Source organism: Bacillus sp. ChL18, from assembly GCF_026241425.1.
Lineage (GTDB): Bacteria > Bacillota > Bacilli > Bacillales > Bacillaceae > Bacillus > Bacillus velezensis.
In genome coordinates, this window is sequence record NZ_JAPHWE010000001.1 from 1 (window position 1) to 55977 (window position 55977).

Here is a 55977-nt window from a genome sequence, read left to right on the forward strand (position 1 = left end):
CCTGAAAGATGATCAGGTTGATAGGTCTGAGGTGGAAGTGTGGCGACACATGGAGCTGACAGATACTAATCGATCGAGGACTTAACCAATTTGAATGTATGCTTACTGTTATCTAGTTTTGAGAGAACACTCTCAATGGTTTGGTGGCGATAGCGAAGAGGTCACACCCGTTCCCATGCCGAACACGGAAGTTAAGCTCTTCAGCGCCGATGGTAGTCGGGGGTTTCCCCCTGTGAGAGTAGGACGCCGCCAAGCCATTACACGTAAGTGTAATATATGGAGGATTAGCTCAGCTGGGAGAGCATCTGCCTTACAAGCAGAGGGTCGGCGGTTCGAGCCCGTCATCCTCCACCATTCCTATCATACATAAGTTGGCGTATTAAGCCGGTGTAGCTCAATTGGTAGAGCAACTGACTTGTAATCAGTAGGTTGGGGGTTCAAGTCCTCTTGCCGGCACCACCTTTATATGTTATACTATATAAGTCTCTTGTAATAAGAGCCATTAGCTCAGTTGGTAGAGCATCTGACTTTTAATCAGAGGGTCGAAGGTTCGAGTCCTTCATGGCTCACCATGTTTTTCTTGCGGATGTGGCGGAATTGGCAGACGCGCTAGAATCAGGCTCTAGTGTCTTTACAGACGTGGGGGTTCAAGTCCCTTCATCCGCATTGCCAAACGCGGAAGTAGTTCAGTGGTAGAACATCACCTTGCCAAGGTGGGGGTCGCGGGTTCGAATCCCGTCTTCCGCTCCAACTATACTATACCATCCATGCCGGGGTGGTGGAATTGGCAGACACACAGGACTTAAAATCCTGCGGTAGGTGACTACCGTGCCGGTTCAAGTCCGGCCCTCGGCACTTATTGTTGCGCCCGTAGCTCAATTGGATAGAGCGTTTGACTACGGATCAAAAGGTTAGGGGTTCGACTCCTCTCGGGCGCGCCATACATACTTTTGAAAACGGGAAGTAGCTCAGCTTGGTAGAGCACATGGTTTGGGACCATGGGGTCGCAGGTTCGAATCCTGTCTTCCCGACCATTTTGGGGCCTTAGCTCAGCTGGGAGAGCGCCTGCTTTGCACGCAGGAGGTCAGCGGTTCGATCCCGCTAGGCTCCACTTGATTTTAATTGTTTTTTGGCGGTGTAGCTCAGCTGGCTAGAGCGTACGGTTCATACCCGTGAGGTCGGGGGTTCGATCCCCTCCGCCGCTACCATTGGACCTTTAGCTCAGTTGGTTAGAGCAGACGGCTCATAACCGTCCGGTCGTAGGTTCGAGTCCTACAAGGTCCACCACTTATACGGAGGAATACCCAAGTCTGGCTGAAGGGATCGGTCTTGAAAACCGACAGGGGTGTCAAAGCCCGCGGGGGTTCGAATCCCTCTTCCTCCGCCATATCTAATTTAATTATCATCGCGGGGTGGAGCAGTTCGGTAGCTCGTCGGGCTCATAACCCGAAGGTCGCAGGTTCAAATCCTGCCCCCGCAACCAAAAAATGGTCCGGTAGTTCAGTTGGTTAGAATGCCTGCCTGTCACGCAGGAGGTCGCGGGTTCGAGTCCCGTCCGGACCGCCATTTATAAAAAGGCTCGGTAGCTCAGTTGGTAGAGCAACGGACTGAAAATCCGTGTGTCGGCGGTTCGATTCCGTCCCGAGCCACCATTTAATTTAATATTGTTTTGGCGGTTGTGGCGAAGTGGTTAACGCACCAGATTGTGGCTCTGGCACTCGTGGGTTCGATTCCCATCAATCGCCCCAAACAACATGCGGGTGTAGTTTAGTGGTAAAACCTCAGCCTTCCAAGCTGATGTCGTGGGTTCGATTCCCATCACCCGCTCCATTTTTATATTGTCATGGGCCTGTAGCTCAGCTGGTTAGAGCGCACGCCTGATAAGCGTGAGGTCGGTGGTTCGAGTCCACTCAGGCCCACCATGATGATTTTTCCACAGTAGCTCAGTGGTAGAGCTATCGGCTGTTAACCGATCGGTCGCAGGTTCGAATCCTGCCTGTGGAGCCATACGGAGAAGTACTCAAGTGGCTGAAGAGGCGCCCCTGCTAAGGGTGTAGGTCGTGTAAGCGGCGCGAGGGTTCAAATCCCTCCTTCTCCGCCATAAGGCCCGTTGGTCAAGCGGTTAAGACACCGCCCTTTCACGGCGGTAACACGGGTTCGAATCCCGTACGGGTCATTAAAAAAACCTTGCATAGTATGCAAGGTTTTTTCTTATGCGTTCATAGCGTAAATGGTAAAAGACAGGTATGTGGCAAAAGCGCTCCATAATAAATAAGGAACCAGAAGCCAGGCTGAAGCTTTACTGTATTTACCGGCAATGAGCAACAGAATGAGTGTTGTCACCGCCACAAGCAGGCAATCGATAGATGCAGCAAGCAAATTTTTCTGTGTGAATTGAAAATAGCTGAACCCTTGATTCACGATATAATTGATGAGAAGCATCACCCAAAAAGCTTTGGATTCTGAACATGAAAACTTTGCGTATATCAAGGCTGCTGAGAGCGAAATAAGCGCAAACAAAACCGCCCATATGATGCCGATCACTGATCTGCTCGGCGTCCAGTCAGGTTTTTGCAGCGCGTCGTACCATTCCCGGTCGATGGGAAAGAGAAACCCCGCTAAAGAAAACAAGACATATGTAATGATAAATACAATAATCGCACCGATATACTTCTTTTTCATTTGTTCCCTCCGCCATTCAATGTCAATATATTAGTTCCCTTTTTTGGAAAGATAAACCTTTTGAAAGGTTCATGCACCATTAAGTGTATGAGTTTTCAGTGTGAAAATGCAGCAAACCATTTATTTGTATTCAAAAACCCCGGCAGGCCGGGGTTTTAATCAGCATGAAGATCGCCAAAGGTCGTCATTATTCCTTCTTCGTCCAGTTCCTGTTCATATTTTTCGTGTGCTTTGCTTGGATACACGGAAATGTTTTTTCCGGTAATATCTGTCGCGATAAAGTTTTCATAATCCTCAGCATAGCCGATGTTTTCTTCAGAGTTCATTGTCATATCCCCATAGCTGAGCGGCGGATCCTCTAAATCCTGAGGCGTTTCTGAGCTTCCGTATTCCTCAACATCCTGATAAGCATCTTCACTATCGTAAGCCGCCCGGATTGATTCATCATCATCAAATTCAAACTGTCCGAACGGTGTTTCCTCTTCAATCGGCCTGTCTTTGGAAACAGCATCCTGCGACGAATATTCCGCCAATGTCGTAGCCGTCGGCAGAGCTTCGAGTCTGTCATAAGGAATGTCCTTGCCGCTGACTTCACATGTGCCGTATGTGCCGTTTTCAATTTGTTTCAGAGAGTAATCAATGTCGCGAAGGTGCTCCCGTTCATGGTCGAGCAGAGCCAGGTCTTTTTCCCGCTCGTATAATTCGGTCGCCTGATCGCCGGGATGATTGTCATAGGAAGACAATTCGCCGGATGACTGATACGGGAATTCATCAGTTAACTGAAATTGGTCATTTTCTTTAAAGCGGCTTAAAATATCATGTCTGGCTTCTTCCAATTCTTTTTTTAAGTGTGTGATCTGTTCGTTTGTAAGCACATCAATCCCTCGTTTCTATGTGATGCTTACTGTTAGTATGAACGCTTTTGCGCAGAAAAATGGTGGATAAAAATAGTCATTTTCCCATGAGGAAGTAAAAGGATACAGTGATTGCCGAGAGTGGGGAAAGAAAATTCAAGTTTGTTTCTTTATTCATTTGCGCAAAAAGGTTTATAATAAGAAATGCAGGCATTTTGTCGTGCTCAAATCTGTGTGTTTGACACAAAGTCATCACAGGTGTATTGTATTAAAAGCATTTAACGGATTATGGAGGAATGTCTCATGGTGACAACGGTGCAGCATACGTTCCGAGAGGAAGCAGATCATGCATTACATAAAGCCAAACAAGTCAACCATGCTGTCTTATTGAGCTATTCAAGACGTATTGCGTCTTTAGACCCTCTATCATTTTTCAAAGACGGAGCAAAAAAATATAAAGGCAAACGATTTTTTTGGTCAGAACCCGGTAGTGAATTAACAATAGTCGGTCTTGGCACAGAAGCGCTGTTCCAATCGAATGAAAAAAATGGAAAGCGTTATCACGACGTTTTTGAACAATGGGAGCGCTTTAAAAAGACGGCTTTTCATATTCATGAAGAAGAGGCGGCGCATACCGCGGTCGGCCCTGTCTTATTCGGCGGTTTTTCATTTAATCCCGCTGAAGAGAGAGGAGACGAATGGAACGGGTTCGAAGAAGGACTGTTCTTTATCCCCTCACTCATGCTGACAAAGACGGCAGATGGTGATTATTTAACCGTCAATCAATGGGCGGCAGACGATAATCAGGCAGAAGATACGCTGAAACGTCTGAAATCTTTTTCGGAAGCTTTTTCAGTTTCTTCAATCGAGTATGAAGAATATCCTGTTTTAACAAAAGCGGAAGAACTTGATGTGGAAAACTGGCTTGAAGCCATTAAAACAGCAACAAATGATATGAAAGCAAATCAATATGATAAAGTCGTGCTGGCAAGGGAAGTCGTTTTGTCATATGATGGGCCTATTCCGACAGAGAGCGTTGTCCGCAAGCTTTTGACGGACCAAACGACAAGCTATGTTTTTGCGATTGAGCAGGGAGATAAATGCTTTGTCGGCGCTTCACCGGAACGGCTGATCAAAAAATCCGGCAAAGACGTTATGTCCACCTGTCTGGCAGGTTCAATTAAGCGCGGAGAAAATCAACAAGAAGATGACCGCCTCGGCAAAGAGCTGCTGCATGACGAAAAAAATCTCGCGGAACATGATTTTGTGGTTCAGATGATACACGATTCTTTCTTGTCGAGCTGCAGCGATGTGAAAAAGCCTGCAGGTCCGCAATTATATAAAACAAAAAGTGTTCAGCATCTATATACACCGATCACAGGCCATCTTAAAACGTCCGCTTCGCTGTTTGATTTAATTGAAAAGCTGCACCCCACACCGGCATTGGGCGGAGCTCCCCAGCAGAAAGCTGTTGAAGTTATCGCTGATATTGAACCGATGACACGCGGATGGTACGCGGCTCCGATCGGCTGGATGGACGGCAGGGAAAACGGAGAATTTGTCGTGGCTATCCGATCAGGGCTGATTGAAGGCAAAAGTGCGCGGCTTTTCGCAGGATGCGGCATTGTTGAAGATTCAGATCCGCAATCAGAATATGAAGAAACACAAATTAAACTAAAGCCGATGATCTCTGCTTTAGGAGGTGAAAGGCTTTGACAAACCCGATTACACATTATATCGGAAGCTTTATTGATGAATTCGCTCTATCGGGTGTCACCGACGCGGTTGTTTGCCCGGGATCGAGGTCAACTCCCTTGGCGGTTTTGGCGGCGGCCCACCCGGATATTCAAGTCCATATACAGATTGATGAACGATCCGCAGGTTTTTTCGCACTCGGTCTTGCAAAAGCCCGCCAGCGTCCGGTCATGCTGATTTGTACATCAGGAACGGCAGCGGCTAACTTCTATCCGGCCGTGATTGAAGCTCATTATTCAAGAGTGCCGCTTATTGTCCTGACTGCAGATCGGCCCCATGAATTGAGGGAAGTGGGGGCGCCTCAGGCGATTAACCAGCATTTTCTGTTCGGTAACTTTGTTAAGTTTTTCACAGACTCGGCTCTGCCTGAGGAAAATCCTCAAATGCTGAGCTATATCAGAACATTGGCCGGCAGAGCCGTAAGTGAAGCCGGGAAGCTCCCGATGGGGCCAGTCCATATCAATGTGCCGCTCAGAGAGCCTTTGATGCCGGATTTATCAGCCGGACCTTTTGAAAGAATGAGAAAGGGGCGGCACGTCTCAGTCACAACAGGGATTCAGTCAGCTGATCAAGATTCTCTCTATCATATTACAGAGCGTCTTGCGGGTACCGAAAAAGGTATGATCGTCTGCGGCGAAATTCACGGTGAAGCAGAAAAGCAGCAAATCATCGCGCTTGCCGAGATGCTTCAGTTCCCGATTTTAGCTGACCCGCTTTCAAACCTCCGAAACGGGGAGCATGATAAGACGCTGATTATTGATGCTTATGACTCGTTTTTAAAAGATGAAGAAATAAAAGAGGCGCTGCGCCCGGACGCTGTGATCCGCTTCGGCCCGATGCCGGTTTCGAAACCGCTCTTTTTATGGCTCAGAGATGATCCTGCCATTGAGCAGTTTATCGTCGATGAAGACGGAGGATGGAGAGATCCCACCCAGGCCGGCGCGCATATGATTCATTGCCATCCGTCTGTGTTTTTGGAAGCGGTCCGTTCAGCTGAAACCGGAAAACGGCCGTCCGGATGGCTTGAGAAATGGCAGTTTGTCAATGAGCGGTTCCGGAGTCATTTACAGGCCGCGAGCATGGATGATTTATCATTTGAAGGAAATGTATATCGTCAGCTTCAGCACCTTGTCCCTGAAGGCAGTTCGATTTTTGTCGGAAACAGCATGCCGATTCGCGACGTGGATACGTTCTTTGAAAAACAAGATCGTTCCTTCCGTGTTTATGCCAACCGCGGCGCTAACGGCATTGACGGAGTTGTCTCCTCGGCTATGGGACTGTGTGAGGGTACAAAAGCTCCTGTCACGCTTGTAATTGGAGATTTATCGTTTTACCATGATTTAAACGGGCTGTTAGCGGCTAAAAAACTTGGAATTCCGCTTACGGTTATTTTAATAAACAATGATGGCGGCGGGATTTTCTCGTTTTTGCCGCAGGCATCTGATAAGACTCATTTTGAAGAACTGTTCGGTACGCCGACGGGCCTTGATTTCCGGCATGCCGCCGCACTGTACGGCGGGACGTATACTTGCCCTGAGACATGGGAAGCATTTAAGGATGCGTATCAGCCGCAGGCGGACAAGCCCGGACTTCATATAATCGAGCTGAAAACAGATCGGACATCAAGAGTTCAATTCCATCGCGATCTGCTGCAGGCCGCAGTGCGGGAAGTGAAAAAAGAATGGAAACTGTAACTGTTAAAACGGCCGACGGCGTGTGCTATCGGGCGGCTGATAGCGGACACGAATCGTTTGAAGCTATTGTTTGTCTGCATGGATTTACGGGCAGCAAAGAATCATGGATGTTTTTACGCGGCATGTTTCCCGGCGAACGAATGGTGATGATTGACTGCCTGGGTCACGGGGAGACAGACGCGCCTGTGCAAGCGGCAAGGTATAGTACGAGCCGGCAGGTTGCGGACCTTGCCGCCGTTTTTGATCAATTAAAACTTCACAAAGTGAAACTTATTGGTTATTCTATGGGGGGGAGACTTGCGTATTCCTTTGCACAGGCATTTCCGCATCGGGTGTCAGCGCTTGTTTTGGAAAGTACAACCCCGGGCCTGAGCACGCTTCAGGAACGCAAGAAGCGGATTCAGTCAGACCGGAAGCTTGCTGACTTTATATTGCGGGAAGGTATAACATCGTTTGTCGATTATTGGGAGAGCATTCCGTTGTTTGCCACGCAGCTTTCTCTGCCGGACAGCGTAAAGGCATCCATCCGTGCCGGCAGGCTGAAAAATAATCCGTCCGGACTTGCAGGCAGCCTGCTCGGAATGGGGACGGGCTCACAGCCTTCCTGGTGGGAGGCATTACACCGCATCAAGGCGCCCGTCCTGCTCATATGCGGTGAATGGGATGAAAAGTTTTGCGCTATTAATCAAAAGGTGCATAACCTGCTCCCATCAAGTAAAATAGAGGTTGTCAAACAGGCGGGGCACACGGTACATGTGGAACAGCCGCGAATTTTTGGTAAGATAGTAAGTGAGTTTTTATACGGCTTGTAAAGCATAAAGAAAATAGCTTTTCGGCCGGACTCAGGCAAAAATGAAGGAGGTCATATCAATGGCTGCAGAATGGAAAAGTGAACGTCAGTACGATGAAATCCTGTACGAGACGTATAACGGTATTGCAAAAATAACAATTAACCGCCCGGAGGTACATAACGCATTTACTCCTAAGACGGTATCAGAAATGATTGACGCGTTTGCTTGTGCGCGTGATGATTCCAATATTGGTGTCATCGTTCTTGCGGGAGCGGGAGATAAAGCATTCTGTTCAGGCGGAGACCAAAAAGTCCGCGGTCACGGCGGATATGTCGGAGATGATCAGATCCCGCGTCTGAATGTGCTTGATCTTCAGCGTTTGATCCGTGTTATTCCTAAACCGGTCGTAGCGATGGTATCAGGCTATGCCATCGGCGGAGGCCATGTGCTTCATATCGTCTGTGATTTAACGATTGCGGCCGATAATGCGATTTTCGGCCAAACCGGACCGAAAGTGGGAAGCTTTGACGCAGGTTACGGCTCAGGTTACCTGGCGCGTATCGTCGGACATAAGAAAGCCCGTGAAATCTGGTACCTGTGCCGTCAATACAACGCGCAGGAAGCGCTCGACATGGGGCTTGTCAATACGGTTGTCCCATTAGAGAAACTTGAAGAGGAAACAATTAAATGGTGTGAAGAAATGCTTGAGAAAAGCCCTACAGCCCTTCGTTTCCTTAAAGCGGCATTTAACGCAGATACAGACGGCCTCGCCGGAATTCAGCAATTTGCAGGAGATGCAACGCTTCTTTATTACACGACTGACGAAGCGAAAGAAGGCCGCGATTCCTTTAAAGAGAAACGCAGTCCCGATTTCGGTCAATTCCCTCGTTTTCCGTGATCAGATGACACTACGAAACAGCTTGAGCCGCTCTGGTCCAAGCTGTTTTCTTTTCAAAAAAAGTACTTTTACCTCGGAGATGATAACATGCTGACAGAACAGCCGAATTGGCTCATTCAAAGGGCTCAGCTGACACCAGAGAGAATCGCTCTCATATTTGAAAACAAACAGATGACATTCAGAGAATTATATCATGCTTCTAAACAAATGGCCGCGCGGCTGTCCAAATACTGCTCGCTTAAAAAAGGAGACCGTGCCGCGATTTTGCTTTCTAACAGACCGGAAATGGTTTATGCCGTTCACGCCTGCTTCTTATTAGGGGCGGAAGTTGTGCTGTTGAATACGAAACTCTCAAAACAGGAACGGTTGTTTCAGCTCGAAGATTCACAGGCAAAGCTTTTATTGACGGAGGACGGTTTTTGCCGCGAAGAATATGAATCTGCGGTCGCCGCCGCGGACGTGGACGAGCTGCAGGCTGAAGAGGCGGGTGACATTGAACCTGAAGCTTATGTAACGCTTGATGATACGGCGACTCTTATGTATACGTCAGGAACAACGGGAAGGCCGAAGGGGGTGCAGCAGACTTTCGGTAATCATTATTCCAGCGCTGTATCGTCTGCGCTGAATCTGGGGGTCACGGAGCGGGACCGCTGGCTTATTGCGCTGCCGCTGTTTCATATCAGCGGTCTGTCTGCGCTGTTTAAGTCGGTCATTTACGGCATGCCTGTCGTGCTTCATCAAAAATTTTCTGTCACTGATGTGCTGGACAGCATCAGCTCCCATCAGGTCACGATCATTTCAGCGGTGCAGACCATGCTTTCGGGCCTGCTTGCGGAAACAGAACAATGTCCTGAATCACTGCGCTGCATTCTGCTTGGCGGGGGTCCGGCACCGCTGCCGCTCCTTGAAGAATGCCGCAGGAAACAATTTCCGGTATTCCAATCTTACGGCTTGACTGAAACCTGCTCACAGATTGTCACGCTTTCTCCGGAATTCAGTATGGACAAGCTCGGCTCGGCCGGTAAACCGCTGTTTTCATGCGAAATTAGAATTGAAAAAGACGGAAACCCTTGTGCGCCGTTTGAACACGGTGAAATTACGGTGAAAGGCCCGAATGTAATGAAAGGGTATTACCATCGTGACGACGCAAACCAGGCCGCTTTTCATAATGGATGGTTTAAAACGGGCGATCTTGGCTATTTGGATGATGAAGGGTTTTTATACGTGCTGGACAGGCGGTCGGACCTCATTATTTCAGGCGGAGAAAATATCTACCCGGCAGAAGTGGAAGCGGCGCTGCTTGCCCATCCGGCTGTAGCGGAGGCCGGTGTTTCGGGAGCCGAAGATCCGAAGTGGGGGAAAGTGCCGCATGCTTTTCTCGTGCTGACTTCTTCTGTCAGTTCTGAGGAGCTGACCGCCTTTTGTCGTAAGCGGCTTGCAAAATATAAAATACCGGCTGCTTTTTTCGAGGTTGACGGGCTCCCGCGGAACGCGTCCAATAAACTGATGAGGCATCGGCTGAATGAGCTTCGTAAAGGAGAATTGTCATGATTAAGATTGAAAAAATCACCCTTTATCATGTAAGTATGAGGCTGAAAAAACCGTTTAAAACAAGTATTGAAACGCTGCAGGACCGTAAATTTTTGATCGTGGAAGCGATCGATGAAACCGGGAGAACCGGCTGGGGGGAGGTATCGGCGTTTTCTTCTCCGTGGTATACAGAAGAAACGATTCAGACATGCGCGCATATGCTGAGAGATTTTTTCATCCCAAATATCGTAGGCCGCGAGTTTTTCCATCCGTCAGAAGTGCCTGACAGTCTCGCGCGTTTCAAAGGAAACCGCATGGCAAAAGCGGGGCTTGAATCAGCCGTGTGGGATCTATATGCCAAGAAAAAGGGGATATCTCTCGCAGAAGCCTTAGGGGGCAAAAGAGATAAAGTGCCCGCCGGCGTGGCGGTGGGTCTGGCTTCGGCTGATGAGATGCTTCGGGAAATTGAGCAATACGTAAAAGAAGGTTATCAACGTATAAAAATAAAAATTCAGCCCGGCCATGACGTTGATCTGATCAGAGTCATCCGCAGCCGTTTTCCGAACGTACCGCTGATGGCGGATGCCAACTCGGCATATGAACTGAAAGACATCAGCAGGCTGAAAGAGTTGGATGAATTCCAGCTCATGATGATAGAACAGCCGCTTCAGGCAGATGATATTGTCGATCACCGCCACCTGCAGAAACACTTGAGAACCGCGGTATGCCTCGATGAAAGCATATGCTCATATGATGACGCGAGGCGGGCGATTGAGCTTGGGAGCTGTAAAATCATTAACATAAAACCGGCGCGTGTAGGAGGCCTGACAGAGGCTTTAAAAATACATGACTTATGCAGAGAGCATCACATGCCGGTTTGGTGCGGCGGAATGTTTGAAACCGGCATTTCGAGAGCGCAGACAGTCGCGCTTGCTTCGCTGCCGCAATTTACGATACCGGGTGATATCTCCTCATCAGACCGATACTGGGAGGAGGATATTGTCACTCCCGACATACGTATTGAAGAGGGATTCATCTCTGTTCCGGACGGTCCCGGACTGGGTGTCGAAGTCAATCAGGAAATAATGAGAAAATACGTCACCCAAATGGACGTTTTTACGACAAACAACTGATAAAAAGACATTTCAGCGAGTTGAGCTGCCTGTATGCTGCTGTTATATTGAAACTGTTCATCATCACCCCTTCCCCCGTTTGAACCGGCTGTATCAGCCGGTTTTTTTAATAGGCGAATGCGATGATTTTTTTATTCTTCAAACAGCGCGCAGGTGTTGCTTTCTGGCTGGGGCCAAGATGTACATCTTGATAAAAAATTATGTGCTTGTCATGAATGCTATTGTACCGTCTGCCGCCGCATATATTTGCCGACGAACCGCCTTTCTGCCATGCTTCTCATCCGCCCGGTTTTCTCCGGCTCAGGGGCTGATTTCAAAAAGGCTTGCGGCGCGGAAATGAAAAAGAGCTGTATAAAACAGCTCTTTACTTTTATAAATCATGCGGTTTAAAGGTTTTGCAATCCGTTTCTTCACTTTTTTCAGCGGTTTCGCCTGTATGGCTGACCACATATATAGCGTCGGCCGTGCATTTGTTTCCCCTGCCCCAATATGAACAGTTATTGACTTCACACAGAATTTTTTGGTCCATGCTGGCTCCCCTCCAAGATAAAAGGTACGCCATTAGTATGAGCCGCCCTGATTTTTGTTATTCCTCCTGGCGGATATAACGTCTGTCTTTCATAAAGAGCTTCCAGAAGAAATAAAACCCGGGAAACAAAATGATGAAAGCGACGATATACGTCATAAACAGCGCCCTGAAGGTTGCCGGCTCCGTAAATCCTGACATGACCGTAATATCCGGATAAATCATATAAGGAAGATGCGCCCGTCCGTATGCATAGCTTGCCAGAAAGTATTGAAGCGCAATGGCGATCATGGCGATTCTCGGTTTGCCGAGGTTGCGGCCGAAGTGCTTATTCGGCAAAAACAGAGCCGCGCCGGCAATGATAAATGTAATGACAGACAGAATGAGCCATGTCTTGTCTTTCATCATCCCCGTATACAGCCAGCCGGCTTCAGAGCGTAATGTCAGCATAATGAAGAAGGCAAAAAGAAGCGACAGCGGCCCTGTTATTAAAGAGCTCCGTCTGTAGATGCGGTACGCATGGTCCTCTTCCGCAACATTTGAAAAATCGGCCAGAAGCAGTGAAGATAAAAATAAAGTGCTTAAAATGGCAAAGCCGATAAACGCATACGCATTAAGGCTTGTAAAGACATTTGCCAAATTCAGGTGATACACGCCGCCCGTCTTATCAATAAATCCTCCGTGTGTGACCGGAAGGACCAAAATCAGCACAGCGGGAATAATGAAGCCTGAAATTCCGGAGATATATCTCATGATTTTTCTTTCCTTCGCCGTATTGGAGAAGACGAGAAAGCCGCTGCGGATGGCTAAAAGCAGCAAAATAATACTCCCCGGGATCAATAAAACGGTTCCCAGCACGAAGGTTGCCCCTGGAAAGAAGCTGAATAGGGCGACAACGATTGCGACGATAAAGACGTTGGTCACTTCCCATGTCGGGGACAAATAACGGTTGGCGATGTTTGTCGCCTTTGTTTGTTCTCTATTTAAATAAATCATCGACCAAAAGCCGGCTCCGAAGTCCATCGTTGCCATGACCGCGTAGATAAACACGAAGCCCCATACGATTGATATCGCAATGAGAGCATCCATGGTAATGTCCATTTCAATTCAGCCCTTTCTATTGTTAGGATTCCGCCGCTTTTACATCCTCCTCAACGGGATGTTTGCGGAAATAATAAAGCAGCACATAAATGACTGCGGCTGCCAAAATGGCGTAAACCACTGTAAACAGGATGAACAGCAAACCGATTGAACCGGTTGTCGTGACGACATCAGACGTTTTCAGGAGATGGTAAATCACCCATGGCTGCCGCCCCGTACAAGCGAATATCCACCCGAATTCAATTCCGATCAGACTGAGCGGTCCTGCGGTTAAAAATAAAATCAAAAGCCAAGTCGGAAAGCTGTCTTTCTTTAAAATTTTTCTCCACACGATGCCGATGATTGAGTACAAAATGAGCAGCATTCCGATGCCGACCATTCCGTTAAACAGTGTATGGATGAATAAAGGCGGCCACTCGTCTTTCGGAAACGCGTTCAATCCTTTGACGACGGTATCAAAGCTGTTTGCAGCCAAAAAGCTTAAAGCCCACGGCACTTCTATCGCCCATTTTACTTTTTCTTCTTTTGCATCAGTAAAACCCCCGATCGCAAGCGGAGCGTGTGATCTAGTTTCAAACAGCCCTTCTGCGCCCGCAAGCTTCTCAGGCTGGTATTCGTAAAGAAGCTGGGCTGACTCGTGACCGTTTAAAGAGGCAATAATGGAGAATATCCCGCCGATCGTTAAGGCGAGCAGCAGCGCTTTTCGGTGAAAGCGGTATACCTGCTCCTGTTTTCTCGTTCTCAGCATTTTATAAGCCGCAACTGACGCAACGATAAATGCACCGGTCATGAAAGCCGTCAGTACGACATGGCCCGCGGTGGTGAAAAAGCTTGGATTAAAAAACGCTGCCCAAGGTTCGACGTCAGTGATTTTGCCGTTTAAAATTTTAAAGCCGGCCGGCGTTCCTTCAAATGCGTGAACATTTGTGATTAAGACGGCGGATGCCGCGGCGCCGATCAAAACGAAAATAACGGCAATGATGCGCATCGCCGGAGTCAGCCGGTCAGCGGCGTAGACATAAATGGACATAAACAGCGCTTCGATAAAGAAAGCATAAATTTCAATCTGAAACGGGAGGGACATCACCCTGCCGATGACTTCCATGAATCCGGGCCACAAAAGGGCAAGCTGTGTACCCGCGATCGTTCCGGTCGGTATCGCCACGCCGAGCAGAACAGCCTGCGCCTTCGTCCACCTTTTCGCCATAATGGCATAATGCGGATCTTTTGTTTTTTGATAAATCAATTCAGCCATTAAAATCATCAGAGGCAAGCCGACACCAAGCGTCGCAAAAATAATATGAAAGCCCATGGTTGTCCCGAACAGGCTTCTGGCTAACACTAAATCATCCACGATCATAAACCGCCTTTCTAAATTACCGTTTTATGTAATGTGGTTATATTATTTGCTGAAGCGATTAGATTATTCTTCCGATTCCATATATGTGCAGGGTTTAGAAATCAAGGGATCGGGGCATATATGATTGACAAGAGGGTATTTAAGGTTTAAAATAAAACGTAATTATTACGATTTGAGAAAGGGAGATCAGCATGAAAAAAAATATTCATCCGGATAACCATCAGGTGATTTTTCAAGATGTGAACAGCGGCTATCGCTTTTTAAGCCATTCTACGAAAAAAACAGAGGAAACGGCAGAGTGGGAAGACGGAAAAACATACCCGCTGATTAAAGTAGAGGTCAGCTCAGATACGCATCCGTTTTATACAGGCCGCCAAAAATTCAACGAAAAAGGCGGGAGAGTCGAACAGTTCAACAAAAAATACAATATGGGGAAATAAGACAAGCCCAATGGGGCTTGTCTTATTTATTGAGCACTTTGTCATCCGTGCGGGGAGTGACGAAATGACCCGTCTTATGTTATATTGTGAATAAAAAAGCAGAAAGGAAACACCAAGATGAGTCTTCTAAACGATATCATGCAATTTAATGAGCAGTTCACTAAAAACAAAGATTATGAAAAATACCAAACATCTAAATTCCCAGATAAAAAAATGGCGATTTTGTCCTGTATGGACACACGTCTTGTAGAATTGCTTCCGCATGCGATGAACATGCGAAACGGCGATGTGAAAATTATTAAAAGTGCCGGCGCGCTTGTCGCCCACCCGTTCGGAAGTATCATGCGCAGCCTTTTAGTGGCCGTATACGAATTAAACGCCGATGAAGTCTGCGTTATCGGCCACCATGATTGCGGCATGAGCAAAATCAACAGCGAGGATATGCTCGATAAAATTATCGACCGCGGTATTCCGAAAGAGCGGATTGACATGCTGAAGCACTCAGGAGTTGATCTTGATCAATGGCTGAAAAGCTTTGATTCAGTAGAAGCGAGTGTTACAGACAGCGTAAACGTCATTAAACACCATCCGCTATTCCCTGACAATGTGCCGGTGCACGGTCTGGTGATTGATCCTGAAACCGGTAAACTTGATCTGGTGATCGACGGCTACCAGCATATGGACTAATGTTTTTCTTTTTTGTCCGGTACGGGATCAACACCGCCCGGATGAAAAGGGTGGCACTTTAAAATCCGCTTCAGTGTCAGCCATCCGCCTTTTAATGCGCCGTGAGTCTTGACGGCTTCGATTCCGTACTGCGAACACGTCGGATAAAAGCGGCATGACGGCGGCGTCAGCGGAGAGATGAACTTCTGGTATCCGCGGATTAAAGCAATCATTATGGTTTTCATCAAAAAACCACCTTTCTGATGCTAGTATAGAAAAAAAATTTCAGATTGAAAAGCTTCCGCCACAATTCTTATCGGAAAACTGTGTTATAATGGATGCATATTCTGAAAAAAAGGGAGTGCCATTATGCCTTCAGTAGAAAGTTTTGAGCTTGACCATAATGCGGTTGTGGCTCCGTATGTAAGACATTGCGGAGTGCATAAAGTCGGAACAGACGGCGTCGTGAATAAGTTTGACATTCGCTTCTGCCAGCCGAACAAACAGGCGATGAAGCCGGATACGATTCATACGCTTGAGCACTTGCTTGCGTTTACGATTCGCACACATTCTGAGAAATACGATCACTTCGACATCATAGATATCTCACCGATGGGCTGCCAGACAGGCTATTATCTTGTTGTCAGCGGCGAGCCGACAGCGGAAGAAATTGTAGACCTGCTTGACGCTACGCTGAAAGAAGCCATCGATATTACGGAGATTCCGGCGGCCAACGAAAAACAGTGCGGCCAGGCGAAACTTCATGATTTAGAAGGCGCGAAACGTCTGATGCGTTTCTGGCTGTCACAAGATAAAGAAGATTTGCTGAAAGTTTTCGGATAAAAAACAGGCCTTTTTGCTGACATGCAAAAAGGCTTTTTTACATATTTCTAAAAAATGTCACACCTTATGTGTAAGCGTTTGCTAAAATAGAAGCAAACATAAAGGAGTGATGGGATGAAACGGGCTGTATTGGCAGGTATGTGCGGTATGGTATTTCTATTATCTTCCTGCGGGGGCAATTCGGACAAAACCTCCGCGGATGAGGAGCCTAAAGCGCTTGAGGTCAAGCTTACAGGACCGGAAACGGCAGCACCGCATGAAAAAGCGGAATACAAGGCGGAGGTTTTTTACGGCGGCAAGCGTGTCACGGATGCGGATGAAGTCATGTTTGAAGTATGGAAAGAAGGAAAAAAAGGCAGCAGCAAAACAAGCAAGGCCAAGGAGGAAAAAGGGGCGTATCACCTGCGGACTGAATTTGATGAAGAGGGTGTGTATACCGTTCAATCCCACGTAACGGCAAAACAGCAGCATAATATGCCGACTGTAAAAGTGCGTGTCGGGGATGCTGAAGCTGCCGATGATTCCTCCGGCCATGAGGAACAGACGCATCATCATTAAGGATTTTTTTTATCCGTCAAGCCTTTTGATGCGTCCTCCGGCGGGTCAATCGTATGTTTTACATTATAAGCTCTTACAGTCGACCAGATGGATAAAAGCAGCACGGCGAGCACGATAAGAAAGCCGAAGCTCAGAAGAAGCAGCATGAAATCCCTCCTTTTTAACAAATCATAACATATTTTCCATCCATAAAATCAAGGGCTGAAAATTTATGTTTTAACACACGATATATAGGGTATATCAATAGTAAACCAAAGGAGGAAGATAGGCATGTCAGAAAAACTATTGGATGCAGTCAATAAGCAAGTTGCAAACTGGACGGTCATGTATGTGAAATTACATAACTATCATTGGTACGTCAAAGGGAAGGACTTTTTCACATTGCATGAAAAGTTCGAGGAGCTGTATAACGAAACGGCTACATATATTGATGATCTGGCAGAACGTCTGCTGGCATTAAACGGCAAGCCGATCGGCACAATGACGGAATCATTGAAGACAGCGTCTGTAAAAGAAGCGGAAGGCAATGAGAGCGCAGAACAAATGGTACAGAACATTTATGATGATTTCACTGTCATTGCGGAAGAGCTGAAAAGCGGCATGGACCTCGCAGATGAGGTAGGAGACGAAACGACCGGTGATATGCTGCTTGCCATTCACCAGAATATCGAAAAACATAACTGGATGCTGAAAGCGTATTTAGGATAAATCAACAAGGGAAGACCGGGGCTATAAAGCACTCGGTCTTTTATTTGGCTGCCGAAGAGAGGTGTTGTCCATTTTTCTGAAAAATCCAGTCCGTTCCATTCACTTTTCATAGAATAATGTAAGGCCGTTTCTGTGAAAGGATGTTGGATCAAGTGGGCAAAGACTTTGGCATCTTTTCGTTTTTTGCAGTGATCGTGTCGGCAGCGGGGTTTTTCTTCGGAGGTTTTCAGTATTCGTTTCTGATTTTGCTATCGGTCATGGCGATTGAGTTTATCAGTACAAGCTTAAAAGAATCTCTTTTGCAGCAGCTGAGCGCAAGAAAGCTTTTTGCGCGGCTGGTCAAAAAAATCGTGACCCTGGCGTTAGTCTCAGTTTGCCATTTTTTTGACCAGCTGCTTCATACCGAAGGCGCCATCCGTAATTTGGCTATCATGTTTTATATCTTATACGAATCAGTTCAGGTCGTGATTACGGCAAGCTCGTTGGGCATACCGGTTCCGCAGGTGCTCGTCGACCTATTGGATACCCTGAAAAATAAATTCAAGCGCAAACCGTAACATTTGCTTCAAAGGAGGCTATACTAGCGGGTATGATGGTTTTCCTCTGAATTTTTGATAAAGGGCTTCCGAACAAACGCAACTGTGGTATGATGTATGGAAGATATGAAGGAACGGATTAGAGGGATAAACATGTACGAGTTTAAAGACTATTATCAGAACACTGTTCAGCTCTCCTTTGAACACCAGCCTTTTTCAGACAGCCCGAAGCACGTATGGGTCATATGCCGATATGGAGATAAGTGGCTTTTGACCGAGCATGAAGACCGGGGGTTTGAATTTCCGGGCGGAAAAGTGGAGCCGATGGAATGTGCGGAGGAAGCGGCCCTGCGCGAGGTGAAAGAAGAAACCGGTGCCGCGGTAAGACATCTGAAGTACGTCGGACAGTATAAAGTTCTCGGCAGGGAAAAGGTAATCGTGAAGAATATTTATTTTGCCGATATTGAAAAGCTTGAAAAACAGGCTGACTATTTTGAAACAAAGGGGCCGGTGCTGTTCAGCGAACTGCCGGAGAATCTCCCCCGAAATAAAAAGTTCAGTTTCATTATGAAAGATTCGGTGCTTCCGATCAGTCTGAAAAAGCTGAAAGAGGACGGCGTATTTCAATCATAAAAAACGGAGACCCGGCGTTTACGCACGGGTCTTTTTTATATTTTTCCTTTCGTCCATTTTCTTTCTAACAGTTCGACTCCCTGATACATCAATGTCGCAAAAATCGCGATGATCAGAAGGCTTAAGAACACAAGAGTGAAATTGAAGACCTGGAATCCGTAAATGATCATGTAGCCCAGACCTTTTTCGGAAACGAGAAACTCGCCGACGATGACACCGACCCAGGATAAACCGACGTTCACTTTAAGCGCGGAAATAATCGCGGGGGAGCATGCCGGCAGAATGACTTCTTTAAACATGATGCTTCTTTTCGCTCCGAAGGTTTTCATGACCTTAATATAGTTTTCATCCACTTCTTGAAAAGCCGTAAAGACGACGATTGTCGTGATAATGACACTGATGACTGCTCCCATGGCGACAATGCTTGTGAAATTCGGTCCGAGTGCCACGATGAGAATCGGTCCGAGTGCGACCTTCGGCATCGCGTTTAAAATGACGAGGTACGGGTCTAAAACCCGGGCGAGCCTGTTTGACCACCATAACAGAGCGGCGAGGCATGTGCCGAGGAGCGTGCCGAGCAAAAAGCCGAGAACGGTTTCTCCTAAGGTTACGCCGATGTGCGCCGCAAGGGATGCGTCCGCAATCTTTTCAACTAAAAGCCTGCAAACGGCGGAGGGTGAGCTGAAGATTAACGGATCGATCCAGCCCGCCCTGCTCGATATTTCCCAGCCGGCAAAAAATACGATGAAAATGGCGGCCTGATACGCACGGACCCGGAGCTTTTCTTTTTGGTGTCTTTTCTTAAACTGCTGATGAAGCTGTTCAATCGTGCCGCTGCTGTTTTTCAAGGGAATTCAGCTCCTTCCATATGGTTTGAAACAGCGGCTGAAAGGCCGGATCCTGACGCGCGTCAAACGGATCTAAAGCCGCGAGCTCCTTAGGCACGGTGAATATTTGGTGGATGGTGCCCGGCTGATTCGAAAATAAATAGATCGTATCGCTCATGGCGATGGCTTCACCGATATCGTGGGTGACGAGCACGGCGGTTTTTTGAAAATCCTTTAATGTTCTGAAGACAAGGTTTTCCAAAGAAAGCTTCGTTTGAAAGTCCAGCGCGGAAAACGGTTCATCAAGGAGCAGCAGTCCCGGGTCCGGCGCAAGAGTTCTGGCAAGTGCCGCCCGCTGCCGCATTCCGCCTGACAGCTCTTTCGGGTATTTCTTTTCAACGCCGATTAATCCGAGCTTAGGCAGAAGGCTGAGAACTTCAGCTCTTTTTTCTTCTGTTAATGTTTTTGAAATGTGTAAACCGAGCAGCACGTTTTCCTCAATTGATTTCCAAGGAAATAAATAATCCTGCTGAAGCATATAACCGATTTGGTGTTCTTTATGGTTCGGCACGCTTCCTTCAATCAGAACCCGGCCTTGCGCAGGGGTGATAAGACCGGCCAGAATGGACAGGAGTGTTGTTTTTCCGCATCCGCTCGGTCCGAGAAAGGAGATGAAATCCCCTTTTTCAATCTGAAAATGTATATCTTTCACGGCGGTTGTTCTTTCTTTCAGCGAGAAATAAGTATGTGTTACATGATCGACATGTAAAAAAGACATTCATGTTCCTCCTATTGTTCTGAGGTGACTTTTTTGGCGATTTTTGTGTTGACGAGTTTGCTGTACGGAATATGTTTCGGGAGCTCTCCGGCTTCATCCATAATAGATTGAAGCTGTTCCCATTCATCCTTTTGCAGTACTGGGTCTGCAGAGAATGACTTTTGTTTTTTATAGCGCTCTATCGATGTTTCGATAATGACCGGATCGGTATCGGCAAATTCCTTCTGAATCAGTTTTGTGATGTCTTTGGCCGGATGGCTTTCCACCCATTGCTGGGCGCGATAGATGGCGCGGGTGAATTTTTCCGCCGTCTTTTCATTGGTTTTCAAATAACTTTCTTTTGCCATAAAGGTTGTGTATGGCACTTGGCCGGAAGCTTCTCCGAAGGATGCGACGATATGGCCGATGCCTTCTTTTTCAAACTGGGATGCCGTCGGTTCAAACAGCTGCACATAATCACCCGTTCCGGATGCGAATGCGTTGGAAATATTGGCGAAATCAATGTTTTGAACGAGGTTAATGTCTTTTTTCGGCTCTATGTGATTCTTTTTCAGGACGTACTCACCGGCCATTTGGGGCATGCCGCCTTTTCGCTGGCCGAGAAATGTTTTTCCTTTTAAATCGCTCCATTTGAATGATTTCTCATCCTTCCGCGACACGAGAAATGTGCCGTCCGTCTGTGTCAGCTGCGCGAAGTTGATGACCGGATCTTTTGCTCCCTGCGCCTCCACGTAAATGGATGTTTCAGAACCGACCAGCGCGATATCAGACCCGTTTGACAAAAGCGATGTCATCGTTTTGTCCCCGCCCCATGTTGTTTGAAGTGACACTTGGAGCCCTTCTTTTTTAAAGAAACCTTTTGCCTCAGCGACATACATAGGCGTATAGAAGATGGAGTGTGTGACTTCCGCCACCTTTACCTTCGTCAGACTTTCTTCCTGTCTGCAAGCCGGAAGAATGAGCAGGAAAAAGGCGCATATGACAAAAACGCAGCCCGTTTTGAGCCATTTGTTCACGGTGTAACCTCCTTGTTTTAAGCGTTAAAATAACCTTTTCTGCTTTACATATCGTATGATGGGTATAAAAAATGTGTGAGTGCCCATATTCACGTTGGGATAGAATAAAAAAACTGATGATATAAGGAGGCGCATTGTTTTGCTGGCAGAAAAGAAAAGGTTCCCGTCTCCGAGTCCGCATGTCCGCCTCTTTGAGGTATGCTATGAGTCAGAAGGGCTGAAGGTAAAGGGGCTCCTTGCCGAGCCTGCGGCGCCGGGAACATATGACGGTTTTTTATATTTGCGCGGCGGCATAAAAAATGTCGGCATGGTACGCCCCGGAAGAATCATTCAATTCGCTTCCCAAGGCTTTGTCGTGTTTGCGCCTTATTACAGAGGCAACCAGGGCGGCGAGGGAAATGAAGATTTTGCGGGAGAGGACAGAGAGGACGCGTTTTCCGCTTTTCGCCTGCTTCGGGAGCATCCGAACGTCAGGGAAGGGCGGGTGCATATTTTCGGTTTTTCCCGGGGCGGAATCATGGGGCTTTTGACCGCGATTGAAATGGGGCATCAAGCGGCTTCGCTCGTATCATGGGGCGGTGTGAGCGATATGGTGCTTACTTATGAAGAGCGGAAGGATATGCGGCGGATGATGAAGCGGGTGATCGGCGGCACGCCGAAAAAGGTGCCGGATGAATACAGACGGCGTTCGCCGTTTGAAAACGCAGACCGCATTCAGGCCCCTGTGCTGCTCATCCATGGAGAGAATGATGAGAATGTTTCGATCGAACACGCCCGGATGATCGAGGACAAGCTGAAAGAGGCGGGGAAACCGGTGGAAACTTGGTATTACAGCGGTTTTACGCATTATTTTCCGCCGCAGGAAAACAGACGCATTGTCCGGCGGCTGGCGGAATGGATGAAGACACGGTAAGATGTCTGATTTATGATATGATAATAAAGAATAAGAGAATGAAAGGGGATTTTCATTTTGGGAATGCCTGTTGAATTTAATACCATGATTGTGACAAAAGGCAATGAAAAACGGATAGAGGAAAATATCTTTTTATTGGAGAAAGAGGGCTACCGCGTCTATCCTCTTGATATTCCGATGGACGTGCGCAAAACGAAAACCGGCGAGAAATCCGGCACCGGCGAGGTCCAAAAGCTCGAATGGGCGAACGGCCGGACAAGCATTACATACAGACTCACGTCGCTTCATTCGACAAACTGAAAAAACAAAAGCCGAGGGCATAAACGCCCTTGGCTTTTTTGATTACACGAGAGGTCCGCCGGCTTTGGCAATCGAGTCTGCATGGGAAAACTTTTTAAAGTTTTCTTTAAACTCATTGGCTAAAAACAGCGCTTTTTCGTTGTATGCTTGTTTATCGCTCCACGTGTTTTCAGGCTGAAGAACTTCATTCGGAACGCCCGGAACATGAACGGGGCTGCGCAGGCCGAAAATGCTGTCTGCCGTCATGTCAGTCTGGTTCAGTCTGCCTTCAATAGCGGCCTTGACCATCGCTCTTGTATACGAAAGTTTCATCCGTTCTCCGACTCCGTACCCTCCGCCGGTCCAGCCTGTGTTGACCAGGAAGACTTGAACGCCGTGTTCGTCGATTTTATGCCCGAGCATTTCGGCATATACATGCGCCGGAAGCGGAAGGAACGGTGAACCGAAACACGTCGAGAAAGTCGTTTGCGGAGATGTCACGCCGCGCTCGGTTCCCGCGAGTTTACTGGTGTACCCGCTTAAGAAATGATACATCGCCTGTTCCTTCGTCAGTTTGCTGATCGGAGGAAGCACGCCGAATGCGTCCGCCGTTAAAAAGACGATCGCCTGCGGATGGCCGGCAATGCTCGGCTGCACGATATTGCCGATCATCTCAATCGGATATGCGGCTCTTGTGTTTTCCGTGTAGAAGGAATTGTCGTAATCCGCTTCACCCGTTTTTTCATCAAGCACGACATTCTCAAGAACAGACCCGAAGCGGATCGCACGAAAAATCTGCGGTTCTTTTTCCTCGCTCAGATTGATACATTTAGCGTAACATCCGCCTTCAATGTTGAAAACGCCGGAATCTGACCAGCCGTGCTCGTCATCGCCGATCAGTTTGCGGTCCGCATCGGCTGAAAGCGTCGTTTTCCCTGTGCCGGAAAGGCCGAAAAACAGGGCGACATCGCCTTTTTCACCGACATTGGCTGAGCAATGCATCGGCAGTATATCCTGCTGCGGAAGCAGGAAGTTCATAATGGAGAATATTGATTTTTTCATTTCTCCGGCGTATTCGGTGCCGCCGATTAAAATGACGCGCTTTTCGAAAGAGACAATGATAAATGTTTCCGAATGCGTGCCGTCCGTCTCCGGATCTGCTTTAAAATGCGGAGCTGAGAGAATGGTGAAAGGCTGCGCTTGCGGATCTCTTTCATCCGTCTCCGGTCTGATAAACAGCTGGCGCGCGAATAAATTGTGCCACGCAAATTCATTTACGACCGTAATCGGCAGTCTGTATTTTTCATCCGCCCCCGCGAATCCTTCAAAAACAAACAGTTCATCCCGCTGTTTTAAGTAGCTGACGACTTTGGCGTACAACTTTTCAAACGCCTCTTCTGAAATGGGCTGATTCACCGCGCCCCAATCAATTTGATTTTCTGTGCTTTGTTCACGGACGATAAATTTATCTTTAGGTGACCGGCCTGTATATGCGCCGGTGGTGGCGCGTACGGCGCCCGTTGATGTCAGCGTTCCTTCATTTCGGCTGATCACTTTTTCGGTAAGTTTTGGAGCCGATAAATTATGATGCACATTCGGACTTGCAAGTAATGCTTGTAGATCTGCGGTTAAATCAACTAATTTCATAAAAACCTTCCTTTGCCGGTTTATTTGTATTTCGCTGAATGTGGAATTAGTATAACATATATCCAAAAATAGTCTATACTATTTGAGGTTTTTTGTTTGTGTTTTTCCATTGCTTCCCGAAATAAAGGCGCGTAATCGCTTTAATTCATATTGACACTTTCCGCCCTTTTACGATAAGATATTTCATTGAGCGGATACTCTTATCCCGAGCTGGCGGAGGGACAGGCCCGATGAAGCCCAGCAACCGGTTTCTCTGTAAAAAAGCAGGTGAAAACACTGTGGGAAACCAAGGTGCTAACCTGATGCAAGGTTTAATATTTTCCTTGAGCGATAAGAGTGAAAGGCACACAGACCAAACCCTTTCCTCGAGTGGAAAAGGTTTTTTTATTTCATAAAATATGCCAATTAACATTCTCTGATATAGTATGACATTGTATTAAGAGGGAGCGAGTTCCGTATCATATGAGAAGGTCTTGCAAAAGATCTTTTTTCAGGAGGAAAAGTGAATGAGTAAAAACCGTCGACTATTTACATCTGAATCTGTTACTGAGGGTCATCCGGACAAAATCTGTGACCAAATTTCTGACAGTATCTTAGATGAGATTTTAAAAAATGACCCGAACGCGCGCGTGGCCTGCGAAACATCTGTAACGACAGGACTTGTGCTGGTAAGCGGAGAGATTACTACTTCAACATACGTTGACATTCCGAAAACAGTCCGTGAAACGATTAAAGAAATCGGCTACACACGCGCCAAATATGGATTTGATGCGGAGACTTGCGCTGTTTTAACATCAATTGATGAACAGTCTGCGGATATCGCAATGGGTGTCGATCAGGCTCTTGAAGCGCGTGAAGGCACAATGAGCGATGCTGAAATCGAAGCAATCGGAGCGGGAGACCAAGGCCTGATGTTCGGTTATGCGTGTAACGAAACGAAAGAGCTTATGCCGCTTCCGATCTCTTTGGCGCATAAATTAGCCCGCCGTTTGAGCGAAGTCCGCAAAGAAGACATTCTTCCGTACCTTCGCCCTGACGGCAAAACGCAAGTTACCGTTGAATATGATGAAAACAACAAGCCGGTCCGCATCGACGCGATCGTTATTTCAACTCAGCACCACCCGGAAATTACGCTTGAGCAGATTCAGCGCAATCTGAAAGAGCATGTCATTAATCCTGTCGTGCCTGAGGAACTGATCGATGAAGAGACAAAATACTTCATCAACCCTACGGGACGTTTCGTAATCGGCGGACCTCAAGGTGATGCGGGTCTTACCGGCCGTAAAATCATCGTAGACACATACGGCGGATATGCACGTCACGGCGGCGGCGCATTCTCCGGTAAGGATGCGACGAAGGTAGACCGTTCTGCGGCATACGCTGCGAGATACGTAGCGAAAAACATCGTGGCAGCAGGTCTTGCTGATTCTTGTGAAGTGCAGCTTGCATACGCAATCGGCGTGGCACAGCCTGTTTCTATTTCCATCAATACATTTGATACAGGAAAAGCTTCTGAAGAAAAACTGATCGAAGTCGTACGGAATAACTTCGACCTGAGACCTGCCGGCATTATTAAAATGCTTGATCTGCGCCGCCCGATCTATAAGCAGACAGCTGCTTACGGCCACTTCGGACGTCATGATGTGGATCTTCCTTGGGAGCGTACTGACAAGGCGGATGCGCTTCGCAAAGAAGCACTAGGAGAATAATTTTATAGCCGCTTACTTAAGCGGCTTTCCCTTTTTGTAGATGCTGCCATGCTTATTTTTTACATAGCGTGAAACCAATGGCGTAACAAAGCGTCTATAAAAAGGGGGTCCAATTAGAAAATTACACTTATGGAGGCTATACTATGTGTGGATTTGTCGGTGTTTTTAATAAGCATCCATTAACTCAAACCGCAGATCAAGAAGAGCTAATCAAACAAATGAACCAAATGATCGTTCACCGCGGTCCTGACAGCGATGGGTATTATCATGATGAGCACGTCGGATTCGGCTTTAGACGGCTCAGTATTATTGACGTAGAAAACGGCGGACAGCCTTTATCATATGAAGACGAAAAATATTGGATCATTTTTAACGGCGAAATCTATAACTACATTGAATTGAGAGAAGAGCTTGAAGCGAAAGGCTACACTTTCAATACAGATTCCGATACCGAAGTGCTCCTTGCGACATACCGTCATTATAAAGAAGAAGCTGCTTCAAAGCTTCGCGGAATGTTTGCGTTTTTAATCTGGAACAAAGCTGACCGCGTCATGTACGGCGCGAGAGACCCGTTCGGCATTAAACCGCTGTATTACACAACCATCGGGGATAAAGTATATTTTGCATCTGAAAGAAAAAGTTTAATGGCCGCTCAAAACGGCATTGATCTTGATACAGCTTCTTTACAGCAATATATGTCTTTCCAATTCGTTCCTGAACCGAGCACGCTTGACGCTGAAGTGAAAAAGGTCGAGCCGGGCAGCCAGTTTACGATCCGCCCGGAAGGCGATATCGCGTTTAAAACATATTTCAAAGCGAACTTTAAGCCTGTTCAGTCTGATGAAGATAAATTGGTGAAAGAAGTCAGAGACGCAATCTTTGACTCTGTCAAAGTCCACATGAGAAGTGACGTGCCTGTCGGTTCGTTTCTATCCGGCGGTATCGACTCTTCTTTTATCGTCTCAGTTGCGAAAGAATTTCACCCGAGCCTTAAAACATTTTCCGTCGGTTTTGAGCAGCAAGGCTTCAGTGAGGTTGACGTAGCGAAGGAAACGGCTGCCGCGCTCGGGATTGAAAACATCAGCAAAGTCATTTCTCCTGAGGAGTATATGAACGAGCTTCCGAAAATCGTCTGGCACTTTGATGACCCGCTTGCAGATCCGGCGGCGATTCCTTTGTACTTTGTCGCGAAAGAAGCGAAAAAACATGTAACGGTCGCGTTATCCGGGGAAGGCGCGGACGAGCTGTTCGGCGGGTACAATATTTACCGCGAACCGCTTTCGCTTAAACCGTTTGAACGCATTCCGTCCGGTCTGAAAAAAATGCTTCTTCATGTGGCGTCCGTCATGCCTGAAGGAATGAGAGGGAAAAGCCTCTTAGTCCGCGGCTGCACACCGCTTGAGGAGCGCTATATCGGTAATGCGAAGATTTTTGAAGAGCCCGTGAAAAAACAGCTGCTCAAACATTACAATCCAGAGCTTTCATACCGTGATGTCACGAAGCCGTACTTTACGGAAAGCCGTTCATACAGCGACATTAATAAAATGCAGTATGTTGACATCCATACGTGGATGCGCGGCGACATCCTGTTAAAGGCTGACAAAATGACGATGGCCAACTCATTGGAACTGCGCGTGCCGTTCCTTGATAAAGTCGTGTTTGACGTGGCTTCTAAAATTCCGGATGAACTGAAAACGAAAAACGGCACGACGAAATACCTTCTGCGCAAAGCTGCTGAAGGAGTAGTGCCTGATCATGTGCTTAACCGCAAAAAACTCGGCTTCCCTGTGCCGATCCGCCACTGGCTGAAAAATGAAATGAACGAATGGGTTCGCAACATCATTCGTGAAAGTGAAACAGATGCTTATATTGAAAAGGATTATGTCCTTCAGCTTCTGGAAGATCATTGTGCCGACAGAGCGGACAACAGCCGCAAAATCTGGACCGTGCTGATCTTCATGATCTGGCACAGCATCAATGTCGAAAAAAGACTGGTGCCGGAAGAGCTGAATCATCAGCCGAAAGAAGTCATTTTCGTTTAATCCAAAAGGCTTTCGATGTTATCGAAAGCCTTTTTTCTATTGTTTTTTTGTAAACCGTCTATTCCGCTCTGTTTTCGACAAAGTATTACGCAATATTCAGAAAAAGGTTATAATAGGACTAATCGGGTAGATTCCGGAAAGTGTTTTCTGGCTATTTCGTCTCGGTTTGTGTTTCTTTGTCAAAATCAGGGGGAGGGAGAGTTATGCAAAACAAAGAAAAAACGCTTCACCGCGGCTTGGAAGAGCGGCATATCTCGCTTATGTCGTTGGGCGCCGCGATAGGAGTCGGGCTGTTTCTCGGGTCGGCTTCTGCCATAAAGCTTGCCGGGCCGGGGATTTTAGCCGCTTACGCCTGCAGCGGACTGATTATGTTTTTTATTATGCGGGCATTAGGGGAAATGGCGATTCAAAAGCCTGTAGCCGGCTCATTCAGCCGGTATGCCAGAGATTATCTCGGTCCGCTTGCCGGGTTTTTAACAGGCTGGAATTATTGGTTTTTATGGGTTGTTACCTGCATGGCGGAAATCACCGCGGTCGGCATTTATATGGGCTACTGGTTCCCTGACGTGCCGTCATGGATCTGGGCGCTTTGTGCACTCGTCATTATGACGGCTGTCAACTTTCTGGCGGTCAAAGCGTACGGTGAGCTTGAATTCTGGTTTGCGCTCATTAAAGTCTTGGCGATTCTGTCAATGATCGCGATCGGTCTGGTGATGATCGTATTCGGTCTCGGAAACGGAGGCGTTGCGCTCGGAATCAGCAATTTATGGAGCCACGGCGGCTTTTTCCCGAATGGGATTAAAGGGGTGCTGCTGTCGCTTCAAATGGTCATGTTTGCCTATCTCGGGATTGAGCTGATCGGTGTTACAGCCGGTGAGGTCAAAAATCCGGAAAAATCACTGGCGCGGGCCATAGATACTGTTTTTTGGCGCATTCTCATTTTTTACGTCGGAGCTTTGTTTGTCATTATGTCAATTTATCCGTGGCAGGAAATCGGTTCAGGCGGAAGCCCGTTTGTTTTGACATTTGAAAAAATCGGAATACCCGCTGCAGCCGGAATCATTAATTTTGTCGTATTGACGGCGGCTCTTTCTTCCTGCAACAGCGGGATCTTCAGCACGGGGCGCATGCTGTTCAATCTGGCGGAGCAAAATGAAGCGCCTAAAGCATACGGTACGGTCACAAAAGGCGGTGTGCCGGGAAAAGCGGTATTGGTTTCAGCGGGCGCGTTGTGCATCGGCGTTTTGCTGAACTACGTGGTGCCGGCGAAAGTGTTTACGTGGGTGACGAGCATTGCGACGTTCGGGGCGATTTGGACATGGTCGATTATTTTGCTTTCCCAAATGAAATACCGTAAAAGCTTACAGCCGGAACAACGGAAAAAACTGAAATATAAAATGCCTTTATACCCCTTTTCCTCATATATCTCGCTGGCATTTCTGGCTTTTGTCGTTGTGCTGATGGCTTTTGATGCAGAGACCCGGGTGGCCGTCATCATCGGTCCTGTCTGGTTCGGCATATTATTAGCCGCCTATTACGGAAAAGGTTTCCATAAAAGAAAAGACATAGATCTGGAAAACGGACAGACATTCGCCGAAAAAGCGTAAAAAAAGAGCCCGGGACATGGGCTCTTTTTTTCATAGGATCGGGCCGGCGGGGGAAGAATAAAACAAATTCCTGAACATTTTGCTTCTGTTTCCTGACAATCGGGAGAATGCAAATGGTTTTTACTTAAATAATATTTTGAAAAATGGTACAGTAGTAAAACAAAGCTGATCTATTTTTATTTCTCTTGCAGTGTTTTATAGTATCGGCCTTTTTCAACATATTCCGTTCTGATTCTTTCCATGTCCCGTATGTCTTCTTCTGTCAGCCGGCGGATAACCTTTGCGGGCCGGCCGAACGCAAGACAGCCGGGAGGAATGGTTTTGCCCGGAGGAACGAGACTTCCGGCGCCGATAAATGCGCCTTCTCCGATTTCCGCCCCGTCAAGAATGACGGAGCCCATACCGATTAAAGCATTCTTTCTGATGATTGCGCTGTGCAGTGTAACCTGATGGCCGATCGTGACGTCATCTTCAATAAGAAGCGGGCGGTTCGGACTTTGATGCAGACAGCTCAAGTCTTGTATGCTGACTCTTTTTCCGATCCTTGTCGGCGCAACATCCCCCCGGATGACGGCTGAGAACCAAATGCTCGATTGTTCTCCGATCACGACGTCGCCCGTAATGACGGCGTTATCCGCAATGAACGCTTCAGGATGTATGTCAGGCGTAAATTGTTTATAAGGGTAGATTATCATGTCTCATCCTTCTTTCTCTAAATTTATGTAAGAGGTGAACTGCATGTGGACTTGGAAAGCAGACAGGCCCGTCGGTACCATTGTCATTATCCACGGGGCGAGCGAATACCACGGGCGCTATAAATGGCTCGTTGAAATGTGGAGATCTTCCGGATATAACGTGGTGATGGGCGATTTGCCCGGTCAGGGAACGTCGACCCGCGCCAGAGGGCATATTCGCTCTTTCCAAGAATACATTGATGAAGTAGATATATGGATTGATAAAGCGAGAACGCTTGAAGCGCCCGTTTTCCTTTTGGGCCACAGCATGGGCGGACTGATTGCGATAGAATGGTTTAAGCAGCAGAGAAATCCCCGTATTACGGCACTCATTTTATCATCACCTTGTCTGGGTCTGCAAATAAAAGTCAATAAAGTCCTTGATTTTGCGTCTAAAGGACTGAACGTCCTCGCTCCGTCCCTCAGAGTGGATTCCGGCTTATCACCTGATATGGCAACGAGGAATGCGGATATGATTGAAGCGGATCAAAACGATTCTTTATATGTCACGAAGGTATCCGTAAGATGGTACAGAGAGCTTTTAAAAACCATTGATGCCGCTATGGTGCCGACTGATTCGTTTTTAAAGGTGCCGCTTTTGCTTATGCAGGGCGGTGATGACAAAATCGTCGATAAAATGAAGGTCCGCAAATGGTTTTCCGGTGTGGCTTCCCATAATAAATCGTACCGGGAATGGGAAGGGCTTTATCATGAAATTTTTAATGAACCGGAAAGAGAAACTGTGTTTAAGGCGGCAAAAGCCTTTACAGATCAGTATATTTGAATTCGCTGGGGGTGCATATGTTGACAGTACCGGAACATCCTTTTAACCTTATGGCAAAAGTGTATCGGGAAATTTTTCCGCTCGTTCATCAGGAATTGAACATGTGGCGGGAAAAATCAGATTCCATTAAAAATACCGAACTGCGGCAGCAGGCGGCCGCAAGTATCCGCGATAAATCGTTTCATTGTGAAGGCGGCGGCATTTTAGCCCTGCTTTCGGGAGAGCAGAAACAGAAATGCGTGCAATTTATCATCGCGTATCAGACAATCAGTGATTATCTGGACAATCTGTGCGACCGCAGCACCTCGCTTGATCCCGAGGACTTCCGCATGCTTCATCTCTCCATGCGTGACGCGCTGACGGTCGGCGCCGAGGTGCGGCCGTACTATCAGTACAGAGACGAGCGGGATGACGGCGGTTATCTTCATGAGCTGGTGAGAACATGCCAGCGGGTGCTCGGGTCAATAGAACATTACGGTATCATTAAACCTTATTTGCTTGAGCTGTGTGATTATTATTGCGACCTTCAGGTTCATAAGCATGTCGTTGAGCATGAACGCGTGCCGAGGCTTAAAGGCTGGTTTGAGCAGTACCGGTCACAGCTTCCGGAAATGGAGTGGTTTGAGTTCTCGGCCTGCGCCGGATCGACGTTAGGCATTTTCTGTCTCGTTGCTTACTCATTCCAGCCTGATTTTAACGAACATACCGCTGAGAAAATCCGCAGCAGTTATTTTCCGTACATACAAGGGCTGCACATACTGCTCGATTATTTAATTGACCAGGAAGAGGATCTGCTTGAAGGCGATCTGAATTTCTGTACGTATTATCAGTCTCATGAAGAAATGATGCAGAGACTGCAGCATTTTATTGAAAAAGCGGATGAACATTTGCAAGGCATTCCGCATGAAAATTTTCACCGGCTGATCAACAGGGGGCTTCTCGGCGTCTATTTATCCGATGACAAAGTCGCCGGCCAAAAAGAAATGGGCCGCCTCGCGCGAAAGCTGATCAGGGCAAGCGGAAAAACGTCATTTTTCTTTTATATTAACGGAAGAGCCTACCGCAAATTTCAGAAGATGGCTTGGACGAAAAGTTCGTAATGGGTGAACTGCGCCTCTCGTGTACATCATGACGGCGCAGTTTTTTATTTATGACGTGAAGTATGAAATGAAACATTGTTTGCATCTGCAGAATATGATACTTTAATTTTATGAAAAAATTAAAGTATTTAGCGGTCATAGCATTACTTTCCATTTCCGGAGGCTGCTCCGTCATCCATGCTTCCGCCGGCTATCATCCTGTCTTGATAGCGCACAGGGGCTCTTCTGCGATTGAGCCGGAACATACAGCTTTGTCTTATGCGCGTGCCATTAAAGACGAAGCAGATTATATTGAGATAGACTTACGGGAGACAAAGGACGGCCATCTGATTGCAATTCACGATAAAACGGTAGATCGGACAACAGATGGTAAAGGGATGACAGATGATCTGTCTTTGGCTCAGGTTAAGAAACTGAATGCGGGAAAAGGAGAAAAGATTTTAACATTAGAAGAAATCATACAGAAATTTGGACAAACTGCCAATTACTATATTGAGACAAGAGAAAGCAACGGCAGCCTGATGATGGAAAAGAAACTGATTGACATATTACAAAAACATAAGCTGATTTCCAGCCAAAAAGCAGTCATTGAGTCTTTTAGCGGGAAGAGCTTAAAAAAAGTTCGATCTATGAATAAAAAAGTTCCTCTTGTTCGATTATTAAAAGATAACGAAGCTGAGGAGATAAATGATAAGCAGCTGCAAACCATCAGAACGTATGCTGATACAGTCGGGCTCAACGCCAAATTGGCAAATGAAGCAGTCGTGAAGCGCATTCATCACAATAAGATGAAAGTGCACGTGTTTTTTGATAAGGAAGACGAGCATACGCTGACGCCTATTATGCTGAAACAAAAAGCAGATGGTATCTTTACAAACAATCCCGCTTATACACGCAGCGTGCTGCAAAAAAGTAAATAAAAAGAGACATGCGCATTTTACGCTGTCTCTTTTTTTAACGGTTTCTTTTTTGCCGCAAGGTGCATTGCGAATTTGCCGATCAGCCCGATGACAAAAAATGCAGCAAACCACCAGTAATAGGTTTTTGCGAACTCAAATCCTAAATGTCTTGATAAAATGATGACGAACATCACATAGGGAACACTTGAAAATATGATGCGAAGAATATTCAAACTGCCGCTCCTCCCAGATGTTACACTTAAAAGATGTGCTTTTTTCCATTATTTCATAGTAATTGATTTTTCTTGAAAAGTAAACACAAAAAGAATCGGCCCGCTTATGACAGGCCGATTCTTTATTTGCCGGCAGATTTCTTTTCAATCGCTATAATAAACGGAGGGTCGTTTCGCTGGTTGAGAAAGCCGTAGCTCAGCACGCGCGCTTTTTCCTGATCAAGATTGCTGCAGTACTCCAGTAATGCACTTTTTTCCGTCTTGCCTTCAGGATGCCCGTGGTACACAACGAGAACGATCAGCCCGTTCTCCTTCAGCAGTTCAAGGAGCTGTTCGATCGCGGAAATGGTTGAGTGACCGTTTGTCGTAATGCTTTTATCGCCGCCGGGCAGATAGCCGAGATTAAACACGGCGCAAGCCACACGACCGTGCGCATCTTCAGGCAGCGATGCCTTTATTTGATCATGGCTCTTATGGTGAAGCGTGACGCGCGGGCCGAAGTCGGCACCGAGCCGCTCCTTCGTTTTAGCGAGTGCGTCCGCTTGAATATCAAAGGCATGGACATGTCCTGTCTCACCGACAAGGCCGGCCAGGAAATATGTATCATGTCCGTTGCCCATCGTCGCGTCAACCGTGATATCACCTTCCTGTGCGGCGGACTTCAGCAATTCTTTACTGAAAGGGAGGATGTGCATCAAGGTCATAGGGCGGTCTCCTCCCCGATCTTTCTGAAGAGCTTCCCTTGATAGCTTCCCCGTGTTTCCAGCTCTTTTTGAATGGCGCCCAGTACTTCCCACTTATTGACGCTCCACATCGGTCCGACCATTAATTCGATCGGCCCGTCTCCCGTAATGCGGTGTACGATCATTTCCGGGGGAATGATTTCGAGCTGATCACATACAAGACTTACATATTCTTCTTGAGAAAGGAACTCCAGCTTTCCTTTTTCATATTGCTTCACCATCGGTGTGCCTTTTAATAAGTGAAGCAGGTGAATTTTAATGCCTTGCACATCCAAATCAGCGACGGCTTTGGCCGTCTCCATCATCATGTCCCTGTTTTCAAGCGGAAGCCCGTTAATGATATGGGAACAAACGCGGATGCCGTGTTTTCTTAGTTTATTGACGCCCTCAACATAGCAGTCAAAATCATGGGCGCGGTTGATCAGAAGGGCGGTCCGCTCATGCACGGTCTGCAGCCCGAGTTCAACCCACAAATAGGTCCGCTCATTCAGTTCGGCCAAATATTCCACGACATCGTCCGGAAGGCAATCCGGACGGGTCGCGATCGACATGCCGACAACGCCGTCAAGCTTGAGGACGGATTCGAATTTTTCTCGCAGCTCCTCTACCGGGGCATGCGTATTCGTGAACGCTTGGAAATATGCGATATATTTGCCGTCTTTCCACTTTTCGTGCATGCGGTTTTTGATATCGTGAAATTGCGTGAGTAAGTCATCGGCCCGATTGCCGGCAAAATCGCCGGAGCCCGCCGCGCTGCAGAATGTGCAGCCTCCGTGTGCAACCGTGCCGTCCCGATTCGGGCAGTCAAAACCGCCGTCAAGCGCGACTTTAAACACTTTATGCCCGAAATGCTCCCGCAGATGATAATTTAATGTATGGTACCGTTTTTCCGTATTTGAATAAGGAAAAGGGTTATTCTCGTTCAATGTTCAAAAAGCCTCCCTCACATCAGATGCATCCTAAAATTGTAGCATGAATGATGAGGGTTCACAATCTGAAAACAGGATGCGGCTTTCTTTTGTTTATTATGACTGCAGGCAGGATTCTCATTCCTTTAGTTAAACACGGAAAATTTGGTTCTCTTTCCTTCAACCTTCGGGTGTTATTATTTTTGGTCCGCTCAAACTAAGTTTGATTTCCCATTCACTGAGGAGGGGTTTCGTTGGCAACAAGACAATCAGTAGATGAACATCTCCAAAGAAGCGAACAGGCGTATGAATTTGCGAATGAGCAATTTATGACCGCTTCGAAACAAGAGCATTATAATGATAATGAGTACAGTGAAGCGCAAATGATGCTTGAAAACGCGGTGAATGAATTAAACAAGCTGTCATTATCTGCGAATGATCAGCAAAGAGAGCAGCTTTATCGAATGAGATTGCAGCTGCAGACCTTGCAAAACAATATGATTTTGCAGCGTAATTTTGATTACTGACCGCGCCGTTTCAAATGGTTCAGCAAACCTGCCGGAATTCCGGCGGGTTTTTTTGTATTTTTTTAAAAAAAGAATTGACAATAGGGCGGAGTGTGTTTATTGTATTACGTGTACTACTTGATGTAATACACATAAAACACTCGAAAAATGAAATCGACATATAAATGTTAAGCATAGGGAAGGGGAACTTTTATGAAAAACAAAAGATCCGTAAAACAAGATGTGCCTCTTATTATCGCCGCCTCGGTTTTGGCCAGCAGTCTGTTTGTCGTTCTTGTCGTCATCGGTTTTCAATGGCAGAACATTTAAAGAGAGAGAGCAGCTCGTAAAAGAAAGAAGGGAAGTAAATGATTCAAATCGATCCGAGAAGCTCAACTCCGATTTATGAGCAGATCATACAGCAACTGAAAGAGCTTTGTTTAAAAGGGATCATGAAGCCGGGGGATAAACTTCCTTCTGTCAGGGAATTGGCAACGATCATTATCGCCAATCCGAACACAGTCAGCAAAGCGTACAAGGAGCTCGAACGCGATGGTGTCATTGAAACGCTGAGGGGAAGAGGAACGTATATATCGGAGAATGCAAAAACGACATTGGTTGAAGGGAAGATGACGATGATAAAAGAGCAATTGAAACAGCTCATCATCGATGCCCATTACGCGGGAGTTGAGCTGGAGAAGCTGCAGGAATGGATAAAGGAAATCAGCGCTGATGTGAAAGGAGGCAAGGATCATGATTGAATTACGGAATCTCTCAAAAACGATAGACGGTAAAGAAGTGCTCAAGGATATTTCGCTCACCATCGGAAAAGGGGAAATTTTCGGGCTGCTCGGGCGAAACGGATCAGGGAAAACAACACTGCTCCGGCTCATTCAGCAGATTCTGCTGCCGGATCAAGGGACGGTTTTATTTAATCAGGTGGAAATAAAGCGGCATCCGAAAGTAAAACAGAACATCATTTATATGCCTGTTGAAAATCCTTTTTATGACAAGTATACATATAAACAGCTTGTTGCGATTGTAAACAGAATCTATCCGAATTTTGATGTGACTTACGCCAATGAGCTGATGAACAGGTACGGCATTCCGGAAACGAAGAAATACCGTGAATTATCGACAGGCCTGAAAAAACAGCTTGCGCTCGTCCTTGCCTTTGCTTCACGCCCGGCTCTCATCCTTTTGGATGAACCGACGGACGGAATTGACGCCGTAACGCGTCATGACGTGCTTCAGCTTATGGTGGATGAAGTGGCTGAACGGGAAACGAGCATTCTGATTACCTCACACCGTTTAGAAGATATTGAGCGAATGTGCAACCGGATCGGGTTTTTGGAAGGAAATCAGCTGACGAATGTGATGGACTTGGATGATATGAAGGAAGAGTACATGAAAATCCAAATGGCATTTGAAGAGGACGTCGCCTTGAAGATCAGAGAACAAAACATACCGATTCTCGACCATGCCGGTGTGTTTTATACGGTGCTGATTCAAAAGAACGATGAAAAGAAAAAGAAGTTTCTGCAAGAGCTGCAGCCGAAAGTATGGAACGAACTTCCTGTGAATTTAGAAGAAGTCTTCATCGCGAAGTTTGGAGGGAACCGGAGATGGTAGACAGGGGATTGCTGTACAGGGAATGGGTGCAGAATCGAACTGTTCTTGTGATGGTCGGCATTTTTTTAGCGGCGGTCAATCCATTTGAAGTGTTAAATACCTATCTGGTCTATCAAGGCTGTCTGGACACCCCGGAAGCATATTGTAACTTTTATGTGAATTCTCTGGAGAGCGGAATGCTGAACTTAAACTGGGCGCCCGCTGTCATCTTAGCGGTTTGCTTATTCGGACTGGAGCGCACAAAAGGAACGATTGATACGCTTTTCAGTCTGCCTTATTCCCGCGCTCAGGTGTTTCACACTAAATTTTGGCTCGGGGCGGCGGTCATTGCCGGCGCTCAGGTGATCGGCTACGGGCTGGCTGAGCTGCTCATTCTTCTGTTAAAGCCTGAGCGCGTATATTTCTTTCACCATTACAGCGTCGGAGAGATTATTGTGAGTGTTTTGGCTTTTACATTGGTTGCGAGCGCGGGCTGCTTAACGGGGAATACGTTCGCCCAGCTGTTAACGGCGTTTGCTGTGTCGATATCACCATACCTGATCATTACGTTGCCGTTGTCTAATGTAGAAGTCATCTTCGGAGCCGGCATGTATGAGCTGATGCCGTCAGTCGATGCTTATATCAAAGTATACAATCTTTTTCAATACTTGAATCCGATCATGTACATTGATACAGATTGGGTATCTGCCAGCAAGTATATATTAATTATCCCGGCAGTGATGAGCATTGTATTTTATGCCATCGGGTACTTTTGCTATGTCAGGCAGCCTGTGGAACGGAACGGCCGTTTTTTTCTCTGGAGACAGCTTGACCGGCCCATTCAGATTGTGGTGATCATAATCGCCGTTCTCGGTTTTGGCCTGGCGGGGTACTCGACGGGACATACGATGACAGGGTATGTGGCCGGGATGCTGGTCGGAGGAGCGATCGGATTTTTGGTCAGTTATTTTGTGATTTATAAAAAAACGAAGCATGTGTAAGAGAGGAGGACCGGAATGATACCGCGGGGATTGTTGTACACAGAATGGAAAAAAAATCAGTGGTTGTTTTTATGCAGCGGCATTCTTTTAATGGCGGCAAACCCTTTTATGGTTTATAACAACTACTCAACATATCAAGAATGTTTGAATAACCCAGCTCTTCAAGATTGTGAATTCGTTGTCAATTATACGAATGGGTCGCCTCTTTCCTTCAGCTGGGTTGTGAGTGTCATCATTGCTGTCTTCTTATTAGGCTTGGAACGGACAAAGGGAACGATGGATGCTTTGTTAAGCATGCCTTACAGCAGAGGCCAAATCTTTCAGACGAAATTCTGGCTCGGCGGGGCCGTCATTGTTGTTCCTCAGGCGATAGGCTATGGAGCGGCGTCATTGCTGATATCTTTGCTGAAACCGAGCCATACGTACGATTTTGATCATTTTTCAATCGGAATGATTGTCATCAGTTTTATGGCTTACACCTTGTTAATGGCATCCGGCGCATTAACGGGACAGATATTCGCCCAGCTGTTAACGGCGTTTACAGTAACGGTTCTGCCCTTTTTACTCATCGGTCTGCCGGCCGCGAATTTGGAGGTCGTTTTCGATTTTAGTGTCGGAGATCAATTTTCTTTTATCAGCAGTTATATCGAATCCCGTCTTTTTATATTTGTAACCCCTATTGGATATGTGTTTAACGACTGGATCAGAGAAAGGGATTTGGTTTTAATCATTCCGATTGTGATGAGCCTTGTCTTTTATCTGATCGGTTACGTCAGCTTTCTGAAACATCCGAATGAACGGAACGGCAGATTCTTTCTTTGGAGAAAATTGGACCGGCCGGTGCAGATCTTGGTGATTGCCTTTGCCGTTATGGGTTTCGGCGTTTTCGGATATGGGGTCACAGACACGATGTTCGGCTATTTAGCCGGCATTATCTTCGGCGCGATTATCGGGTTTTTCATCAGTTATTTTACGGTTTACAGGAAGTCAAAGCATATGTAGATCTGTTTGAAAATGAACAGTTTGGAGGAAAGCAAGGTGCCGATTAGCGGTTTGCTTTATAAAGAATGGAAGCAGCGGCAGACGCTGCTGCTTCTTACAGCGGGGTTCTTAGCTATTTTAGGCCCTTTGGCAATTATAAATGAGTATTTTCACTATAAGGATTGTTTGAGTGCGCTTCATCAATATTCAGGTTCAGTTTGTACGTTCAGCATTGATTACAGCAATCGGAATTTGATTGGGCTGCATTTCATTCCTCCGGTTATGATGGGGCTTTTTCTGATAAGAGGAGGCCGGGCTGAAAGGATGTTTACACTGAGTCTTCCGTATTCGAGAAGCCGGATATTTCATACGAAGTTTTTCTTGGGAGCAGCCGTGTTAGCCAGCTCGCAGTTTGTTTCTTACGGAGTATCTGACATATTGTTTCTAGCGCTTAAACCTGACGCTGTCAATCATTTTCAATCGTTCAGCTCAGGGATGCTGGTCATCAGCTTGATGATTTATGCATTAGTGACAGCTGCCGGCACGATAACGGGCAATTTAGCGGCGCAGCTGATCACAGCGTTCACGGTTTCCGTCTTTCCGATCGTGGTTATGACGATTTACCTGTTAAACGCTGAGTTCCTTTTTGGCAGGCAGGCTGTGCCGGATATTGATTTCCCTTGGAGCGGATTTCTGATCTATTTCATGCCTGCCGCTTACATCCATATATCATGGATGTATTACAAACACGCATTGTTAATCTCCGCATTAATGGGATTTTGTTTCTATCTATTCGGCTATGCGAATTTCCTGAAAATGCCGAGTGAACGAAGCGGTCATTTTATCCTGAGCAAACACATTGAGCGCATCATTCAAGTGCTCGTCATGGTGCTCAGTATGCTGGGAAGTGCGGGGGTATGCGGATATGCTTATAACGGCTCGTATACCGGTTACATATTCGGCATGCTTCTCGGTGCGATTATCGGGTTTTTCATCAGTTATTACTTCATCTATAAAAAAACGAAACAGATATAAGGGGGAGTGGTGTACGTGATAGAAGTACAGCATATTGATCATTCATTTAAAATCGGCAGGAAAGGCAGAGAGAGTGAGGTTCCGGTGCTGAAGGATGTCTCTTTGACCGTTGAAAAAGGGGAAATTGCCTGTATCGTCGGTCGGAGCGGTTCCGGAAAATCAACGCTTCTGAATTTAATATCCGGATACATAGCGCCGACGAAGGGCCGTATCGTCATTAACGGCACTGATGTGACGGGCTTCAGTGAAAAAGAGTGGGCGCAGTTCCGCCTCGGGCATTTCGGCTTTATTTTTCAAAGTTTTCAGCTCATTCCAAGTCTGACAACCTATGAAAATGTTGAAATGCCGCTTGCCTTAAAAGGCGTCAAACCGTCTGAACGCAAGCAGAAAGTCGCGGACATGCTGAAACGGGTCGGACTTGAGAATCATGCGAATCATTATCCGAATGAGCTGTCAGGCGGCCAGCAGCAGCGTGTCAGTATCGCAAGAGCCTTGATTTTAAATCCGTCAATTATTTTAGCTGATGAGCCGACGGGAAGCCTTGATTCAGAAACAGAACTTGAGGTGCTTGCATTAATTCAGCAGCTGAACCGGGAGCGCGGGATTACATTTGTCATCATTACGCATGACGATGAAGTCGCTTCGATCGCGCATTCAAAATTCCAGCTGCATGACGGTGTATTAAAAGGGGGCGTTACGGTTGAGATTTAAGGATCAGATTCACTTTATCAGAAGAAATATGAAGAAAAACCGGCTGCGTGTTTTCATGACGGTGCTGGCGACGACAATGGCGTGCGCGTTTTTAGTGGTGCTGGCGTCCGTCGGATTCGGCATCCAAAAAACGATTACAGACATTACGATGAGCCAGCAGATTGTTACGGAAATCAATGTGCTCGGCCAAGATAACGGAAAAGCCGTGAAGAAATCAGACTTGGAAAAGTATAAAAATGTCAAGTCTGTCGTTGAAAGAACACAAGTGTATGAACCGAACAAAGCGTCATTGGGAAACCGAACAAATGAAGATTCAGCCATTGTGCTGACAAACATGAACGATGAAGTCAAAGCCAATATGGAGCTTGATCAGGGAAGGGTCGCCCGCACAGAGAATGAAATCGTGGTCGGCTATGATTTTGCGAAGAACCTATTGACGAAAAAAGAGGCTGACGCTTACGACAAAGAGTTAAAGGATCACCAAGGCGACATGTCGGAGGTGAAAAAACCAAAAGGCTATACGAAAGACCTGCTTAATAAAACGATACAGCTCAGCATCTCCAAAACAAACAAAGACGGAGACGTTGAGAAAACGAAAACGTACGACTTTAAAGTAGTCGGAATTACAAAAAAACCGTCCCAAGATTGGATGGAGGATACAAATATTTTTGTGAGTGATCAATTCAAGAAAGACTTCTCGACATTCTTGGATCTGAAGAATGGAAATGCGGAAAAAAGCATCAATGTGTATGCGGACAAATTCGATCATGTTGATCAGCTTACCCAAGACCTCACGGATGACGGCTTTTATGTCAGGTCTGTCACTACCGAGCTGAAGGGCGTCAATACCTTTTTCCTCGTCTTTAAAATCGGCCTGATCTTTGTCGGCTTTATCGCCGTCGTGATTTCTGCCATCGGTATTTTCAATACGATGACGATGGCGGTGACGGAACGAACGCAGGAAATCGGGATTATGAAAGCGATCGGCGCAAGCCCGTCCATCATCCGCAGAATGTTCCTGATGGAAAGCGCCTATATCGGGATATTAGGTTCTGTCATCGGGATTATCATTTCTTACGGAGTGAGTTTTGCCGTCAATCTGGCTGTGCCGGTTATCTTAAAAGCGGTAGGGGGAAACACCGGAGCAGAAGATCTTCATTATACCTTCTCCTATATCCCGCTCAGCCTCGTTGTGATCGCAGTTGTCATTTGTGCGGGGGTCGCGGTGATTTCCGGTATGAATCCGGCCCGCAAAGCAACAAAAACCAACGTTCTGACCGCATTAAGAAGAGAACTGTAAAGGAAAAAAGCCGGCTGGACATCAGCCGGTTTTTCCTCTATTTATCAGAAAAGGGCGGATACCATGTTTCACATTTTGTTAATAGAAGATGATAACACTTTGTTTCACGAGATGAAAGAGAGATTAACGGGCTGGTCATTTGCGGTGCACGGAATAAAAGATTTCAGCCGGGTCATCCGGGAGTTTTCCGAAATCAAGCCTGATTTGGTGATCATTGATGTACAGCTGCCGAAATTTGACGGCTTTCATTGGTGCAGAATGATACGCTCCCAATCAAACGTGCCGATTCTCTTTTTGTCCTCGCGCGATCATCCCGCGGATATGGTCATGTCGATGCAGCTCGGGGCAGATGATTTTATTCAGAAGCCTTTTCACTTTGATGTGTTAATCGCGAAAATACAGGCGGTGTTCCGCCGTGTGCATCAATACGGCACAGAACCGGCGCTGATGAAAAGATGGTGCGGGGCGGTCATTGACACAGAAACCAACACGGTCAGCCGTAAAAACGGTTCGGTCGAGCTGACCAAAAACGAACTGCTGATCTTAAAACTGCTGGCTGAGCAGAAAAATAAAATCGTCAGCCGGGAAGAACTCATCAGAAGCCTTTGGAATGATGAACGTTTCGTCAGTGATAATACGCTGACGGTGAATGTCAACCGGCTGCGGAAAAAACTCGAACAATTAGGCATCGGGAAAATGATTGAAACCAAGGTGGGGCAGGGATACATCGCAAAGGAAGAAGACGGTCTTTATGATTAAATCATTTCTGCTCGAAAGAAAAAGCTGGATTGCGATGTTTCTTTTGCAGCAGGCTGTGCTCCTTTTTGCGGCATATATTGATCCGTCTATTCCGTTTTTTTCGGTGCTGTATTTCGTTTACCTGTCGCTTCTTGTGTTTCTTGTATTTCTCTTGTTCCGCTATCGTAAAGAGACCGCCTATTATAAAAGCTTAAGAGAGTGGGACGCCAATTTAGACATGTCTTATCTTAAAGCGCCTGACAGTCCGTTTGAGTCTATCGTTGAAGAAAGCATTGAAGGGCAGACAGAGCAATTACGAAAAAGCTCACTTGATCTTCAGACGGCGTCAGAGCATGAAAAGGACGATCTGATGTCATGGATTCACGAGGTCAAAACACCGCTGACAGCGATGCATCTCATGATTGAGCGTCTTGATGAACAGCCGCTGAAAGCCCCTTTGCTGTATGAATGGCTGCGGATTCACCATCTTCTGGACCAGCAGCTTCATCAGAAACGATTGTCCTTTATTGAAAATGATTTATCATTCCAGCGCATTCAGCTCAGACCGCTCGTTTTCAAAGAAATTAAAAATCTGCAATCATGGTGTATACAAAAAGGGATTGGGTTTGACATTCAGCTTGATTCACCGGACGTTCTCAGTGACGGAAAATGGCTTTCCTTCATCATCAGGCAGCTGTTAAGCAATGCCGTCAAATACAGTGAGGCGGATGACATTACCGTAAAAAGCTATGAACAAAACGGCCGGGTGCATGTGAATATTGAAGACCGCGGCATCGGCATCGAGCCCAAAGATCTTCCGCGCATTTTTGAAAAGGGATTTACTTCGACGCGAATGAGGCGTGATCACGCGTCAACGGGGATGGGCCTGTATTTGGCTCAAAAAGCCGCGGCTCCTCTTCTCATCCAGATCAGCGTGCGCTCTGAGCCGGAAAGCGGCACGGTTTTTACCTTGGTGTTTCCGAAACAGAACGATGCCGTCAGCATGTTCAGCATGTGACAAAAGTGTCACATGCTTTTCTCTTTTGTTCGCTTAATCAAACGAAAAAAACGGCTTCTGTTTTTAAAATAAAGATAACCAATGTAAAAGGAGAATCATAACGAGATGATTTTAGAAGCAGGCAATATCCAAAAAAGCTACGGAAACAAGCTGAATAAACAAGAGGTGCTGAAAGGAATTGATCTTCAGATTCACAAAGGGGAATTCGTCAGCATTATGGGCCCGTCGGGATCAGGGAAAACGACCCTTTTAAATGTGCTTTCCTCCATTGATAAAGTGAGCGCGGGCACCATTAAACTGAATGAGACGGAGATTACATCCATGAAAGAAAAACAGCTTGCCGAATTCAGAAAACGGCATCTCGGCTTTATTTTTCAGGATTATAATTTATTGGACACGCTGACCGTGAAGGAAAACATACTCCTGCCGTTATCCATTACGAAAATGTCTAAGAAAGAGGCGGACCTGCGATTTGCCGAGACGGCAGAGGAGCTTGGGATCTATGATTTGCGACATAAGTATCCGAGTGAAATTTCCGGCGGGCAAAAACAGCGGACGTCTGCCGCAAGAGCTGTTATTCACGAACCGGGCATTATTTTTGCTGATGAGCCGACCGGAGCGCTCGATTCAAAGGCTGCCATGGATTTACTGAATAAACTCAGCCGTCTGAATCAAAAACGCCGCGCCACCATTGTGATGGTGACGCATGATCCGGTTGCCGCCAGCTATTCCGGCCGTGTGGTTTTCATTAAAGACGGCCGTGTGTATACACAGCTGAATAAAGGCGGCCAGGACAGACCGGACTTTTTTCAGGATATTATGAAAACGCAAAGTGTATTGGGCGGGGTTCAGGCATGAGTATTCATCATTTGATCTTCCAGAACCTGAAAAAGAATATGAAAAACTATTACCTTTACGTTTTTGCGCTGGTGTTCAGCGCCGCCCTTTATTTCGCGTTTGTCACGATGCAATACGATCCGGCGCTTGATGAAATGAAAAGCTCCATAAAAGGAGCGGCGGCAATCCGGGCCGCCTCTGTACTGCTTGTGGCGATCGTGTCGGTATTTCTTTTATACGCCAACACCATTTTTATTAAACGGCGCGGCCGGGAAATCGGCTTATTCCGATTAATCGGCATGACGAAAATGCACATTTTCCGCATACTCAGCACAGAAAATTTCATTTTGTATTTCGGATCGATTTGGATCGGTATTTTTGCCGGCTTTTCTCTCTCGAAATTATGTATGATGATGCTGTTTCATACAGTCGGTGTGAAAGCCTCTGTCTCACTGTTTTTTTCAAGCAAGGCGCTCGTTCAGACGTTAATTGTATTCGGGGCAATTTACGTGCTGATTATGATGATGAATTACTTATTTATTAAACGGCAAAGCATTTTGTCTTTATTTAAAACCGCGTCATCGTCAGAAAGCGGCATAAGACGGCTCTCTTGGGTGCAGATGGCGATCGGTGTTGTCGGTATCGGGGCCATTATCGCCGGCTATGCCGTGTCCGCGGATTTATTCGGAGGCAGTTTTACGAGCATGAATGAACTGTTTTCGGCCATGGTGTTTATTCTCGGCTCGGTCATTATCGGAACTTATCTGTTTTATAAAGGTTCGGTCAGCTTTCTGGCAAATCTCATCCGGAAATCAAAAGGCGGGTATCTGAATGTCAGTGAAGTGCTGTCTTTGTCATCCATCATGTTCCGGATGAAGTCAAACGCCGTCCTGCTGACGATTATTACGACTCTTTCGGCGCTGGCAATCGGTTTGCTGTCTTTAAGCTATATCTCGTACTATTCCGCGGAAAAATCGGCTGAGCAAAATACAGCCGCGGACTTTGCGTTTGATAACCAAAAGGAGACTGACTCATTTACCGCTTTATTGAAGAAAAACGGAATTGAACACAAAGTGAAAACAATCAAAACCATTCAAGCCGGTGTCAATATGAAGAACATCATAAACGGCGACATGAAAAGCTTTCAACAAGACCCGTCCAGCTTGGCGCTGCCGATTATAAGCGAGAAAGACGCAGAAGGGACGGAGCTTTCTGACGGAGAAGCCGTGTTTACCGGATATAATGATATGATGAAAAGATTTCTCGACCTGAAAACGTCAGGTTCCATTGATATAAACGGCAAAACGGATAAAATACCGCTGGCGTATAAGGGCTTGAAGAACGACTTCCTCCTGTCATATACATTTACAAGCGGAGGGCTGCCGACCGTTATTGTCACGCAGCAGGTATTTGATCGGATCGAGAAAGATATCGACCCGTCCATCCAGGGAAAATCAAATCGGTTTTTCGGCATTACACTCAAACGTGAAGAGGACATCCAAAAAGCTGATGGTCTGTTTCAGGCGCAGCACTATTCAGACGGCGCGCTTTCGCAATTTGAAACGGCTGACACCCAAAAGAAAAACATGGGGCTGATCATGTTTATTGTCGGCTTTTTGGGATTAACCTTTCTGATCACCTCAGGCTGTATCCTTTATTTTAAACAAATGGGCGAGTGTGAGGATGAGAAGGCTGATTACACGATATTGCGGAAGCTCGGCTTCACAACGGGGGATCTGCTGAAAGGCATCCGCCGGAAGCAGGCGTATCATTTCGGGATTCCGCTCGTTCTCGGGCTGTTCCACAGCTATTTTGCCGTTCAGTCAGGATGGTTTTTATTCGGAACGGAAGTGTGGACGCCGATGATCATCGTCATGGCGCTGTATACGCTGCTGTACTCCATCTTCGGCATGCTGTCGGTGCTATACTATAAAAAGGTCATTCAATCCGCCTTGTAAAACAAGTTGAGGAGCCTCCGCATAAGCGGAGGCTTTTTTTGTATGAATAGAAGAAAGCGATTTTTAAAAGAATAGACATACGTCATTTTTTCGCGCGGGGGAGCCTTATGCAGAAGTATTTTCAATTGAAACCTGAAACAGGGGCCTTTCATCTTTTTTCCAAGGAACACATTTTCACGCTGTTGATCATCGGATTGCTGGGGGCGGGCGTGATCATGTTCCGGAAAAAGCTCAACCAGAGCCGGCCGAATCGCATGATCCGCTATGTACTGTTCATTCTCCTTGCCGTGTCGCAGATCAGCTATCATATATGGCTGCTTTGTCATCATGCCTGGTCGCTGAAAACAGCTCTGCCGCTGCAGCTGAGCGACCTTTCCGTCTATTTGGCGATGCTGATGGTCATGACAAAAAGCAAAAAACTGTTCGCCTTCCTCTATTTTGCCGGTTTGGGCAGCGCCGTACAGGCGATGGCAACACCTGACTTAGGGGCGTATTCTTTCCCTCATTTTCGGTACATCGTGTTTTTCGTCTCCCACGGCAGTGTTTTTCTTACCTGTCTATTCATGGCCGCTTCAGAAAGGTACAGGCCGTCGGCGCGCGGGCTGTGGGTATCGGTGCTGATCGTAAATCTGTACGGGGCGTGTGTCTTTTTTATTGATCGTGTGCTGAATGCAAATTACCTATATTTAATGAAAAAACCGAAGACCGCTTCGCTTCTGAATGTTTTCGGACCTTGGCCGTGGTATCTTCTATCAATGGAAGCGGCGGTGATATTGAGCTTTTTCATTCTGTATATTCCGTTTTGGCTGCTGAGGAAAAGAGCATGAGGCCGGCCTGTTTTTGTGAATCCAATCATTTGTAATTTTTTCAACATTCCGGCATTATTTTTTTCAGATTCTGATGTTGAAAAAAGACGTCCGCGGCGATAGAATGAATGTGCTATGATAACGTGTTCGATACGGAGCCGCGGCTTGCGGTTTCCGTTTTTTCATGGGGTTTTTTATAGAGAGAGGGGGATCGGTATGCCGCGCGCTTTGAAGATATTAATCATCGGAATGTTTATCAATGTGACGGGCGCATCTTTTTTGTGGCCGCTGAATACGATCTATATTCATAATCATTTAGGGAAATCGCTGACTGTTGCGGGGATTGTTCTGATGCTGAATTCCGGGGCCAGTGTGGCGGGGAATTTATGCGGCGGATTTTTGTTTGATAAAATCGGCGGATTCAAATCCATTATGCTGGGCATTATGATCACATTGGCAAGTCTTCTCGGACTCGTTCTGTTTCATCAATGGCCTGTTTATATTTGGCTGCTCATCATTGTCGGCTTCGGTTCCGGTATCGTGTTTCCGGCCAGTTATGCCATGGCGGGAGCGGTATGGAAAGAAGGCGGGCGGAGAGCTTTTAATGCGATTTATGTAGCTCAGAACGCAGGTGTCGCCGTGGGCTCGGCACTCGGCGGGATGGTTGCGGCGTACTCGTTTACGTACGTGTTTTTAGCCAATGCTTTGCTGTATGTGCTGTTTTTCCTTATCGTATTTTTCGGGTTTCGAAATATCAAAACCGGAAATGCGAGCCAGGTCTCTGTTCTGGACTATGAGCCTGTCAGCAGCAGAACGAAATTTACGGCGCTTCTCATATTGAGCGGCGGGTATGTTCTCGGGTGGATTGCCTATTCGCAGTGGTCCACAACCGTTGCGTCACATACTCAAAGCATCGGTATGCCGCTTTCATTATACAGTGTGCTCTGGACCGTAAACGGAATATTAATTGTCGCCGGACAGCCTCTCATAGGAGCTGTTCTGAAAAAATGGTCCGGTGCGTTAAAAACGCAGATGGTCATCGGCTTTTGTATTTTTATCGTCTCGTTCGGCGTGCTTCTCAGCGCCAAGCAATTTCCGATGTACCTCACCGCAATGGTGATTTTAACCGTCGGAGAAATGCTTGTCTGGCCTGCCGTGCCTACCATTGCCAATCAGCTTGCGCCTAAGGGGAAAGAAGGGTTTTACCAAGGATTCGTCAACAGTGCGGCGACGGGCGGCAGAATGATCGGGCCGCTCCTTGGCGGCGTGCTGGTTGATCAGTACGGCATGAGCGTGCTGCTGTTGATCCTGATGGTGCTTCTTGTTGTCAGCATCGCAGCGACGGTGCTGTACGACAAACGCTTGAAAACCGTTAATAAACAAAACGTCCAAGTGCGATGACGACATAAAAAAATCCCGCTGTTTCGGCGGGATTTTTTTGTTTATACGACCGGAAGCACGTTGACCGCGTCCTTAACGTTTAAATATGTCTTTAATGAAGAAAAGCTGGCATCAAGCTGATTCATTCTCATGGCGAGGGAAGGCTTGATCCCGGTGATAATCAATTCCGTGCCGATTAATTTAAGCAGATGGTGCAATTTGAAAATCCGGTCTGCGGTCTGTTCGTTTACCTCGGCCAGGCCTGATAAGTCTATAATTAAGTAATCATCTTTAGATGCGGTTAATATGTCCGTCAAAGTTGTCACGATTGAATCAAATCGTTCTTCCGTTAAGTTTCCCACTAACGGCAAAGCGGAGATGCCGTTTCGGATCGGAACAATCGGCGTTGACAGCGTCGTGATTTCTGCGAGGGAATCCTCAAGGAGCTTTTCGTATTCTTTCTGCTCTGTAATGTCTTTTTGAAAACCGACAAAATAGAGCTTGTCTTCAACATACAGAGGATCAATGTTGAGTTCATTCCAAAACGGGGTGCCGTCTTTTTTGACGTTTTTCAGCCGCACCGTGATCTTTTCTTTCTGGTTTAAGCTCTTTCTTATTTTCGCGACTTGTTGACGGTCGGTTTCTTTGCTTTGCAGAAATCTGCAGTTCTTACCTAATATCTCTTCGGAAGAGTAGCCTGTCATATCCATAAATCCCTGATTTGTATATATGATGGGATTGTCCTCAAGAGAGGGGTCTGTAATCACCACGCCGATGCGTGCGTGATCAAGCGCCTTTTTGATAAGCTCCAGCTGCTCCAGTTTTCCGAATACATTTGAGTCAGCCATGTAAAACCCCCTTTTGGCCGTAAAGCTGCGCGCTTTTTCAGCCGTTGTTTCTCCCCTTTTTAAATGAATCTACAGTAACCGTAGCATAACATATGTTCTGATTCAAGCAGCCGAAGTTTGCAATTTGTCATTCGGGCTTGTCCTCATATACACTGAATATATAAGGGGAAGGCACATCATTGCTAAGTAAGTGACTAGGTCATTGTCACTGGGTGAAAAATGAATCTAATGCATCAAGCTTACCGATCATGTGTTCACATATAATGGAAGAAACAAGCTTTTTACTTTCCTGCTCAATCGCCGGTATGTAGATATCGAATATCATCGTATTCGTAAGGGGGCTGGATGGCCTGAAGTCGCTTTACTAAATAAGGGCTTTAGGAAGGTGATGAAGATGCTGCATCAGGTAATAATTGCTTGTGTAATTGGAGGCATCATGGGGGTTCTCGGTCATGTGAAAAAGAGAGGCAGGCTGGAGAAACCCAGAATGACAAAGCGGTTTATCTATCTCGGTTTTTTGGAAGATGGTTTTATCGGAATGGCTGCTTCCATCTTACTTGTCTTATCCGCTGACCCCGATTCAGGAATTCAACTCGTCATCTTATCCATAATCGCAGGCTACGGCGGAGAAGCTGTTCTCAGGAGCTTTGATTTTGTCAGAGAACAAAACAGTGATTCGGCCGAAGCAAAACCACACCAGCAAAAAAATCCTCCATCAAAATAATATCCCCGCTCATGACCCGTTCTGGGTACATTCCCATTGTATACAAACCTGCTTGCACTTATGAACAGAATTCTATAAAATACAGGTAAGATTACGGTAGCGATAAGAACAGTGAAGAGGAGCAGTAAGAAGCAGATTTTGCAATCAGAGAGTTGACGGCCGGTGCAAGTCAATCAAGTCTGTTTCCGAACTCGCCTCAGAGTTGCAGCGGCAAAACCGCTGACGCATAACTGCGTTAAAAGTATCAAGTGAGTGCGGCCTAAAACCGCGCTAACGAGGGTGGTACCGCGGGAAATAAAAATCTCTCGTCCCTTTTTGGGATGAGGGAGTTTTTTTTAGTTTTAGAATAATCTGAATATAATCTTCCTCATCCCGTCAATACTTGGACTACATACGCCGTATTCAATCAGAAGGAGGTTTTTACGTTGAGTTTTCAGCACGAAAAAATAGAAAAGAAATGGCAGAATTACTGGTTGGATCATAAAACGTTCGCCGTCAGTGAAGAGAATGACAAGCCGAAGTTTTACGCGCTTGACATGTTCCCGTATCCTTCAGGAGCCGGCCTTCATGTCGGACATCCGGAAGGCTATACGGCAACCGATATCCTTTCGCGCATGAGACGCATGCAAGGGTACAACGTGCTTCATCCGATGGGATGGGACGCGTTCGGGCTTCCTGCTGAGCAATACGCGCTTGACACGGGGAATGATCCGGCTGAGTTCACAAAACAAAATATAGATAATTTCCGCCGCCAGATCCAATCGCTCGGATTTTCATATGATTGGGATCGTGAAATCAATACGACTGATCCGGACTATTACAAGTGGACGCAGTGGATCTTCACCAAGCTGTACGAAAAAGGGCTCGCTTACGTAGACGAAGTGCCGGTCAACTGGTGCCCGGCGCTCGGAACGGTGCTTGCGAACGAAGAAGTCATTGACGGCAAAAGCGAGCGGGGCGGCCATCCGGTTGAACGCCGTCCGATGAGGCAATGGATGCTGAAAATCACCGCTTATGCGGACAGGCTTCTTGAAGATTTAGAAGAACTTGACTGGCCGGAAAGCATTAAAGACATGCAGCGCAACTGGATCGGACGCTCAGAAGGCGCAAACGTGCATTTCGCGATCGACGGCACTGATGACACGTTTACCGTGTTTACGACAAGACCGGACACGCTGTTTGGCGCGGCTTATGCCGTACTGGCTCCTGAGCATGAGCTTGTGGAGGCCATCACGACGCCTGAACAAAAAGAAGCGGTAGACGCTTATGTTAAAGAAGTTCAGGCGAAAAGTGATCTGGAACGGACGGATCTTGCGAAAACAAAAACGGGCGTCTTCACAGGCGCATATGCCGTAAACCCTGCAAACGGAGAAAAGCTGCCGATCTGGATAGCGGATTATGTCCTCGCCTCTTATGGAACGGGCGCTGTAATGGCCGTGCCGGCGCATGATGAACGTGATTTTGAATTCGCCAAAGTGTTCAGCCTGCCTGTCAAAGAAGTCGTAAAAGGCGGAAACACGGAAGAAGAAGCGTACACGGGAGACGGAGAGCATGTCAATTCCGGCTTTCTGAACGGACTGAATAAAGCGGAAGCGATTGAAAAAATGATCGCCTGGCTTGAAGAAACGAAAAACGGTGAGAAAAAAGTGACATACCGCCTGCGTGATTGGCTGTTCAGCCGCCAGCGCTATTGGGGCGAGCCGATTCCGGTTATTCATTGGGAAGACGGCACGTCAACAGCCGTTCCTGCGGAAGAGCTGCCGCTGATTCTGCCGAAAACCGATGAGATCAAACCGAGCGGAACAGGTGAATCACCGCTTGCCAACATTAAAGAGTGGGTGGAAGTCACTGATCCTGAAACGGGCAAAAAAGGCAGAAGAGAAACGAACACGATGCCGCAATGGGCGGGAAGCTGCTGGTATTTCCTCCGCTTTATCGATCCGAAAAATCCGGATCAGCTCGCGTCACCTGAGAAACTGGATAAATGGCTGCCTGTTGATATTTACATCGGAGGAGCGGAGCATGCCGTGCTTCACCTTCTGTACGCTCGTTTCTGGCATAAATTCCTCTACGATATCGGTGTCGTGCCGACGAAAGAACCGTTCCAAAAGCTGTATAACCAAGGAATGATTCTCGGGGAAAATAATGAAAAAATGAGTAAATCCCGCGGAAACGTCGTCAATCCGGATGAAATTGTGGCGTCTCACGGAGCAGATACGCTCCGCCTGTACGAAATGTTTATGGGACCGCTTGATGCATCTATCGCCTGGTCTGAATCAGGTCTTGACGGAGCGCGCCGCTTCCTTGACCGCGTATGGCGTTTGTTTATCGAGGAAAACGGCGAGCTGACGGGCAAAGTGACAGAAGGCGCAGGCGAAACTCTTGAGCGCGTCTATCATGAAACGGTCATGAAAGTGACAGAAAACTTCGAAGCCCTTCGTTTTAACACGGGCATTTCTCAGCTGATGGTCTTCATTAATGAAGCTTACAAAGCGAATGAACTGCCGAAAGAATATATTGAAGGTTTTGTGAAGCTGCTTTCTCCTATTGCGCCGCATTTGGCTGAAGAACTGTGGGAAAAACTCGGCCACGAAGGTTCGATTGCATACGAGGCTTGGCCTGCTTATGACGAATCAAAACTGGTGGATGATGAAGTTGAAATCGTCGTCCAGCTGAACGGAAAAGTGAAAGCGAAATTAATGGTTCCGGCTGATGCTGATAAAGCAGCGTTAGAACAGCTCGCACAAGCTGACGAAAAAGTAAAAGAGCAGCTTGAAGGAAAAACAATCCGAAAAATCATTGCCGTACCGGGCAAGCTTGTCAATATCGTGGCAAACTGACCGGACGAAGCCCCTCTCCTACAGAGAGGGGCTTTTTTATCAGGCCTCTATCATAGAAATTGCACCGCGGGCTTTGGTATACTTAACACCATAAAGATGAATGGGAGTGTCACACATTGAAAATAAATGAAATCAGCACAGCCGCACTGGAAGAAAAATTAAAAGCGGGAGAAGAGCTGTATCTGATTGATGTCAGAGAAGACGAAGAAGTTGCCGAAGGAATGATTCCGCAGGCCGTTCACATCCGCATGGGGGATATCCCTGAGAAGATGGATGCGTTAGACAAGGACAAGGAGTATGTATTTATCTGCCGCTCCGGAAAAAGAAGCATGAACGTTTGTATGTATTTACATGAGCAGGGCTTCCGTACGGTTAATGTTGAAGGCGGCATGCTGGAGTGGGAAGGCGAAACAAAGCCGAAGAAATAACGCTTTGAAGTGAAAGAAGAAAAGGGACGTGCGTCTTTTTCTTCTTTTTTTATAAAAAACGGGAGGCGAATCAGGTGAAACCGATGATCCGCGCTATGAAAACAAACGATATCAAACAGGTCCGGCAAGTCGCAGAACGCAGCTGGCATCATACGTATGAAGGGATTATTCCCAGACACATTCAGGATCAGTTTCTCGAATCCGCCTATCAGGATGAGATGATGGAACGCCGGCTCTTGCATTCTCTGTTCTTTGTGGCAGAAGAAGAGGGGCGAGTGCTCGGTTTTGCAAATGTCACTCCGGTTCAAAAAGACGGAAATGCGGAGCTGACCGCCATCTATATTGACCCGGATTGCCAGGGAAGCGGGATAGGAACGGCATTCCTTAAAGAATGCATCAGGCAGTCCGGCGGGGTAAAAAAGCTTTATGTCCATGCAGAAAAAGAGAACCGCATCGCCTTGTCCTTTTATCAAGCGAAAGGGTTTCAATGGGTATGTGAATTTGAAGAAGATTTTAAAGGACACACTTTACAGACGGTCAAACTGGTGCTGAACATATAAAGCGATCCAGCCCGCCCAGGACCGGATCGCGAATGATCAGTGATAAGCCGGAAGCCGGTCTTTGTGCGCTTCAAATAAGTCATCGCACAAAGATATGATGTCATTCATGGAAAGCTCGGCGCTCGTATGCGGGTCAAGCATGGCCGCCTGATATACGGCTTCCTTTTTTAATGTAACGGCCGCTTCGATGGTTAAAAGCTGTGTGTTAATGTTTGTTCTGTTGAGCGCCGCGAGCTGCTCCGGAAGTTCGCCCGAATAGCACGGCATAATGTGGTTTTTGACGGCTGTGCAAGGCACTTCAACGACCGCTTTCGCGGGCAGATTCGGTATCAGCCCGGTATTCAGCACATTGCCGCCGAATGTGAACGGACGGCCCGTCTCCATCGCTTCTATAATTCTCGAACCGTATTCTTTTGAGCGTTCGTGCGTCAGGTTTTGGTTGTTGATGATGCCGTCTCTCATCGTTTCCCAATTGTTGATTTGTTCCGCGCATCTCCTCGGATATTCATCAAGCGGAATTTGGAGTTCATCTATCAGCTCAGGATACCGGCTTTTTATAAAATACGGGTGATATTCGGCATTATGCTCAGATGATTCCGTTACGTAGCAGCCGAATTTATCCATCAGCTCAAACCGCACCATGTCCTTATGTTTCGTCTTTTGTTTTTCGCGTGCCCGTCTTTTAATTTCCGGATATAAATCAATTCCGTCTTTTTTAATCTCCAAAAGCCAAGCCATGTGGTTGATGCCGGCAATGCGTTCTTCCGTACCTTCGTGATCCATGCCGAGTGAGTCAAACAGATCTTTGGTACATACCTGGACGCTGTGGCACAGGCCGACCGTTTTTACATTTGTATGTCTGAGCATCGCTCCGGTCAGAGAGGCCATCGGATTTGTATAGTTTAACAGCCACGCATCCGGGCAGACCTCTTCCATGTCTTTTGCGATGTCAAATAAAACGGGGATGGTGCGAAGGGAACGGAAAATGCCGCCTATCCCGACGGTATCGGCAATCGTCTGGCGGAGACCGTACCGCTTCGGGATGTCAAAGTCAATGACCGTCGCGGGTTTATAGCCGCCGACCTGAATGGCGTTTATCACATAGCCGGCGTGTTTCAGCGCCTGTTTTCGGTCATCGTAGGAGATGATGGATATACTCGTATTGTAGCGGTCTCTCATGTTTTCCAGCATGAGCTGGGATTCTTTCAGCCGTACAGCGTCAATATCATAAAGCGCGAATTCAAACCCGTTTAATGCTTCAGTCAGTAAGCAGTCCCCCAGTACATTTTTTGCGAAAATCGTGCTTCCCGCTCCGATAAACGTAATTTTCTTCAACAGAAATTCCTCCCTTTTCTTCTCAGCCTTTGACCGCCCCGGAGGACAGCCCTGAGATAAAATATTTTTGAAGCGCCAAAAACAATACGACCATCGGCAGCATCGCCATAATTGCGGCTGCGGCGACTAAGTGAAGATTGTTCGCGTTTTCGCCGAAGAATCCCGCCATGGCCACGGTCAATGTCTGCACCTTTTGATCTTGTAAAAAGAAAATCGCAAATTGGTAATCGTTCCAGATAAACACGCAGGAAATAATGCAGACCGTTGCGGTAATCGGTTTCAACAAAGGAAACACGATTGTATAAAAAGTCCTGATCAATCCCGCGCCGTCCATCCTGGCGGCTTCCTCAAGCTCTTTCGGAATGGAAGAGCGGATAAACCCTGAATATAAGAAAACGGTCAGCGGCATATATGCAGCCGTATTAATGAGAAT

The 55977-nt window shown here is 46.8% G+C and carries 57 protein-coding genes, 21 tRNA genes, 2 rRNA genes, 1 riboswitch and 1 other annotated feature (1 of these 82 only partly in view); of the genes, 62 read left to right on the forward strand and 18 right to left on the reverse strand.

The genetic code is table 11. The features are described from left to right. The 23 genes from OQ477_RS00005 to OQ477_RS00115 form a co-directional block, all read left to right on the forward strand. Positions 1-89: ribosomal RNA gene (locus OQ477_RS00005) — 23S ribosomal RNA — on the forward strand; the annotation flags it as partial. 50 nt (positions 90-139) lie between these two features. Beyond that, positions 140-255: ribosomal RNA gene (rrf, locus tag OQ477_RS00010) — 5S ribosomal RNA — on the forward strand. 23 nt (positions 256-278) lie between these two features. Beyond that, positions 279-354: transfer RNA gene (locus OQ477_RS00015), tRNA-Val, on the forward strand. Positions 355-383: 29 nt separating this feature from the next. Continuing rightward, a tRNA-Thr gene (locus tag OQ477_RS00020) sits at positions 384-459 on the forward strand. Positions 460-496: 37 nt separating this feature from the next. Continuing rightward, a tRNA-Lys gene (locus OQ477_RS00025) sits at positions 497-572 on the forward strand. Positions 573-582: 10 nt separating this feature from the next. Then, positions 583-666 (forward strand) — tRNA-Leu (locus OQ477_RS00030). 9 nt (positions 667-675) lie between these two features. Then, positions 676-750 (forward strand) — tRNA-Gly (locus tag OQ477_RS00035). Positions 751-769: 19 nt separating this feature from the next. Next, positions 770-855, forward strand: a tRNA-Leu gene (locus OQ477_RS00040). A 9-nt stretch (positions 856-864) separates the two neighbouring features. Continuing rightward, positions 865-941 (forward strand) — tRNA-Arg (locus OQ477_RS00045). A gap of 16 nt (positions 942-957) precedes the next feature. Next, a tRNA-Pro gene (locus OQ477_RS00050) sits at positions 958-1034 on the forward strand. Positions 1035-1038: 4 nt separating this feature from the next. Then, a tRNA-Ala gene (locus OQ477_RS00055) sits at positions 1039-1111 on the forward strand. Positions 1112-1131: 20 nt separating this feature from the next. Then, a tRNA-Met gene (locus tag OQ477_RS00060) sits at positions 1132-1208 on the forward strand. A 2-nt stretch (positions 1209-1210) separates the two neighbouring features. Beyond that, a tRNA-Ile gene (locus tag OQ477_RS00065) sits at positions 1211-1287 on the forward strand. 7 nt (positions 1288-1294) lie between these two features. Continuing rightward, positions 1295-1387 (forward strand) — tRNA-Ser (locus OQ477_RS00070). Between the two features lie 19 nt (positions 1388-1406). Further along, a tRNA-Met gene (locus OQ477_RS00075) sits at positions 1407-1483 on the forward strand. A 6-nt stretch (positions 1484-1489) separates the two neighbouring features. Further along, positions 1490-1566, forward strand: a tRNA-Asp gene (locus OQ477_RS00080). A 10-nt stretch (positions 1567-1576) separates the two neighbouring features. Then, positions 1577-1652, forward strand: a tRNA-Phe gene (locus tag OQ477_RS00085). Positions 1653-1672: 20 nt separating this feature from the next. Continuing rightward, positions 1673-1748, forward strand: a tRNA-His gene (locus OQ477_RS00090). Positions 1749-1756: 8 nt separating this feature from the next. After that, positions 1757-1830 (forward strand) — tRNA-Gly (locus OQ477_RS00095). A 15-nt stretch (positions 1831-1845) separates the two neighbouring features. Next, positions 1846-1922, forward strand: a tRNA-Ile gene (locus OQ477_RS00100). A gap of 10 nt (positions 1923-1932) precedes the next feature. After that, positions 1933-2007 (forward strand) — tRNA-Asn (locus tag OQ477_RS00105). Between the two features lie 3 nt (positions 2008-2010). Beyond that, positions 2011-2101: transfer RNA gene (locus tag OQ477_RS00110), tRNA-Ser, on the forward strand. Between the two features lie 3 nt (positions 2102-2104). Then, positions 2105-2176 (forward strand) — tRNA-Glu (locus OQ477_RS00115). 35 nt (positions 2177-2211) lie between these two features. On the opposite strand, the gene OQ477_RS00120 is transcribed toward OQ477_RS00115, so the two are convergent. Both OQ477_RS00120 and OQ477_RS00125 read right to left on the reverse strand, forming a co-directional pair. Continuing rightward, positions 2212-2682, reverse strand: coding sequence for a TspO/MBR family protein (locus OQ477_RS00120; RefSeq protein ID WP_265971022.1), 471 nt, complete (start codon positions 2680-2682; stop codon positions 2212-2214). A 155-nt stretch (positions 2683-2837) separates the two neighbouring features. After that, a complete protein-coding gene (locus OQ477_RS00125) occupies positions 2838-3557 on the reverse strand; it encodes a TraR/DksA C4-type zinc finger protein (RefSeq protein ID WP_265971023.1) in 720 nt (239 codons plus the stop codon). Positions 3558-3839: 282 nt separating this feature from the next. Here OQ477_RS00125 and OQ477_RS00130 point away from each other — a divergent pair, with 282 nt between their 5' ends. From OQ477_RS00130 to menC, 6 genes are all read left to right on the forward strand, one after another. Next, on the forward strand, positions 3840-5252 hold the full coding sequence (locus OQ477_RS00130) for an isochorismate synthase (RefSeq protein ID WP_265971025.1): 1413 nt from the start codon (positions 3840-3842) through the stop codon (positions 5250-5252). Next, positions 5249-6985, forward strand: coding sequence for a 2-succinyl-5-enolpyruvyl-6-hydroxy-3-cyclohexene-1-carboxylic-acid synthase (gene menD / locus OQ477_RS00135; protein ID WP_265971027.1), 1737 nt, complete (start codon positions 5249-5251; stop codon positions 6983-6985). Before OQ477_RS00130 ends, menD begins: the two co-directional genes overlap by 4 nt. Then, complete coding sequence (gene menH, locus OQ477_RS00140; protein WP_265971029.1) at positions 6973-7797, forward strand: 2-succinyl-6-hydroxy-2,4-cyclohexadiene-1-carboxylate synthase; 825 nt, start codon at positions 6973-6975, stop codon at positions 7795-7797. Before menD ends, menH begins: the two co-directional genes overlap by 13 nt. 58 nt (positions 7798-7855) lie before the next feature. After that, on the forward strand, positions 7856-8674 hold the full coding sequence (menB, locus tag OQ477_RS00145) for a 1,4-dihydroxy-2-naphthoyl-CoA synthase (protein WP_003152221.1): 819 nt from the start codon (positions 7856-7858) through the stop codon (positions 8672-8674). 87 nt (positions 8675-8761) lie between these two features. Continuing rightward, positions 8762-10225 (forward strand): o-succinylbenzoate--CoA ligase, encoded by a 1464-nt coding sequence (locus tag OQ477_RS00150; RefSeq protein WP_265971031.1) that lies wholly within the window; start codon positions 8762-8764, stop codon positions 10223-10225. Beyond that, positions 10222-11337 (forward strand): o-succinylbenzoate synthase, encoded by a 1116-nt coding sequence (menC, locus tag OQ477_RS00155; RefSeq protein ID WP_105937410.1) that lies wholly within the window; start codon positions 10222-10224, stop codon positions 11335-11337. The genes OQ477_RS00150 and menC overlap by 4 nt, the downstream gene beginning before the upstream one ends. Before the next feature lie 370 nt (positions 11338-11707). On the opposite strand, the gene OQ477_RS00160 is transcribed toward menC, so the two are convergent. From OQ477_RS00160 to OQ477_RS00170, 3 genes are read right to left on the reverse strand one after another with little or no spacing between them, the layout of a single operon-like run. Next, positions 11708-11866 carry a DUF1540 domain-containing protein gene (locus tag OQ477_RS00160; protein ID WP_007408842.1) on the reverse strand — a complete coding sequence of 53 codons (159 nt, stop codon included), beginning with the start codon at positions 11864-11866 and terminating at the stop codon, positions 11708-11710. A 57-nt stretch (positions 11867-11923) separates the two neighbouring features. Next, the gene (locus OQ477_RS00165) at positions 11924-12964 is read right to left on the reverse strand and encodes a cytochrome d ubiquinol oxidase subunit II (RefSeq protein WP_265971033.1); all 1041 of its coding nucleotides are present in this window, start codon (positions 12962-12964) and stop codon (positions 11924-11926) included. Between the two features lie 22 nt (positions 12965-12986). Further along, positions 12987-14318 (reverse strand): cytochrome ubiquinol oxidase subunit I, encoded by a 1332-nt coding sequence (locus tag OQ477_RS00170; protein ID WP_003152226.1) that lies wholly within the window; start codon positions 14316-14318, stop codon positions 12987-12989. A 197-nt stretch (positions 14319-14515) separates the two neighbouring features. Between OQ477_RS00170 and OQ477_RS00175 the strand changes: the two genes are divergently transcribed. Together OQ477_RS00175 and OQ477_RS00180 are read left to right on the forward strand one after the other, a co-directional pair. After that, the gene (locus OQ477_RS00175) at positions 14516-14764 is read left to right on the forward strand and encodes a type B 50S ribosomal protein L31 (protein WP_265971035.1); all 249 of its coding nucleotides are present in this window, start codon (positions 14516-14518) and stop codon (positions 14762-14764) included. 117 nt (positions 14765-14881) lie between these two features. After that, the gene (locus tag OQ477_RS00180; protein WP_003152233.1) at positions 14882-15451 is read left to right on the forward strand and encodes a beta-class carbonic anhydrase; all 570 of its coding nucleotides are present in this window, start codon (positions 14882-14884) and stop codon (positions 15449-15451) included. On the opposite strand, the gene yidD is transcribed toward OQ477_RS00180, so the two are convergent. Beyond that, complete coding sequence (yidD, locus tag OQ477_RS00185; protein ID WP_007613292.1) at positions 15448-15675, reverse strand: membrane protein insertion efficiency factor YidD; 228 nt, start codon at positions 15673-15675, stop codon at positions 15448-15450. The two genes, OQ477_RS00180 and yidD, sit on opposite strands and share 4 nt — an antisense overlap. A 124-nt stretch (positions 15676-15799) precedes the next feature. Here yidD and OQ477_RS00190 point away from each other — a divergent pair, with 124 nt between their 5' ends. Further along, complete coding sequence (locus OQ477_RS00190) at positions 15800-16273, forward strand: S-ribosylhomocysteine lyase (protein WP_003152237.1); 474 nt, start codon at positions 15800-15802, stop codon at positions 16271-16273. A gap of 114 nt (positions 16274-16387) precedes the next feature. Beyond that, positions 16388-16831, forward strand: a complete 444-nt coding sequence (locus OQ477_RS00195) for a FixH family protein (protein ID WP_014418701.1) — start codon at positions 16388-16390, stop codon at positions 16829-16831. Here the strand turns inward: OQ477_RS00195 and ytzI are convergent. Continuing rightward, complete coding sequence (gene ytzI / locus OQ477_RS00200) at positions 16828-16977, reverse strand: YtzI protein (RefSeq protein ID WP_007408836.1); 150 nt, start codon at positions 16975-16977, stop codon at positions 16828-16830. The genes OQ477_RS00195 and ytzI overlap by 4 nt on opposite strands. A 124-nt stretch (positions 16978-17101) precedes the next feature. Between ytzI and OQ477_RS00205 the strand changes: the two genes are divergently transcribed. The 3 genes from OQ477_RS00205 to ytkD all read left to right on the forward strand — a co-directional run bounded on the left by OQ477_RS00205 (position 17102) and on the right by ytkD (position 18708). After that, positions 17102-17539 (forward strand): Dps family protein, encoded by a 438-nt coding sequence (locus OQ477_RS00205; protein ID WP_007408835.1) that lies wholly within the window; start codon positions 17102-17104, stop codon positions 17537-17539. A 152-nt stretch (positions 17540-17691) separates the two neighbouring features. Then, a complete protein-coding gene (locus OQ477_RS00210; protein ID WP_174532443.1) occupies positions 17692-18096 on the forward strand; it encodes a phage holin family protein in 405 nt (134 codons plus the stop codon). Between the two features lie 132 nt (positions 18097-18228). Then, positions 18229-18708, forward strand: coding sequence for an RNA deprotection pyrophosphohydrolase (gene ytkD / locus OQ477_RS00215; RefSeq protein ID WP_003152244.1), 480 nt, complete (start codon positions 18229-18231; stop codon positions 18706-18708). A 35-nt stretch (positions 18709-18743) separates the two neighbouring features. Here the strand turns inward: ytkD and OQ477_RS00220 are convergent, their stop codons facing one another. The 3 genes from OQ477_RS00220 to OQ477_RS00230 are packed head-to-tail and all read right to left on the reverse strand — an operon-like array spanning position 18744 to position 21329. Further along, complete coding sequence (locus OQ477_RS00220) at positions 18744-19556, reverse strand: ABC transporter permease (RefSeq protein WP_265971038.1); 813 nt, start codon at positions 19554-19556, stop codon at positions 18744-18746. Further along, positions 19531-20313: an ABC transporter ATP-binding protein gene (locus tag OQ477_RS00225; protein WP_082998872.1), complete on the reverse strand. Its 783-nt coding sequence runs from the start codon at positions 20311-20313 to the stop codon at positions 19531-19533. The genes OQ477_RS00220 and OQ477_RS00225 overlap by 26 nt, the downstream gene beginning before the upstream one ends. Positions 20314-20324: 11 nt before the next feature. After that, positions 20325-21329 (reverse strand): ABC transporter substrate-binding protein, encoded by a 1005-nt coding sequence (locus OQ477_RS00230; protein ID WP_265971041.1) that lies wholly within the window; start codon positions 21327-21329, stop codon positions 20325-20327. 139 nt (positions 21330-21468) lie between these two features. On the opposite strand from OQ477_RS00230, the gene OQ477_RS00235 reads away from it, so the two are divergent. Beyond that, positions 21469-22242: an alpha/beta hydrolase family protein gene (locus OQ477_RS00235; protein WP_265971042.1), complete on the forward strand. Its 774-nt coding sequence runs from the start codon at positions 21469-21471 to the stop codon at positions 22240-22242. 57 nt (positions 22243-22299) lie between these two features. Continuing rightward, on the forward strand, positions 22300-22542 hold the full coding sequence (locus OQ477_RS00240) for a DUF2584 domain-containing protein (protein WP_003152249.1): 243 nt from the start codon (positions 22300-22302) through the stop codon (positions 22540-22542). 42 nt (positions 22543-22584) lie between these two features. Here the strand turns inward: OQ477_RS00240 and pckA are convergent, their stop codons facing one another. Continuing rightward, positions 22585-24168, reverse strand: coding sequence for a phosphoenolpyruvate carboxykinase (ATP) (gene pckA / locus OQ477_RS00245; protein WP_224182047.1), 1584 nt, complete (start codon positions 24166-24168; stop codon positions 22585-22587). A 197-nt stretch (positions 24169-24365) separates the two neighbouring features. After that, a riboswitch (SAM riboswitch) is annotated at positions 24366-24505 on the forward strand. Positions 24506-24674: 169 nt separating this feature from the next. Between pckA and metK the strand changes: the two genes are divergently transcribed. The 3 genes from metK to alaP all read left to right on the forward strand — a co-directional run bounded on the left by metK (position 24675) and on the right by alaP (position 29526). Further along, entirely contained in the window at positions 24675-25877 is a 1203-nt protein-coding gene (gene metK, locus OQ477_RS00250; protein WP_003152253.1) for a methionine adenosyltransferase, read from the forward strand. A 143-nt stretch (positions 25878-26020) separates the two neighbouring features. Then, the gene (gene asnB / locus OQ477_RS00255; RefSeq protein ID WP_003152255.1) at positions 26021-27919 is read left to right on the forward strand and encodes an asparagine synthase (glutamine-hydrolyzing); all 1899 of its coding nucleotides are present in this window, start codon (positions 26021-26023) and stop codon (positions 27917-27919) included. Between the two features lie 203 nt (positions 27920-28122). Continuing rightward, positions 28123-29526 carry an alanine permease AlaP gene (gene alaP, locus OQ477_RS00260; protein WP_014418695.1) on the forward strand — a complete coding sequence of 468 codons (1404 nt, stop codon included), beginning with the start codon at positions 28123-28125 and terminating at the stop codon, positions 29524-29526. 176 nt (positions 29527-29702) lie between these two features. Here the strand turns inward: alaP and OQ477_RS00265 are convergent, their stop codons facing one another. Continuing rightward, positions 29703-30218: a gamma carbonic anhydrase family protein gene (locus OQ477_RS00265; RefSeq protein ID WP_029326247.1), complete on the reverse strand. Its 516-nt coding sequence runs from the start codon at positions 30216-30218 to the stop codon at positions 29703-29705. Positions 30219-30264: 46 nt separating this feature from the next. On the opposite strand from OQ477_RS00265, the gene OQ477_RS00270 reads away from it, so the two are divergent. From OQ477_RS00270 to OQ477_RS00280, 3 genes are all read left to right on the forward strand, one after another. Beyond that, positions 30265-31044, forward strand: a complete 780-nt coding sequence (locus tag OQ477_RS00270) for an alpha/beta hydrolase (protein WP_265971043.1) — start codon at positions 30265-30267, stop codon at positions 31042-31044. Positions 31045-31064: 20 nt separating this feature from the next. Next, the gene (locus OQ477_RS00275; protein ID WP_025285155.1) at positions 31065-32144 is read left to right on the forward strand and encodes a tetraprenyl-beta-curcumene synthase family protein; all 1080 of its coding nucleotides are present in this window, start codon (positions 31065-31067) and stop codon (positions 32142-32144) included. A 110-nt stretch (positions 32145-32254) separates the two neighbouring features. Next, positions 32255-33064, forward strand: a complete 810-nt coding sequence (locus tag OQ477_RS00280; RefSeq protein WP_265971045.1) for a glycerophosphodiester phosphodiesterase family protein — start codon at positions 32255-32257, stop codon at positions 33062-33064. A 17-nt stretch (positions 33065-33081) separates the two neighbouring features. Here the strand turns inward: OQ477_RS00280 and OQ477_RS00285 are convergent, their stop codons facing one another. The 3 genes from OQ477_RS00285 to OQ477_RS00295 all read right to left on the reverse strand — a co-directional run bounded on the left by OQ477_RS00285 (position 33082) and on the right by OQ477_RS00295 (position 34945). Then, positions 33082-33276, reverse strand: a complete 195-nt coding sequence (locus tag OQ477_RS00285; RefSeq protein ID WP_003152265.1) for a hypothetical protein — start codon at positions 33274-33276, stop codon at positions 33082-33084. Positions 33277-33398: 122 nt separating this feature from the next. After that, positions 33399-33980 carry a tRNA (mnm(5)s(2)U34)-methyltransferase gene (locus tag OQ477_RS00290; protein ID WP_007613246.1) on the reverse strand — a complete coding sequence of 194 codons (582 nt, stop codon included), beginning with the start codon at positions 33978-33980 and terminating at the stop codon, positions 33399-33401. Further along, on the reverse strand, positions 33977-34945 hold the full coding sequence (locus tag OQ477_RS00295) for a TIGR01212 family radical SAM protein (protein ID WP_007408822.1): 969 nt from the start codon (positions 34943-34945) through the stop codon (positions 33977-33979). The genes OQ477_RS00290 and OQ477_RS00295 overlap by 4 nt, the downstream gene beginning before the upstream one ends. 236 nt (positions 34946-35181) lie before the next feature. Here OQ477_RS00295 and OQ477_RS00300 point away from each other — a divergent pair, with 236 nt between their 5' ends. The 14 genes from OQ477_RS00300 to OQ477_RS00370 all read left to right on the forward strand — a co-directional run bounded on the left by OQ477_RS00300 (position 35182) and on the right by OQ477_RS00370 (position 48830). Then, a complete protein-coding gene (locus tag OQ477_RS00300; protein ID WP_003152272.1) occupies positions 35182-35454 on the forward strand; it encodes a YtzC family protein in 273 nt (90 codons plus the stop codon). 347 nt (positions 35455-35801) lie between these two features. After that, a complete protein-coding gene (ytrA, locus tag OQ477_RS00310) occupies positions 35802-36194 on the forward strand; it encodes a GntR family transcriptional regulator YtrA (protein ID WP_003152275.1) in 393 nt (130 codons plus the stop codon). Then, a complete protein-coding gene (locus OQ477_RS00315; protein ID WP_265971047.1) occupies positions 36187-37065 on the forward strand; it encodes an ABC transporter ATP-binding protein in 879 nt (292 codons plus the stop codon). Before ytrA ends, OQ477_RS00315 begins: the two co-directional genes overlap by 8 nt. Beyond that, a complete protein-coding gene (locus OQ477_RS00320) occupies positions 37059-38045 on the forward strand; it encodes an ABC transporter permease subunit (RefSeq protein ID WP_265971048.1) in 987 nt (328 codons plus the stop codon). Before OQ477_RS00315 ends, OQ477_RS00320 begins: the two co-directional genes overlap by 7 nt. A gap of 15 nt (positions 38046-38060) precedes the next feature. Beyond that, positions 38061-39047 (forward strand): ABC transporter permease, encoded by a 987-nt coding sequence (locus tag OQ477_RS00325; protein WP_265971049.1) that lies wholly within the window; start codon positions 38061-38063, stop codon positions 39045-39047. 36 nt (positions 39048-39083) lie between these two features. Further along, on the forward strand, positions 39084-40061 hold the full coding sequence (locus OQ477_RS00330) for an ABC transporter permease (protein WP_265971050.1): 978 nt from the start codon (positions 39084-39086) through the stop codon (positions 40059-40061). A gap of 15 nt (positions 40062-40076) precedes the next feature. After that, positions 40077-40772 carry an ABC transporter ATP-binding protein gene (locus OQ477_RS00335; RefSeq protein ID WP_007408816.1) on the forward strand — a complete coding sequence of 232 codons (696 nt, stop codon included), beginning with the start codon at positions 40077-40079 and terminating at the stop codon, positions 40770-40772. Next, on the forward strand, positions 40762-42072 hold the full coding sequence (locus tag OQ477_RS00340; protein WP_265971052.1) for an ABC transporter permease: 1311 nt from the start codon (positions 40762-40764) through the stop codon (positions 42070-42072). The genes OQ477_RS00335 and OQ477_RS00340 overlap by 11 nt, the downstream gene beginning before the upstream one ends. A 63-nt stretch (positions 42073-42135) precedes the next feature. Next, positions 42136-42831, forward strand: a complete 696-nt coding sequence (locus tag OQ477_RS00345) for a response regulator transcription factor (RefSeq protein WP_265971054.1) — start codon at positions 42136-42138, stop codon at positions 42829-42831. Then, the gene (locus OQ477_RS00350; protein ID WP_265971056.1) at positions 42824-43828 is read left to right on the forward strand and encodes a sensor histidine kinase; all 1005 of its coding nucleotides are present in this window, start codon (positions 42824-42826) and stop codon (positions 43826-43828) included. The genes OQ477_RS00345 and OQ477_RS00350 overlap by 8 nt, the downstream gene beginning before the upstream one ends. Positions 43829-43933: 105 nt before the next feature. Further along, positions 43934-44686 (forward strand): ABC transporter ATP-binding protein, encoded by a 753-nt coding sequence (locus OQ477_RS00355; protein WP_007613227.1) that lies wholly within the window; start codon positions 43934-43936, stop codon positions 44684-44686. Beyond that, positions 44683-46623 carry an FtsX-like permease family protein gene (locus OQ477_RS00360; protein ID WP_100261963.1) on the forward strand — a complete coding sequence of 647 codons (1941 nt, stop codon included), beginning with the start codon at positions 44683-44685 and terminating at the stop codon, positions 46621-46623. Before OQ477_RS00355 ends, OQ477_RS00360 begins: the two co-directional genes overlap by 4 nt. A gap of 107 nt (positions 46624-46730) precedes the next feature. After that, positions 46731-47450, forward strand: a complete 720-nt coding sequence (locus tag OQ477_RS00365) for a TIGR02206 family membrane protein (protein ID WP_265971058.1) — start codon at positions 46731-46733, stop codon at positions 47448-47450. A gap of 195 nt (positions 47451-47645) precedes the next feature. Further along, positions 47646-48830: an MDR family MFS transporter gene (locus OQ477_RS00370; RefSeq protein ID WP_014305612.1), complete on the forward strand. Its 1185-nt coding sequence runs from the start codon at positions 47646-47648 to the stop codon at positions 48828-48830. Positions 48831-48871: 41 nt separating this feature from the next. Here OQ477_RS00370 and OQ477_RS00375 read toward each other — a convergent pair whose 3' ends face one another. Further along, positions 48872-49657 carry a PAS domain-containing protein gene (locus OQ477_RS00375; RefSeq protein ID WP_022553638.1) on the reverse strand — a complete coding sequence of 262 codons (786 nt, stop codon included), beginning with the start codon at positions 49655-49657 and terminating at the stop codon, positions 48872-48874. 388 nt (positions 49658-50045) lie between these two features. Here OQ477_RS00375 and OQ477_RS00380 point away from each other — a divergent pair, with 388 nt between their 5' ends. The 4 genes from OQ477_RS00380 (at position 50046) to OQ477_RS00395 (ending at position 54209) form a co-directional block, all read left to right on the forward strand. Further along, on the forward strand, positions 50046-50381 hold the full coding sequence (locus tag OQ477_RS00380; RefSeq protein ID WP_015418038.1) for a DUF4257 domain-containing protein: 336 nt from the start codon (positions 50046-50048) through the stop codon (positions 50379-50381). A 102-nt stretch (positions 50382-50483) separates the two neighbouring features. After that, positions 50484-50697: a binding site (T-box leader), on the forward strand. 109 nt (positions 50698-50806) lie between these two features. Beyond that, positions 50807-53221 carry a leucine--tRNA ligase gene (gene leuS, locus OQ477_RS00385; protein WP_061581309.1) on the forward strand — a complete coding sequence of 805 codons (2415 nt, stop codon included), beginning with the start codon at positions 50807-50809 and terminating at the stop codon, positions 53219-53221. A 116-nt stretch (positions 53222-53337) separates the two neighbouring features. Next, positions 53338-53649 (forward strand): rhodanese-like domain-containing protein, encoded by a 312-nt coding sequence (locus OQ477_RS00390; RefSeq protein WP_007613212.1) that lies wholly within the window; start codon positions 53338-53340, stop codon positions 53647-53649. Positions 53650-53732: 83 nt separating this feature from the next. Then, positions 53733-54209, forward strand: coding sequence for a GNAT family N-acetyltransferase (locus OQ477_RS00395; protein ID WP_265972392.1), 477 nt, complete (start codon positions 53733-53735; stop codon positions 54207-54209). Between the two features lie 36 nt (positions 54210-54245). Here OQ477_RS00395 and melA read toward each other — a convergent pair whose 3' ends face one another. Continuing rightward, the gene (gene melA / locus OQ477_RS00400; RefSeq protein ID WP_021494482.1) at positions 54246-55544 is read right to left on the reverse strand and encodes an alpha-galactosidase MelA; all 1299 of its coding nucleotides are present in this window, start codon (positions 55542-55544) and stop codon (positions 54246-54248) included. Between the two features lie 22 nt (positions 55545-55566). Next, on the reverse strand, positions 55567-55977 hold the end of the coding sequence (locus tag OQ477_RS00405; RefSeq protein WP_053573105.1) for a carbohydrate ABC transporter permease. Its footprint extends 411 nt past the window's final position; 411 of the gene's 822 nt are visible here — the last part of the coding sequence; the start codon falls outside the window, past its right edge — the gene reads right to left on this strand; the stop codon is at positions 55567-55569.

Bases quoted from the DNA above. Each gene is read 5' to 3' on its own strand.
- OQ477_RS00120 (WP_265971022.1), bottom strand. From the start codon at position 2,682: ATGAAAAAGAAGTATATCGGTGCGATTATTGTATTTATCATTACATAT.
- OQ477_RS00130 (WP_265971025.1), top strand. From the start codon at position 3,840: ATGGTGACAACGGTGCAGCATACGTTCCGAGAGGAAGCAGATCATGCA.
- menH (WP_265971029.1), top strand. From the start codon at position 6,973: ATGGAAACTGTAACTGTTAAAACGGCCGACGGCGTGTGCTATCGGGCG.
- menB (WP_003152221.1), top strand. From the start codon at position 7,856: ATGGCTGCAGAATGGAAAAGTGAACGTCAGTACGATGAAATCCTGTAC.
- OQ477_RS00150 (WP_265971031.1), top strand. From the start codon at position 8,762: ATGCTGACAGAACAGCCGAATTGGCTCATTCAAAGGGCTCAGCTGACA.
- menC (WP_105937410.1), top strand. From the start codon at position 10,222: ATGATTAAGATTGAAAAAATCACCCTTTATCATGTAAGTATGAGGCTG.
- OQ477_RS00160 (WP_007408842.1), bottom strand. From the start codon at position 11,866: ATGGACCAAAAAATTCTGTGTGAAGTCAATAACTGTTCATATTGGGGC.
- OQ477_RS00165 (WP_265971033.1), bottom strand. From the start codon at position 12,964: ATGGACATTACCATGGATGCTCTCATTGCGATATCAATCGTATGGGGC.
- OQ477_RS00175 (WP_265971035.1), top strand. From the start codon at position 14,516: ATGAAAAAAAATATTCATCCGGATAACCATCAGGTGATTTTTCAAGAT.
- OQ477_RS00180 (WP_003152233.1), top strand. From the start codon at position 14,882: ATGAGTCTTCTAAACGATATCATGCAATTTAATGAGCAGTTCACTAAA.
- yidD (WP_007613292.1), bottom strand. From the start codon at position 15,675: ATGAAAACCATAATGATTGCTTTAATCCGCGGATACCAGAAGTTCATC.
- OQ477_RS00190 (WP_003152237.1), top strand. From the start codon at position 15,800: ATGCCTTCAGTAGAAAGTTTTGAGCTTGACCATAATGCGGTTGTGGCT.
- OQ477_RS00195 (WP_014418701.1), top strand. From the start codon at position 16,388: ATGAAACGGGCTGTATTGGCAGGTATGTGCGGTATGGTATTTCTATTA.
- ytzI (WP_007408836.1), bottom strand. From the start codon at position 16,977: ATGCTGCTTCTTCTGAGCTTCGGCTTTCTTATCGTGCTCGCCGTGCTG.
- OQ477_RS00205 (WP_007408835.1), top strand. From the start codon at position 17,102: ATGTCAGAAAAACTATTGGATGCAGTCAATAAGCAAGTTGCAAACTGG.
- ytkD (WP_003152244.1), top strand. From the start codon at position 18,229: ATGTACGAGTTTAAAGACTATTATCAGAACACTGTTCAGCTCTCCTTT.
- OQ477_RS00225 (WP_082998872.1), bottom strand. From the start codon at position 20,313: ATGTCTTTTTTACATGTCGATCATGTAACACATACTTATTTCTCGCTG.
- pckA (WP_224182047.1), bottom strand. From the start codon at position 24,168: ATGAAATTAGTTGATTTAACCGCAGATCTACAAGCATTACTTGCAAGT.
- metK (WP_003152253.1), top strand. From the start codon at position 24,675: ATGAGTAAAAACCGTCGACTATTTACATCTGAATCTGTTACTGAGGGT.
- asnB (WP_003152255.1), top strand. From the start codon at position 26,021: ATGTGTGGATTTGTCGGTGTTTTTAATAAGCATCCATTAACTCAAACC.
- alaP (WP_014418695.1), top strand. From the start codon at position 28,123: ATGCAAAACAAAGAAAAAACGCTTCACCGCGGCTTGGAAGAGCGGCAT.
- OQ477_RS00270 (WP_265971043.1), top strand. From the start codon at position 30,265: ATGTGGACTTGGAAAGCAGACAGGCCCGTCGGTACCATTGTCATTATC.
- OQ477_RS00280 (WP_265971045.1), top strand. From the start codon at position 32,255: ATGAAAAAATTAAAGTATTTAGCGGTCATAGCATTACTTTCCATTTCC.
- OQ477_RS00290 (WP_007613246.1), bottom strand. From the start codon at position 33,980: ATGACCTTGATGCACATCCTCCCTTTCAGTAAAGAATTGCTGAAGTCC.
- ytrA (WP_003152275.1), top strand. From the start codon at position 35,802: ATGATTCAAATCGATCCGAGAAGCTCAACTCCGATTTATGAGCAGATC.
- OQ477_RS00315 (WP_265971047.1), top strand. From the start codon at position 36,187: ATGATTGAATTACGGAATCTCTCAAAAACGATAGACGGTAAAGAAGTG.
- OQ477_RS00320 (WP_265971048.1), top strand. From the start codon at position 37,059: ATGGTAGACAGGGGATTGCTGTACAGGGAATGGGTGCAGAATCGAACT.
- OQ477_RS00325 (WP_265971049.1), top strand. From the start codon at position 38,061: ATGATACCGCGGGGATTGTTGTACACAGAATGGAAAAAAAATCAGTGG.
- OQ477_RS00345 (WP_265971054.1), top strand. From the start codon at position 42,136: ATGTTTCACATTTTGTTAATAGAAGATGATAACACTTTGTTTCACGAG.
- OQ477_RS00350 (WP_265971056.1), top strand. From the start codon at position 42,824: ATGATTAAATCATTTCTGCTCGAAAGAAAAAGCTGGATTGCGATGTTT.
- OQ477_RS00355 (WP_007613227.1), top strand. From the start codon at position 43,934: ATGATTTTAGAAGCAGGCAATATCCAAAAAAGCTACGGAAACAAGCTG.
- OQ477_RS00360 (WP_100261963.1), top strand. From the start codon at position 44,683: ATGAGTATTCATCATTTGATCTTCCAGAACCTGAAAAAGAATATGAAA.
- OQ477_RS00365 (WP_265971058.1), top strand. From the start codon at position 46,731: ATGCAGAAGTATTTTCAATTGAAACCTGAAACAGGGGCCTTTCATCTT.
- OQ477_RS00370 (WP_014305612.1), top strand. From the start codon at position 47,646: ATGCCGCGCGCTTTGAAGATATTAATCATCGGAATGTTTATCAATGTG.
- OQ477_RS00375 (WP_022553638.1), bottom strand. From the start codon at position 49,657: ATGGCTGACTCAAATGTATTCGGAAAACTGGAGCAGCTGGAGCTTATC.
- OQ477_RS00380 (WP_015418038.1), top strand. From the start codon at position 50,046: ATGAAGATGCTGCATCAGGTAATAATTGCTTGTGTAATTGGAGGCATC.
- OQ477_RS00395 (WP_265972392.1), top strand. From the start codon at position 53,733: ATGATCCGCGCTATGAAAACAAACGATATCAAACAGGTCCGGCAAGTC.